43 protein-coding genes, 3 tRNA genes, 3 rRNA genes and 1 pseudogene are annotated in these 50440 nt (G+C 62.2%); 26 read left to right on the forward strand and 24 right to left on the reverse strand.

Annotated elements, in window-relative coordinates; genetic code table 11:
- Positions 1-252 precede the first annotated feature (252 nt).
- The 5 genes from BLW62_RS13595 to BLW62_RS13615 all read left to right on the forward strand — a co-directional run bounded on the left by BLW62_RS13595 (position 253) and on the right by BLW62_RS13615 (position 5581).
- A 16S ribosomal RNA gene (locus BLW62_RS13595) occupies positions 253-1726 on the forward strand.
- Positions 1727-1878: 152 nt separating this feature from the next.
- Positions 1879-1950: transfer RNA gene (locus tag BLW62_RS13600), tRNA-Ala, on the forward strand.
- A gap of 229 nt (positions 1951-2179) precedes the next feature.
- A 23S ribosomal RNA gene (locus BLW62_RS13605) occupies positions 2180-5099 on the forward strand.
- 124 nt (positions 5100-5223) lie between these two features.
- A 5S ribosomal RNA gene (rrf, locus tag BLW62_RS13610) occupies positions 5224-5345 on the forward strand.
- Together the 16S, 23S and 5S rRNA genes with 2 tRNA genes alongside form the textbook arrangement of a ribosomal RNA operon.
- A gap of 160 nt (positions 5346-5505) precedes the next feature.
- Positions 5506-5581 (forward strand) — tRNA-Cys (locus BLW62_RS13615).
- Between the two features lie 101 nt (positions 5582-5682).
- On the opposite strand, the gene BLW62_RS13620 is transcribed toward BLW62_RS13615, so the two are convergent.
- Complete coding sequence (locus tag BLW62_RS13620; RefSeq protein ID WP_090507613.1) at positions 5683-6279, reverse strand: TIM barrel protein; 597 nt, start codon at positions 6277-6279, stop codon at positions 5683-5685.
- A gap of 520 nt (positions 6280-6799) precedes the next feature.
- Here BLW62_RS13620 and BLW62_RS13625 point away from each other — a divergent pair.
- On the forward strand, positions 6800-7831 hold the full coding sequence (locus tag BLW62_RS13625; RefSeq protein WP_090507614.1) for a TatD family hydrolase: 1032 nt from the start codon (positions 6800-6802) through the stop codon (positions 7829-7831).
- A gap of 224 nt (positions 7832-8055) precedes the next feature.
- Here the strand turns inward: BLW62_RS13625 and BLW62_RS13630 are convergent.
- From BLW62_RS13630 to BLW62_RS18750, 3 genes are all read right to left on the reverse strand, one after another.
- Positions 8056-8129 (reverse strand) — tRNA-Lys (locus BLW62_RS13630).
- Between the two features lie 116 nt (positions 8130-8245).
- Complete coding sequence (locus BLW62_RS13635) at positions 8246-8941, reverse strand: DUF7119 family protein (RefSeq protein WP_090507615.1); 696 nt, start codon at positions 8939-8941, stop codon at positions 8246-8248.
- A 51-nt stretch (positions 8942-8992) separates the two neighbouring features.
- Entirely contained in the window at positions 8993-9139 is a 147-nt protein-coding gene (locus BLW62_RS18750) for a hypothetical protein (protein WP_175459754.1), read from the reverse strand.
- A gap of 509 nt (positions 9140-9648) precedes the next feature.
- Between BLW62_RS18750 and BLW62_RS13640 the strand changes: the two genes are divergently transcribed.
- The 8 genes from BLW62_RS13640 (at position 9649) to BLW62_RS13675 (ending at position 14230) form a co-directional block, all read left to right on the forward strand.
- Positions 9649-9957: a DUF6360 family protein gene (locus BLW62_RS13640; protein ID WP_090507616.1), complete on the forward strand. Its 309-nt coding sequence runs from the start codon at positions 9649-9651 to the stop codon at positions 9955-9957.
- A gap of 73 nt (positions 9958-10030) precedes the next feature.
- Complete coding sequence (locus BLW62_RS13645; protein WP_090507617.1) at positions 10031-10525, forward strand: DUF892 family protein; 495 nt, start codon at positions 10031-10033, stop codon at positions 10523-10525.
- A gap of 101 nt (positions 10526-10626) precedes the next feature.
- The gene (gene rimI, locus BLW62_RS13650; RefSeq protein WP_090507618.1) at positions 10627-11115 is read left to right on the forward strand and encodes a ribosomal protein S18-alanine N-acetyltransferase; all 489 of its coding nucleotides are present in this window, start codon (positions 10627-10629) and stop codon (positions 11113-11115) included.
- A gap of 74 nt (positions 11116-11189) precedes the next feature.
- Positions 11190-11645: a DUF5810 domain-containing protein gene (locus BLW62_RS13655; RefSeq protein ID WP_090507865.1), complete on the forward strand. Its 456-nt coding sequence runs from the start codon at positions 11190-11192 to the stop codon at positions 11643-11645.
- A gap of 25 nt (positions 11646-11670) precedes the next feature.
- Complete coding sequence (locus tag BLW62_RS13660) at positions 11671-12081, forward strand: DUF5809 family protein (RefSeq protein WP_090507619.1); 411 nt, start codon at positions 11671-11673, stop codon at positions 12079-12081.
- A 128-nt stretch (positions 12082-12209) separates the two neighbouring features.
- The gene (locus tag BLW62_RS13665; protein WP_090507620.1) at positions 12210-12809 is read left to right on the forward strand and encodes an NUDIX hydrolase; all 600 of its coding nucleotides are present in this window, start codon (positions 12210-12212) and stop codon (positions 12807-12809) included.
- A gap of 228 nt (positions 12810-13037) precedes the next feature.
- Complete coding sequence (locus tag BLW62_RS13670) at positions 13038-13760, forward strand: histidine kinase N-terminal 7TM domain-containing protein (RefSeq protein WP_090507621.1); 723 nt, start codon at positions 13038-13040, stop codon at positions 13758-13760.
- 104 nt (positions 13761-13864) lie between these two features.
- The gene (locus BLW62_RS13675; protein WP_090507622.1) at positions 13865-14230 is read left to right on the forward strand and encodes a rhodanese-like domain-containing protein; all 366 of its coding nucleotides are present in this window, start codon (positions 13865-13867) and stop codon (positions 14228-14230) included.
- Positions 14231-14384: 154 nt separating this feature from the next.
- On the opposite strand, the gene yciH is transcribed toward BLW62_RS13675, so the two are convergent.
- From yciH to BLW62_RS13705, 6 genes are all read right to left on the reverse strand, one after another.
- Positions 14385-14678 (reverse strand): stress response translation initiation inhibitor YciH, encoded by a 294-nt coding sequence (gene yciH, locus BLW62_RS13680; protein WP_004217450.1) that lies wholly within the window; start codon positions 14676-14678, stop codon positions 14385-14387.
- Between the two features lie 96 nt (positions 14679-14774).
- On the reverse strand, positions 14775-17117 hold the full coding sequence (locus BLW62_RS13685) for a transglutaminase TgpA family protein (protein ID WP_090507623.1): 2343 nt from the start codon (positions 17115-17117) through the stop codon (positions 14775-14777).
- Positions 17114-18226, reverse strand: coding sequence for a DUF58 domain-containing protein (locus BLW62_RS13690; protein ID WP_090507624.1), 1113 nt, complete (start codon positions 18224-18226; stop codon positions 17114-17116). Before BLW62_RS13690 ends, BLW62_RS13685 begins: the two co-directional genes overlap by 4 nt.
- A gap of 2 nt (positions 18227-18228) precedes the next feature.
- Positions 18229-19203 (reverse strand): AAA family ATPase, encoded by a 975-nt coding sequence (locus tag BLW62_RS13695; protein WP_090507625.1) that lies wholly within the window; start codon positions 19201-19203, stop codon positions 18229-18231.
- Between the two features lie 194 nt (positions 19204-19397).
- On the reverse strand, positions 19398-19592 hold the full coding sequence (locus BLW62_RS13700) for a cold-shock protein (RefSeq protein ID WP_090507626.1): 195 nt from the start codon (positions 19590-19592) through the stop codon (positions 19398-19400).
- Positions 19593-19688: 96 nt separating this feature from the next.
- Positions 19689-19997 (reverse strand): DUF7573 domain-containing protein, encoded by a 309-nt coding sequence (locus BLW62_RS13705; RefSeq protein ID WP_090507627.1) that lies wholly within the window; start codon positions 19995-19997, stop codon positions 19689-19691.
- 122 nt (positions 19998-20119) lie between these two features.
- On the opposite strand from BLW62_RS13705, the gene BLW62_RS13710 reads away from it, so the two are divergent.
- The gene (locus BLW62_RS13710) at positions 20120-20320 is read left to right on the forward strand and encodes a DUF8024 family protein (RefSeq protein WP_090507628.1); all 201 of its coding nucleotides are present in this window, start codon (positions 20120-20122) and stop codon (positions 20318-20320) included.
- Positions 20321-20351: 31 nt separating this feature from the next.
- On the opposite strand, the gene BLW62_RS13715 is transcribed toward BLW62_RS13710, so the two are convergent.
- The 5 genes from BLW62_RS13715 to BLW62_RS13735 all read right to left on the reverse strand — a co-directional run bounded on the left by BLW62_RS13715 (position 20352) and on the right by BLW62_RS13735 (position 26970).
- Entirely contained in the window at positions 20352-21530 is a 1179-nt protein-coding gene (locus BLW62_RS13715) for a 5,10-methylenetetrahydromethanopterin reductase (protein WP_245726728.1), read from the reverse strand.
- Positions 21527-22297: a coenzyme F420-0:L-glutamate ligase gene (locus BLW62_RS13720; protein WP_090507629.1), complete on the reverse strand. Its 771-nt coding sequence runs from the start codon at positions 22295-22297 to the stop codon at positions 21527-21529. Before BLW62_RS13720 ends, BLW62_RS13715 begins: the two co-directional genes overlap by 4 nt.
- A gap of 213 nt (positions 22298-22510) precedes the next feature.
- Positions 22511-24184, reverse strand: coding sequence for a hydantoinase B/oxoprolinase family protein (locus tag BLW62_RS13725; protein WP_090507630.1), 1674 nt, complete (start codon positions 24182-24184; stop codon positions 22511-22513).
- Positions 24184-26241: a hydantoinase/oxoprolinase family protein gene (locus BLW62_RS13730; RefSeq protein ID WP_090507631.1), complete on the reverse strand. Its 2058-nt coding sequence runs from the start codon at positions 26239-26241 to the stop codon at positions 24184-24186. The genes BLW62_RS13725 and BLW62_RS13730 overlap by 1 nt, the downstream gene beginning before the upstream one ends.
- A 168-nt stretch (positions 26242-26409) precedes the next feature.
- Positions 26410-26970, reverse strand: a complete 561-nt coding sequence (locus BLW62_RS13735) for a metallophosphoesterase family protein (RefSeq protein WP_090507632.1) — start codon at positions 26968-26970, stop codon at positions 26410-26412.
- Between the two features lie 232 nt (positions 26971-27202).
- Between BLW62_RS13735 and BLW62_RS13740 the strand changes: the two genes are divergently transcribed.
- Complete coding sequence (locus BLW62_RS13740) at positions 27203-28552, forward strand: eIF2B alpha/beta/delta subunit family protein (RefSeq protein ID WP_090507633.1); 1350 nt, start codon at positions 27203-27205, stop codon at positions 28550-28552.
- Positions 28553-28777: 225 nt separating this feature from the next.
- On the opposite strand, the gene BLW62_RS13745 is transcribed toward BLW62_RS13740, so the two are convergent.
- On the reverse strand, positions 28778-29011 hold the full coding sequence (locus BLW62_RS13745) for a hypothetical protein (protein WP_090507634.1): 234 nt from the start codon (positions 29009-29011) through the stop codon (positions 28778-28780).
- A gap of 170 nt (positions 29012-29181) precedes the next feature.
- Here BLW62_RS13745 and ddh point away from each other — a divergent pair, with 170 nt between their 5' ends.
- Positions 29182-30111: a D-2-hydroxyacid dehydrogenase gene (gene ddh, locus BLW62_RS13750; protein ID WP_090507635.1), complete on the forward strand. Its 930-nt coding sequence runs from the start codon at positions 29182-29184 to the stop codon at positions 30109-30111.
- 75 nt (positions 30112-30186) lie between these two features.
- Here the strand turns inward: ddh and BLW62_RS13755 are convergent, their stop codons facing one another.
- On the reverse strand, positions 30187-31422 hold the full coding sequence (locus BLW62_RS13755; RefSeq protein WP_175459755.1) for a polysaccharide deacetylase family protein: 1236 nt from the start codon (positions 31420-31422) through the stop codon (positions 30187-30189).
- 372 nt (positions 31423-31794) lie between these two features.
- Positions 31795-32412 (reverse strand): GTP-binding protein EngB, encoded by a 618-nt coding sequence (gene engB / locus BLW62_RS13760; RefSeq protein WP_090507636.1) that lies wholly within the window; start codon positions 32410-32412, stop codon positions 31795-31797.
- A gap of 181 nt (positions 32413-32593) precedes the next feature.
- Between engB and BLW62_RS13765 the strand changes: the two genes are divergently transcribed.
- Positions 32594-33886, forward strand: a complete 1293-nt coding sequence (locus tag BLW62_RS13765) for a TIGR00341 family protein (RefSeq protein WP_090507637.1) — start codon at positions 32594-32596, stop codon at positions 33884-33886.
- Between the two features lie 14 nt (positions 33887-33900).
- Here the strand turns inward: BLW62_RS13765 and BLW62_RS13770 are convergent, their stop codons facing one another.
- The gene (locus BLW62_RS13770; RefSeq protein ID WP_090507638.1) at positions 33901-34197 is read right to left on the reverse strand and encodes a hypothetical protein; all 297 of its coding nucleotides are present in this window, start codon (positions 34195-34197) and stop codon (positions 33901-33903) included.
- A gap of 81 nt (positions 34198-34278) precedes the next feature.
- On the reverse strand, positions 34279-35274 hold the full coding sequence (locus BLW62_RS13775; RefSeq protein WP_090507639.1) for an NOG1 family protein: 996 nt from the start codon (positions 35272-35274) through the stop codon (positions 34279-34281).
- Between the two features lie 82 nt (positions 35275-35356).
- Between BLW62_RS13775 and BLW62_RS13780 the strand changes: the two genes are divergently transcribed.
- The gene (locus BLW62_RS13780; protein ID WP_090507640.1) at positions 35357-35767 is read left to right on the forward strand and encodes a DUF5518 domain-containing protein; all 411 of its coding nucleotides are present in this window, start codon (positions 35357-35359) and stop codon (positions 35765-35767) included.
- A 62-nt stretch (positions 35768-35829) separates the two neighbouring features.
- On the opposite strand, the gene BLW62_RS13785 is transcribed toward BLW62_RS13780, so the two are convergent.
- Both BLW62_RS13785 and BLW62_RS13790 read right to left on the reverse strand, forming a co-directional pair.
- The gene (locus BLW62_RS13785) at positions 35830-37191 is read right to left on the reverse strand and encodes an alkaline phosphatase family protein (protein ID WP_090507641.1); all 1362 of its coding nucleotides are present in this window, start codon (positions 37189-37191) and stop codon (positions 35830-35832) included.
- Positions 37192-37233: 42 nt separating this feature from the next.
- Complete coding sequence (locus BLW62_RS13790; RefSeq protein ID WP_090507642.1) at positions 37234-38448, reverse strand: inositol-3-phosphate synthase; 1215 nt, start codon at positions 38446-38448, stop codon at positions 37234-37236.
- A gap of 267 nt (positions 38449-38715) precedes the next feature.
- On the opposite strand from BLW62_RS13790, the gene BLW62_RS13795 reads away from it, so the two are divergent.
- From BLW62_RS13795 to BLW62_RS13805, 3 genes are read left to right on the forward strand one after another with little or no spacing between them, the layout of a single operon-like run.
- A complete protein-coding gene (locus BLW62_RS13795; RefSeq protein ID WP_090507643.1) occupies positions 38716-39516 on the forward strand; it encodes a TatD family hydrolase in 801 nt (266 codons plus the stop codon).
- Positions 39517-39519: 3 nt separating this feature from the next.
- Positions 39520-40350 carry a sugar phosphate isomerase/epimerase family protein gene (locus tag BLW62_RS13800; protein WP_090507644.1) on the forward strand — a complete coding sequence of 277 codons (831 nt, stop codon included), beginning with the start codon at positions 39520-39522 and terminating at the stop codon, positions 40348-40350.
- Positions 40351-41310 carry a UbiA family prenyltransferase gene (locus tag BLW62_RS13805; protein ID WP_090507645.1) on the forward strand — a complete coding sequence of 320 codons (960 nt, stop codon included), beginning with the start codon at positions 40351-40353 and terminating at the stop codon, positions 41308-41310.
- A 140-nt stretch (positions 41311-41450) separates the two neighbouring features.
- On the opposite strand, the gene BLW62_RS13810 is transcribed toward BLW62_RS13805, so the two are convergent.
- Positions 41451-43940 (reverse strand): PQQ-dependent sugar dehydrogenase, encoded by a 2490-nt coding sequence (locus BLW62_RS13810; RefSeq protein ID WP_090507646.1) that lies wholly within the window; start codon positions 43938-43940, stop codon positions 41451-41453.
- A gap of 318 nt (positions 43941-44258) precedes the next feature.
- On the opposite strand from BLW62_RS13810, the gene BLW62_RS13815 reads away from it, so the two are divergent.
- The gene (locus tag BLW62_RS13815) at positions 44259-45107 is read left to right on the forward strand and encodes a sugar phosphate isomerase/epimerase family protein (protein ID WP_090507647.1); all 849 of its coding nucleotides are present in this window, start codon (positions 44259-44261) and stop codon (positions 45105-45107) included.
- Between the two features lie 185 nt (positions 45108-45292).
- Positions 45293-47473, forward strand: a complete 2181-nt coding sequence (locus BLW62_RS13820) for a PQQ-dependent sugar dehydrogenase (RefSeq protein WP_245726729.1) — start codon at positions 45293-45295, stop codon at positions 47471-47473.
- A gap of 137 nt (positions 47474-47610) precedes the next feature.
- Here BLW62_RS13820 and BLW62_RS13825 read toward each other — a convergent pair whose 3' ends face one another.
- Positions 47611-47958, reverse strand: coding sequence for a four-helix bundle copper-binding protein (locus BLW62_RS13825; protein ID WP_090507648.1), 348 nt, complete (start codon positions 47956-47958; stop codon positions 47611-47613).
- 167 nt (positions 47959-48125) lie between these two features.
- On the opposite strand from BLW62_RS13825, the gene BLW62_RS13830 reads away from it, so the two are divergent.
- Positions 48126-48710 (forward strand): DUF7978 family protein, encoded by a 585-nt coding sequence (locus BLW62_RS13830; RefSeq protein ID WP_090507649.1) that lies wholly within the window; start codon positions 48126-48128, stop codon positions 48708-48710.
- A gap of 735 nt (positions 48711-49445) precedes the next feature.
- Positions 49446-50440, forward strand: a pseudogene (locus BLW62_RS18755) (hypothetical protein); the annotation flags it as partial.

The following is a 50440-nucleotide window of genomic DNA, read 5'->3' on the forward strand; positions in this document are numbered from 1 at the left end:
GGATCACTCCGGTTCGAAGGGGTTATGTACCCCGGATGGCTTAGGAGTAGATCCGAAGGAAATGAGAATCCTACCCCTGCGGTCCGCCGTATAGATGGGATTTGATGTTAGCCTTGGTAGTTCGGTGTCGCTTGATCGGTCGGCGATCTGGGGGACATCGAACGTGGACCCATGTGTGAGTGTGTATCTTGGATACGACATTCACCGCCAAATTTAGCCCTCCCAGCTCATTGGGGCTGGGAGTTAGATAGCATTCCGGTTGATCCTGCCGGAGGTCATTGCTATTGGAGTCCGATTTAGCCATGCTAGTTGCACGAGTTTAGACTCGTAGCAGATAGCTCAGTAACACGTGGCCAAACTACCCTATGGATCCGAATAACCTCGGGAAACTGAGGCTAATGCGGAATACCGCTCGCTGCCTGGAAGTGGCGCGAGCGCGAAACGTTCAGGCGCCATAGGATGTGGCTGCGGCCGATTAGGTAGACGGTGGGGTAACGGCCCACCGTGCCGATAATCGGTACGGGTTGTGAGAGCAAGAGCCCGGAGACGGTATCTGAGACAAGATACCGGGCCCTACGGGGCGCAGCAGGCGCGAAACCTTTACACTGCACGCGAGTGCGATAAGGGGACTCCGAGTGCGAGGGCATATAGTCCTCGCTTTTCACCACCGTAAGGTGGTGGTGGAATAAGTGCTGGGCAAGACCGGTGCCAGCCGCCGCGGTAATACCGGCAGCACGAGTGATGACCGCTATTATTGGGCCTAAAGCGTCCGTAGCTGGCCGCACAAGTCTATCGGGAAATCTGCGTGCTTAACGCGCAGGCGTCCGGTGGAAACTGTGTGGCTTGGGACCGGAAGATCCAGAGGGTACGTCTGGGGTAGGAGTGAAATCCCGTAATCCTGGACGGACCGCCGGTGGCGAAAGCGCTCTGGAAGGACGGATCCGACGGTGAGGGACGAAAGCTCGGGTCACGAACCGGATTAGATACCCGGGTAGTCCGAGCTGTAAACGATGTCTGCTAGGTGTGACACTGGCTACGAGCCAGTGTTGTGCCGTAGGGAAGCCGTGAAGCAGACCGCCTGGGAAGTACGTCCGCAAGGATGAAACTTAAAGGAATTGGCGGGGGAGCACTACAACCGGAGGAGCCTGCGGTTTAATTGGACTCAACGCCGGACATCTCACCAGCATCGACAACGTGCCGTGAAGGTCAGTGTGATGAGCTTACTGGAGCCGTTGAGAGGAGGTGCATGGCCGCCGTCAGCTCGTACCGTGAGGCGTCCTGTTAAGTCAGGCAACGAGCGAGACCCGCACTCCTAATTGCCAGCAACACCCTTGTGGTGGTTGGGTACATTAGGAGGACTGCCAGTGCCAAACTGGAGGAAGGAACGGGCAACGGTAGGTCAGTATGCCCCGAATGTGCTGGGCGACACGCGGGCTACAATGGCCACGACAGTGGGATGCAACCCCGAAAGGGGGCGCTAATCTCCGAAACGTGGTCGTAGTTCGGATTGAGGGCTGAAACTCGCCCTCATGAAGCTGGATTCGGTAGTAATCGCGCCTCAGAAGGGCGCGGTGAATACGTCCCTGCTCCTTGCACACACCGCCCGTCAAAGCACCCGAGTGAGGTCCGGATGAGGCCCCTGTACGGGGGTCGAATCTGGGCTTCGCAAGGGGGCTTAAGTCGTAACAAGGTAGCCGTAGGGGAATCTGCGGCTGGATCACCTCCACAGACCGGGACTGGGGCGTCGCCCCAGCCCAGAAGCCGTGACGGTTTTCCGTCACGCAGTTCACGTTCGATCGCCCACCGTTAGGCCGATCGAGCACCTCAGAACTACCAAGGCTAACACTCACCTCGTGTCCACCATCGAGTGGTGGACGTGGGCCCATAGCTCAGTGGTAGAGTGCCTCCTTTGCAAGGAGGATGCCCAGGGTTCGAATCCCTGTGGGTCCATGACTCGGAGGAAATCACGGATCGTGTCCCTTAAGTGGGAGACGACCCGAGGATTGAATCCGAAGCAGAACCGATGCACCAGCCCGCGCAAGTGTGGCTGGGAAGGGTCAATGCAGGCCGGCCGTCTACCGGCGTGCAGATGAGACTGTGTGTACGTGTAGTCCAGGCGTCCACTGGACCCGTTCCCGGGTCACTTAACGATTACATCTTTGATGTAATCCCGATCCGATGAACGTGGCTACTGTGCCAGCTGGTGGATCGCTCGGCTTGAGAGCTGAAGACGGACGTGCCAAGCTGCGATAAGCCTGAGGGACCCGCACGGAGGGAAAGAACTCAGGATTTCCGAATGGGAATCCCCACCGCAATTGCTTCGCGCAATGGGGAACGCCGAGAACTGAAACATCTCAGTATCGGCAGGAAAAGAAAACGTAATGTGATGTCGTTAGTACTGGCGAAGGAACGCGATACAGTCCAAACCGAAGCCTTCGGGCAATGTGGTGTTCGGACTGACTAACACTCTCAGAGGATCTACAGGAAGTCTCTTGGAATAGAGCACGAGACAGGGTGACAGTCCCGTAGTGTAGATGAGTATGAGACGAGTCAGCTCCAGAGTATCGGGGGTTGGATATCCCTCGTGAATATCCCAGGCATCGACTGGGAAGACTAAACACTCCTCAAGACCGATAGCGAACAAGTAGTGTGAACGAACGCTGAAAAGTACCCCCAGAAGGGAGGTGCAATAGGGCGTGAAATCAGTTGGCGATAGAGCGACGGGGCACACAAGGTCCTGTGAGTAATGAATCAGGTGCGAACCTGTAGTAAGCATCACGGGAAGCCGGTGTTCCGTCGTACGTTTTGAAAAACGAACCAGAGAGTGTGCCTGATTGACGAGTCTAACCCGAGTATCGGGGAAGGCGTAGGGAAACCGACATGGCCGCAGTGCTTTGCACAAGGGCCGCCGTGTTCAAGCGCGGGGAGTCAATCGGGCACGACCCGAAACCGGACGATCTAGGCATGGGCAAGGTGAAGCGTGGCGAAAGCCACGTGGAGGCCTGCTAGCGTTGGTGTCCTACAATACCCTCGCGTGACCTATGTCTAGGGGTGAAAGGCCCATCGAGTCCGGAAACAGCTGGTTCCAACCGAAACATGTCGAAGCATGACCTCTGCCGAGATAGTTCGTGGGGTAGAGCAACGGATTGGGGGATCGCACTCCGAGAGGAGTGTGCCCCCCTGTCCAACTCCGAACCTACGAACGTCGTTTGACGCAGGGAGTCCGGTGCGCGGGGTAAGCCTGTGTACCGTGAGGGAGACAACCCAGAGCTGGGTTAAGGTCCCCAAGTGTGGACTAAGTGCGATCGAAGGTGGTCTCAAGCCCTAGACAGCCGGGAGGTGAGCTTAGAAGCAGCTACCCTCTAAGAAAAGCGTAACAGCTTACCGGCCGAGGTTTGAGGCGCCCAAAATGATCGGGGCTCAAGTCCACCACCGAGACCTAGCGGCACTCTTGACGGAGTGATCCTGTAGGTTGGCGTACTGTTCGGGCGGAAGCACGGCCGAGAGGTCGTGTGGACCGTGCAGTAACGAAAATTCTGGTCATAGTAGCAGCGTGAGTCGGGTGAGATCCTCGACGGCCAAACGAGTAAGGGTTCCTCAGCAATGCTGATCAGCTGAGGGTTAGCCGGTCCTAAGTCAGCCCGTAAGTCGAAGCTGACAACAGGGAAGTAGGTTAATATTCCTACGCCAGTGTGCACTCAAAGCCGACGCTTTGGGGCCGCCTCTACCGGGTTTTCGCCCGGTCGAACAGTCGAAGATCGTGGAAGCCGTAATGGCAGGAAGCGATCGAATGGCTGGATAGCGAAAGAGAGGTCAACCTAGAGCCCGTGAAAAGGCAAGCACACAGTCCGTACCGAGATCCGACACAGGTACTCGTGGCAGCGAAAGCCAAGGTCTGTCGGGAATAACCGACGTTAGGGAATTCGGCAAGTTAGTCCCGTACGTTCGCAATAAGGGATGCCTGCCTCGGAAAGAGGCAGGTCGCAGTGACTCGGGCGCTCCGACTGTCTAGTAACAACATAGGTGACCGCAAATCCGTAAGGACTCGTACGGTCACTGAATCCTGCCCAGTGCGGGTATCTGAACACCCCTTACAAGGGGACGAAGGACCCGTTAACGGCGGGGGTAACTATGACCCTCTTAAGGTAGCGTAGTACCTTGCCGCTTCAGTAGCGGCTTGCATGAATGGATCAACGAGAGCGCCACTGTCCCAACGTTGGGCCCGGTGAACTGTACGTTCCAGTGCGGAGTCTGGAGACCCCCAAGGGGAAGCGAAGACCCTATAGAGCTTTACTGCAGGCTGTCACTGAGACGTGGTCGCCATTGTGCAGCATAGGTAGGAGGCATTACACAGGTAGCCGCGCTAGCGGCTCACCGAGCCAGCATTGAAATACTACCCGATGGTGACTGCGACTCTCACTCCTGGCGGAGGACACTGGTAGCCGGGCAGTTTGACTGGGGCGGTACGCGCTTGAAAAGATATCGAGCGCGCCCCAAGATTTCCTCACCCGCGTCGGAGACGCGGGAAAGAGCGCAAGAGCATACGGAAGTCTGACAGTGTCCGGCACAACGACGGACGCTGACGCGAAAGCGTGGTCTAGCGAACCAATTAGGCTGCTTGATGCGGCCAATTGCTGACAGAAAAGCTACCTTAGGGATAACAGAGTCGTCACCCGCAAGAGCACATATCGACCGGGTGGCTTGCTACCTCGATGTCGGTTCCCTCCATCCTGCCTGTGCAGAAGCAGGCAAGGGTGAGGTTGTTCGCCTATTAAAGGAGGTCGTGAGCTGGGTTTAGACCGTCGTGAGACAGGTCGGCTGCTATCTATTGGGGGTGTTACGGTATCTGACGAGAACGTTCGTATAGTACGAGAGGAACTACGAATGGGTGCCACTCGTGTACCGGCTGTCCGAGAGGGCACGTGCCGGGCAGCGACGCACCACGGGGTAAGAGCTGAACGCATCTAAGCTCGAAACCCACTTGGAAAAGAGATACCACTGAGATCACTCGTAGAAGACGAGTTCGATAGACTCGGGGTGTACGCGCCAAGGCAACGAGGCGTTGAGCCCGCGAGCACTAATCGATCGAGCCACACAGTCATACATTATCGCATTGGATCCGTGACGCGGAGAACGGGTCCGGACGCAAACTGGACTACACATACACACGGTCAGAGGCCACCGATTACGGTTTAGCGACGGTTCGAGTCCGTTGATCGGCATTACGGCGGCCAGAGCGACGAGGTGCCTCCCGTACCCATCCCGAACACGGAAGATAAGCTCGTCTGCGTATCGGCACGTACTGGAGTGCGCGAGCCTCTGGGATCCCCGATTCGCCGCCTTCACTCATACTCTTTCAATCCCTCACGGGATTGAACTCATAACAAACCCACAGAGCAACAGCAATCGCTCTGTGGGTTTTTTGCGTATAGCCAATACAGGTAGATAGCAACGGCTGTACTGTACCGCTATGCTTAAACGAACGGGGTGATAAGACGAGATTGCGCCAAGGTGGCAGAGTCCGGCCGAACGCAGCGGCCTGCAGAGCCGCCCACCGCCGGTTCAAATCCGGCCCTTGGCTTAAATTCTCGTAACTTTTTGTGGGATATCAGCACGTAACCGACGTTAGAGTCACAAACTTACTCTCAGCCCAATTGAATCAGGGGGTGAATTCTCTGATAGCTAGCTTGGGGCTGCTTCAACGAGTCGGTCAATGCCCTCGAACATCTCGTCAATGGAACCGAGTGCAATCGTATAGGGGCCATCGTACCCGTGTTCTTCGAGTTGTGAGAAGAGTGACTCAAAGTCGATCGTCCCGTGTCCAGGCATAAGGTGTTCTTCTTTGATGCCTCTGTTGTCGTTGAGTCGGACCTCGCAACAACGTTCGAGATCTAATTCAGAGATGAAGGCGTTGATACCGGCGTCTGCGAGGTGTGCATGTGCAGGATTAAACGCCCACTTGAGATTTGGCGAGTCCAACTCGTCAAAATACCGTTGGCAGTCTGTAAGGGTTGAGCAAAGGTAGTGGACCTCTGCGTCATCTGGTTCTGGATTCATATTTTCGAGCAAGAGATCGACGTCCTGCGTCTCTGCGTACGATAAGAAACGATCGAGCCGATCAATGCTCACCTCCCGTCGTATCTCCTCGTCGGTTGTAAAGTGATATCCCGCGTGGACGATGATGCGGTCGGCTGACATGGCTGCGGCGATATCGACGTATCTTCGAAGGTACTCGTCCACAGCGTCACTCGTAAGGGGTGAGTTTTCGGCGGTATTCACGGCCGAGAGGGTATATGCAGTCCGAGACTAATTCCGTGTTCATCACAGGCCGATCGCACATCCTCGTATTCGACATCATCCAATGACTCGTTATCCAAACAGACATCGACATACTGTACGTCGTTCTCTGCTGCCCACAAAACGGCTTCAGACGGTGGGAAGCGTGTGCCGTGATCCATCCCGAATTGATTTCGATTCATTCGTGGTCGTCACCTACCGACTGGGTTTCGAGGCGCTACTATATCAATACTGACAAGAAATCAGTAGTGTCATCCTCTCGAGATTATGTGATTCGTAGCGAGTGTTTCCCCTCCGATGTCGCTTGCCAGTTCTAACGCACAGAGACGAGCGCAGTAGTCGAGGCTACACGGTCGTCGGTACGGCCCTCGAGTGTGCGCCCGGATACAACCGTTGCGCCGATGGAATTGTCTGCCCTCCTTCGCGTTATTGAATATGCGGGGGTATGTTTACTGCTACCGTCTAACAATGCTTATGTCGTCACTCGCTGAACTCATGGCAGATGTCGTCAGACTACCCAACCCGAAAATCGGTGGGCTTGTTTCGAAACGAAGACGTGGGGTTCCAACAGAACATGCCGCCGGATTCCACGCGTATTCCGTGGATCGATAGCCATTCTCATGCCCACACTGGATCGTGGAACGACCGTCACGAGTTTGATTTGTCTGGAGGACTCGCCGTTGTCATGGTTGCAAGTAGTGCATCGCGTGCACCGTATCGACCGATGACTGCTGAGGATATGCAGTCTCAGTGGGACGTTGCTATCAAGCGTTGTCACGCAATCTCGCGCAGTCACTTTTTTGAGCCGTACGTCGCGCTCGCGGTTCATACGACGAGAACACGAACGGAGAATTGGAAAACACTCGTTGAGAAGCTACCTGCATACGCCGAACTGGATGAGGTTATCGCAATCGGTGAGACCGGCATCTCGTTGAATACTGCGCAGGTGGCTGATCCGTGGCCACTCGAAACGCAGAAAGAAGTTGTCGCTAAACAGATGGCTGTTGCTCGAGACGCTAACGTCCCCTTCATCTGCCACACGCCAAAATCGATGAAATCGACTGGCGATCGGTGGGTACGAGGAAAAACAGAGAGTGGTCACAACCTCCCTCCTTCTGATCAATTGTCCACAGAGGATTCGTTAGATCCAGAATCAGCGAAGATAGATGCGACCAAAATCGACGTCCAACTCGCAAACGAGGCAAACCTACCGGAGAGCCGGCTCGTAATCGATCATGCGAACGAGGAAACCGCTTCTTATGTGTTAGAAAATACAGATTGTTACGTCGGCTTTTCGATGTATGGTCATCCATCGCATCCGCCTATCGAAACTGTCGCGGACACGATCGAAGAGTATGGCTCAGATCGAGTCGTGATTAATACTGACATGAGCGGCTCTGCCGAACAGCGACCGTGTGCTCTCAAAGAAGTGATTCTCGATCTACTTCGACTCGACGTCTCCCCGTCGGACGTTCGAGCAGCAGTGTACGAAAACCCACGTGACATTTTGGGTCTCACCCACCTGCCCGAGTAAATGTGACTAACTAACTGCGTGTCTGTGCACACCTACGCCGATTATTTCGGATTACCGTGCACTAACTTGAGTAGTATTAGACCGTCGAATTCATTAGTATCAACCCTAATTGTCGTGAACTACTCTGAGGCGTGCTTGCTCACTTCGTTGTGCAGGCTTCGACTCATCTCTTCAAATTCTACGGTTCCGAGTCCATCGGCTCACGAATCATTCGTCGTTAGAAGCGGGCCGGGCGCGATTTGAACACGCGACCGTCTGGTTAAAAGCCAGACGCTCTGCCAGACTGAGCTACCGGCCCTTCGTATGCTACTTCCGTCGAGTGATGGTTAAACGTTTCTTTCTTCGTCAGTCAGTGGCTACTGGGAGGGGAAGAAGCGTCGTCGAGTCGTAATCCGGAGACCACTTCGGTACTACTTACTCGAAGTACTGCTCGAGTGCGTCGGTGACGATCTCTCCGGGATTGGTCCCGTCGATCGAGGCGCGGCGGCGGAGATCGCGATAGGTTGTCGGAGAGAGTGTTATTTCGAGTTGTCCCAGTGTGACGTTGTGGTCGGCGAGGGCGTGTTCGATAGGGGTGCCGTCGTTGACGGCGCTTGCGACCGCCCGGACGTCGCGGACGGTGAGGTTCCCATCGAGTGTGGCCCACGCGAGGAGATGTCTCGCTTCGCCACCGACGCGGGCGATGTGTTTTGCAGCAGTGGGTGCAATTCCGCCGAGTGCGACCTGTTTGCGGACTGCTCGAGGAAGGTCGTGAACGCGGGCCCATTTTCGGATGAAGGAGATCGTGGCTTCGCCGTCGGTACGTTCGGCTGCTGCTTTGTACGATCCTTCACCGCGGACGAGAGCGGCACATGCGGCGGCGCCGCGGAGCATGTAGAGGTGGTCGTCGTTCGTCGAGCCACTCGCGAATTCGCGGACGGTTTCGGCGGCATCGGCGAGGCTGTCTGGATTATCTGGGTCAAATTGGACCGCGTCACGGGCTCGTGAACCGGTGACTGATTCGTCTCCACGAATAACTGGCTCACCGACGGGTGATTCACGATCCGTTGGAACTGAGCGCCTTCGGTCGCGCCTGGTTCGTGAGCGATCGCTGGCCCGATTGTCAGTCATAACGTTGTTAGCCCTCTCACCGTAATAAATGGCGATGCTGCCGTTGAGGGCTCACTCATTGCGCTTTTCGGCGAGGTGTTCCCAGATTTCTGTGCAACCAGCACCCTCTTCGATGTCGTCGAGATGCGCGTCGTCACGGTTAGTTGAGTCTTCCTCAGAGTCGAGTGGCTCGGGGTTGCAGTTGCCCACATCAGTCATGGCTACTCTTTCGAACAGGATCGGCATAAGTACCGCTTCGCCCGCAAGCGATACCCGTACTCGGCTCTATCGGTTAGTTCTGCCGCTATCTTCGACGTAAAAATGTGGGATTTTCAGCGTCGTGTTATCTTGTGAGCTGAGAGGGGGAGGTGTGAACGACGTGGACGTCACCTGTGGTTGGTCGTGTTCACTCTCGAGAGGTGGTCGTGTGTCGGTTGGTGTATCAGCAGGTGCGTGCGGTCGTGACTGTCGCAGCTGTGTCTCGATTGGCCTGTTCAGTTGTCGAACTCCGGTAGGGTGTTCGATCGAGCACAATTTAGGGGTAAAAACAACCGGTAAATGGGGCAGTACTCCGGTCGGGTTTGTAGCCCGGTTGGTCTGAGCATTCGAAGTAGCGCATCAGAGACGGACTCGAGGGTCACCGAATGGGTTCGAAGTGACCGAGCAGAGACGTCGTCCGACGGCACCTGGTCGCGGCTGCTAAGTATTCGGACGATGGTTGATAGGGTATGTCCGATCGACTGATTTCGGTCACTGCACACACGACGCTCGAATACGTCGAAGCGACGGCGACGGGCCGGGATTTCGAGTGGGAGTCGGTTGCGGTCGTAAACGCGACGACCGATGCGGACGAACCGACGACCGTCCGGTTGCAGTTCGAACTCGACAATCTCTCCGAAGAACATCTGCCAAAGCATCTGACCGAGTGCGAACTGACGTCCGATCAAGCGCGGACGCTGGCGGCGGATCTCGAGGCGTACGCGGATCGAGTCGAGAGTACAGTAACTGGCGGTGAGGACGGTGGAGACGAGCCGTAGGCGGCCCTCGTGACCTGCCGTCGCAGGCTCGTGACTTTTTCGCGCGAGTGGCGAACGATCGGCTGATCCCGCTATGAGCATGGACACGATTCAGGACCTGTTCGAACACGGTCTCGAGGACATCTATCACGCCGAGCATCAGTTGATGGACACGCTCGAGGACCTCGAGTCGAACACCGAACGCGAGGAGATTTCACGGGCGTTCGCCGAACATCGCGAGGAGACTGAAACTCAGATCGAACGCTTAGAGGAAGTCTTCGACCTGTTCGGCGAGCCACCTGAGAAAGAAGAGTGTGAAGGAATCGAGGGACTCATCCAGGAGTACGAAGAGTTTGCGGCCGAGTCGCCCTCCCAGGAGGTCCTCGATTACCACAATATGGCGGCCGCGGAAAAGACGGAACACTACGAAATTGCGGCCTACGGCAACCTGATTCCACTCGCAGATCAACTCGGGCTAGACGAGGGGGCGGACCTGCTCGAGGAGAATCTTCGGGAAGAACAGGACGCCCTCGAGGAACTCAAGCGGCTGACGGAGCAATTCGATACCGACGCGATTCCGGCGCAGTGAAGATCGGTAGTGCTGGTGGTATCAAGTGGATGACCGTTTCCTCGCCCGACATCGCGTTGGCCAGCGCTACTTCTTTGAGCACGCCGTGAGTACGTACACCCGTGACACGGCCGGCTTCCTGGGTGAACGCGGACGAAGGCTTCTCCATTCGACCCGCTGAGCGTGCGGATTTACTCGCGATCGCTCGTATCGAGAACGAATCGTTCGCCCAGCCGTGGCCCTACGAAGCGTTCGAACGGTTTCTGGGTTCTCCCGGATTTCTCGTGGCGCTCGAGGGTGGGGCCGTCGCCGGCTACATCGTTGCCGACCTCACCGATGGGTTCGGCCGCCAACTCGGCCACGTAAAGGATATCGCCGTCCACCCCGACAATCGGAAGACGGGTGTCGGGTCGGCACTACTCTCTCGAGCGCTCGCGGTCCTTGCCGCGCGGGGAGCCGATTCGGTCAAACTCGAGGTGCGGCGGTCGAACGAGCGGGCAAAACGCCTGTACCGACAGTTCGGCTTTGAGGCGTTGCGAACGGTGCCCGAGTACTATCAGGACGGAGAGGATGCGATCGTGATGATTCACAAACTTGGAAACGGTCGCTGAATCGATCACTTCGACCCGTTTCGCCGCGGCGGTTGGACGTGGACGTTTTACCGACGGCGTTCGTACGGACCGGTATGGGATATGCGTGTCCGGTTTGTGAAGCGGAACAAGCAGACGCGGTCCACCTCGCAAATCATCTCGCGATTACGGCTTCACTCGGTCGCGAGGACCACCGCGGGTGGCTCGAGGAGTACGCGCCGGAGTGGAGTGAGTGTTCACCCGAGGAGTTAGGCGAACGCGTCGCGCCTCACGCCGAGGAAATCGAGACGCCAGAGTTCGAGGGGACGAGCCACGGCCACGACCACGGTCGTCCGGGTGGTCTCGAACAGGGACTCGCTCAGCAAAGTCGCCAGCCCGGGCGCGGATCGCTGTCGGCCGCGGCCGAAAGTGCATTGCAGGAAGCTCAAGAGATGACACGACAGATGCACGACGAGGACGACTCTGCGGAGAGCGACTCCGAGGCGGTCGCCGACGAGGAGACGACCCAGACGGACGACGGGAGGGCCGAGCACGGAAACGAAAACGCGTAACTGTCTTTCTCTCGTTTGCTCCGATATGCACACGGTGGGAACGTTCACCTTCGAGACGGCTGCAGACGCACGCGAACGCTACGACGAGGTCGGTCCGGCAGCGCAGACCGTCGTCAGGGAGGTTGCAAAGTCGATGTCGTTCGACCGTGAGGAGTACGACGAGCGAGTCACGGGCGATGTCGTCGAGACGACTCGAGATGCGCTGTTCGCGAGTTTGCTCACGGCCCACGTCGGAACGAAAGCGGAGTTCGAGGAGTGGCGCGCATCCTACGACGGTGAGGTAACCGTCGCCGGCCACGAGGCGGTCGACAACGTCGTCTGGCACGTTGGGCCCGAGGACGAGGCCGTCGCCGCGACCTTCCAGAACGAAGAAGAGGCGGCGATTGCGACGCTTCGACGACAGGCGTTCGGTCGCTTGTACCGAGAACTCGTCTGAGCGGGTGAGTAGGCTGTCGAGTGGGCGAGCACTGTTTTACCTCGAAGCGCGTGTGAGTGAAACGTCGGATTCGATTCTCGACGAAGAAACGGCACCTATTACCAACTCGAGGCCGAGACGTTCGTCCGATGACAACACCCGAGGAGTGGGAGCGCCTCGAGACGGTGACGGAGTACGAAACCGGCTGGTACGACGGTGGCTACGACCGCCTCGAGCAGCCAGACGGCACCGAGAAACGATACTACTGGGCGGATCTGCCGCCGGCGGTCGTCGTCGTGGCTCGCGTCGACGGTGACCTCGTGGCGTCCGTCGAGGGGAGTGACGCGGCAGACGGCGATCACCTGCTGTTCGTCGAGCAGTATCGGCCGGCGATTCGCGAAACGCACCTCGAGTTGCCCGCCGGAATCGTCGAAGATGGCGAGTCCTACACGCGCGCCGCAGAGCGAGAACTCGAGGAGGAGACGGGATTCGTCCCCTCGAGTACAGCCCTCGTTCAGGAGTTCGCCGTCGCGACGGGCGTGCTTCGCCACGATCGGGGAATCGTCTTCGCGGAGGGACTCGAGACGGGCGAGCGAGCGCTCGATACGAACGAGTTCCTCGAGGTGCGGACGGTTCCGGTCGACGAGGCGCTCGAACGTGCACGCGAGCACCCGGCGAACGATTCGACGATCACGGCGTTGTTGTTGGCGTTCGAAGACGGATTACTCTCGAGGTCCAACACTCTCTGACTGACATGTAAGTATGGAGAGTATACGTGTTGTGTGCTGAAGAATGAGACGTCTCTTCTCGAAGTGAGTTGGTAGTGTCTGGTCAAAATCGGTGCAGGGGTTGGTGATCACTTCGTTCTCCCTTGGACGGACTCTCGCTCAGCTAATCTGACCCATATGTATAAATAAACATGAATAATCACTCGGCCGAAACAATAATCGTCTGCCAACGGTTAGGGGGTCGTAGGAATGGACGTCTTTCAGGCGATTCCGTGGATATTAGCTCTCGGAGGGGTTCTTGCAACACTTCTCGTCTATCCATACGTTGGAACTGCGATCTCGTATCGTCGGAGCGACAACGGACTCGCATTTATTCTCCTCGTCATTGGCATCGGTGTTTGGAATGGAATGTTCGCAGCGCAGTTGTTGGACCCGGACCCGGTCGTGAAGAACTTCTTCTTCTCGCTGAGTGCGGTCGGTGCGACGTTAGCCGCCCTAGGGTGGTTCCTGTTTGCGGCTACTGCGAGTAGTACCACGAGGATCCCACGCAGAAAGTCGGTCTACGGCAGCGCTGCACTTCTCGTTGGGGTCGATATCGCGATGATCATCACGGCACCCGCGCACAACTTCTACTGGTCGGTCCTGGCCGAACCCGGGACGTTTTCGGAGTTCACGGCGGTCGCGCCGTCGTTCGGATACTGGCTGCACACGCAGTTACACGTCGCACTGTTTGGTGCCGGTACGGTCTTGTTCGCGTTGGCGTGGGAAGACGGGGTCACGGTCCGATTCACGCGGCGGTACACGGTCGCGGGCCTCGTCACGATCACCGCCGTGATCGTGAGCAATGCGGTTTTCGTCGGTGGCGTATCCTTCGCCCCACTCGCCGCCGTCGGGCTCATGACCATCGGGTGGTTGCAAGCAGACGACGGACGCACGATCAATCGGGTGCAACCGTATCTCCCATCGACCTGAACGCCCGTTCTCACGCGGTGGTGGCTCGACCGTTTCTCCTCGAGTGACTCGGTTGTCGACGCGAACCATGGGCTTATTCCGTCGGACTCCCAATTCGTGAGCAAATGGACGGTGAAATCACCACCGACGAGGTCAACGAACTCCTCGAGGACGACGAAGACATCTGTATCGTCGACATTCGAAGTCCACAGGAGTTCACGCACAGTCACATCCCGGACAGCGAGAACGTCCCGTTTCACGAACTCTCGAGTCGCGTCGAGGAACTCGCGGACGAAGACCACATCGTGACCGTCTGTCCACACGGCAAAGCCAGCGTGCAGGCGGCGAAACTCATCGGCACCTACGAGGGGACGGCCGACGCGCGTATCGAGAGTATGGAAGGCGGACTCGAGAAGTACGGGATGAAGTTCGGACTCGTTCGCGACCGGGACGACGAAGACGAGGCGGAACAGCCCGAATCGCCGTTCTAACGCCTCCGTATCGCTCAGACGAGGCTCAGAACCTGTGTGGCGTGTCGAAGTGAAGTGCTAGTGGCGTCGCTCGCGAGTGTGGAAAATCGGGAATTGTTGAGAAGCGATACGGAGACGGCCGTGGTTCGGAAGTCGTCTCAGATCATCGCGGGTATCAAGCGACGTTGAAGCCGCGGTCCCGAAGGAACTCCTCGATGCGGCCGGTGTGATTACCCTGGAGTTCGATCTGGCCGTCCTCGACAGTCCCACCACAAGCGAATTTGGACTTGAGGTCCGACGAGAGACTGTCTAAGTCGACGTCCTTCGGATCGAATCCTTCGACGATCGTTACCTCTTTACCGTATCTGCGCTCGTCAATGCGGATGTTGAGTTGCTGTTGTCCCTTGGCTACGTCCTCACAGACGCAGAGTTCCTCGGGCAGCCCGCACGTCGAGCAGACTTCCGACATTACGTTCCATGATACGAAACGGCCATATTAAACACTATCGGGACCCACATGCCCTCGCGTGGTTCTTTTTGAGTGTCCGCCCCGTTTTTCCGGGAGTTATCTACCCGGAAGGCGTTCGCGAGCCAGTTCGTCGACGGTTTCGATCGTCTCGTCGGCTTCGGCCCGACTGATTCCGCCGCCGTACACTGCCCGTTCGTATCGCTCGAGGACGATCTCACATCGCGAATCGAGCGTCTGATCGGAAGCCGTGCCGGGGGACTCGAGGGATCGGATGTACGTTCGGGCCGACTCCGACGGCTTCCGTGGGCGGTATTCGCGTGCGAGGAGTTCTTCGAGTCGTCTGAACGCTCGTTGCGCGTCTTCGTCGGGGTCGTCTCGCCGTCGCTGCCAGTAGAGACCGAGCGTCCGGCCGAGACGCGTGGTGGCGTCGACTCGATACGCACTCGCGAGCACGCCGACGAGCGCGACGAGTGCGACTGCAACGGTCTCTCGAGAGATGGCGAGCAGCGAGACGACGGTCTGGAGAATGCTCTCGTCATCGCCGTCGCTCGAGTCGCCCTCTTCGCTCGGTTCGGAGATGGTGTCGTCGTCGGTCTGATCCGAATCGGACTCGTTCTCGTCGGGATCCGTTTCGTTGGCCGCTGGGTCGTCGTCGGATCCGGGATCAGTCTCGTTCCAATCGTCTCCATCGTCGCTGCCGTCATCGTCACCGTGATCTGGTTCGCTCGAGTCGTCGCCCGACTCCTCGTCATCGTCGGTGATCGGTTCGTCCTCGCTCGAGTCGGTGTCGACGCCGCTGGCGCCGTCGGATCGGGCCTGTTCGACGCTGTCAGTGTGTTCGTCCGCACGGTCTTCCGGTGGCGTTGGCTCGAATGCGACCCAGCCGTGCTCCGGGAAGTAGACCTCGACCCAGGCGTGTGCGTCCGTGCCGCGGACGACGTGTTCGTCGTCGTCGACTTCCTGCCCGCTCGTGTAGCCGGTGACGTAGCGCGTCGGCACGTCTTCGGCGCGCAGCAGTTGGGTCATCGTCGTCGCGAAGTAGACGCAGTAGCCTTCGTTCATCTCGAAGAGGAACGCTTCGGCGACGTTACCGCTGGGTTGGTCGACGTCGAGGGAGTACTCGTTCGAGGTTCGCAGGTACTCCTCGATGGCGACCGCCTTCTCGTAGGGAGTATCGGCGTCTTCGGTGAGTTCGGCTGCCCGGTCTTCAAATTCGCTCGAGGTGCCTTCAGGGGTCTGGACGTAGTCGCTTTCGGCGATTTCGTCGGGGTAGTCGGTCCCCGCATTCTCGAGTTCGCTCGCGTCCGGATCGACGATGGCGCTCTCGACGGCGTAGCTATCGCCCTCGAGGACGCCCGAGGTCGGATGCACGTGCCCGTGTGAACTGACTTCCGCGTGATCTGCGAGGTCGCCGTCGAGGGAGAGCGGTTGGCCTGCGGCCGGCATGACGCCGAGGTCCGTTTCGGCGGTGACGACCTGCTCAACCTCGTCGTACTCGCCGGGTGGTTCCTCGAGCAGGGATTCGTCGTACTCGCTGCTCTCGCCGGTTCTGACCCACTCGTCGCCCGTGAAGCGATCGTAGACGCCGGTTCGCCAGTAGGCTGGTTCCTCGGACTCGACGGTGAAGCGGACTTCCGGCGAGAGGTCGACCGCGCCGCTGATTCCGGAGCGATCTGAGGAGTAGTCGATCGTTCCCTCGAGCGAGCCGTCCTCGCCGCTTCCGGGGTGAGCTGGGCCGCTCGGACCGCCGGGAACGAACGAGACCGACAGCGAGAGAACCATGATCAGTGTGAAACTGATCGCCAGCAAATCGGCCTGCGCGATCGAACCGTCGCGGCGCTCGAGTTCGCCGAACGCGAGTGCGCCGAGTGCGCCGCTCGTGCCGAGGACGGTCACGACCGTTCCCGCGTCGCCGGTGAGCACCAGGAAGAAGAGCGCGAAGCCCCCGGGGAGCACGGCGAGTCCGTAGCGCCCGCGCACGGCGAGATACCACGAGAGGAAGATCGGAGCGGGGGCGAACGCGAGCGTCCAGACGCCCGCCTCGACCATTCGGAGCAACGGCAATCCGGTGGCGAGCGCGATCGTATCCGCGACGATCGCATCCTGTGCCGAGAACACGATAGCGACGCCGACGCCGCTGACCTCGAGGTAGTACGCGAAGCCGAGCGCGCCGGCGAGGAGTGCGCCCACGACGGCCGTTCGCGGGCGGATCGTCCACGCGAGTACCGTCGCGCCGACGAGGACGGCTCCGACGAGGAGGTCGAGCGATCGCGTGCCGCCGACGACCAGGGTCACGTCCCGGAGGACGCTCACGTACGACGCTGTCAACACCAGGACGCATCCCAGCGCGAGCAGCCGGAACGTCCCGGGGCCGAACGCGCCGGTCGCGTCGAGTCCGAGCGTCCGGTTGCCCGCGTGCGAGGGCGAATCCGTGCTCATGGTGTCCCCTCCGAACGACCGTCGTCGGTGTCGACGCCGATGTCGACTCGCTCGCCCCCTGGATGGTCTCGGGTGTCGCCGCCGTGGCTGCCGGCGATGAGGTCCACGAACTGAATCGTTCGATCCTCGGTGGCGACGACCGTGCCGTCGCCGCCCGAGCGAATGTGGATGTCGGCTTCCCGTCGATGGTCGTCGTCGATCGATCCCGGCTCGAGGAGGGCGAACGCCGTCAACAGCTCGCGTTGGTGAGACGCGCTCGACCCCGGTTCGTACGAGCTGTCTGGAACCGTAACCCCGACGTGCCTATTCTCCTCGATGACGTGCATCGCGAGGCTCGCGAGCGCCGTCGCGAGCGTGTCGTCGGAACCGGGCTCACACTCAGCGGCGATGGTGATCGCTCCGTTTGCCTCACCCGTAGCGTACTCCGTGACGACGAGGTCGTCGCCGGGACGTTTCGCGGCGGATTTCCAGTGGACGTCCCGGAGCGAATCGCCGCGTTGGTACTCCCGGAGGTGGTCGAACTCCGCTCGGTCGGTGTACTCTCGCTCGACGACCCCCGCGAGCGCGTCGCCGGTTCCACGGCGAAGTTCGTGGACGCGGGGATAGACGAGCGTCTTCCCCGTCTTGCCGACCGTGAACTGCCGTCTGAACAGGCCGAATACGTCGGTGATGACCACCTCGAGCGGGCCGAGCGTGGCCTCACCTCGATCCGTGAATCGGACCTCGTAGCAAAATCTGTCGGTGCCTTCGAGCGTCGTCGTCGCCGCGGTGGGAGTGCCGTCCTCGAGGTCGACCTCGAGCGAACCGGTCTCGGCACCGTCGGTGGCGACGACTCGCTCGCCGAGTACGTCGCGGACGGTCGCCGAGATGGCCCGCTCGGTCTCGAGTTCGATCTCGACGGTCTGCTCGTCGTCGACGAATCCGTTGGAAATCGGTGCGCGCGTAACGTCGGGCGGCGAGGTCCGCACGACGGTCACTGCGGCGATCACGAGGACGACGAGCAGCGGCGTAACGATGGCGTTCAGAGCTCGCGGGCCGTAGTGCCAGGACAGACCGAACGCGACGACGAGGACGGCGAGTGCGCTCCAGGCGCGGATTGTCGGTCGCATTGTCACTCGACCGGAACGTCCTCGAGTGCCGCGTCGACGACAGACTCGCCGTCGTGATCGCGCCCGTTCGTTTTGATTCGATGCGGGAGGACGACCGGCGCTTCGTACTGGAGGTCGTCCGGAACGACGTAGTCCCGGCCGTTCACGGCGGCTCGAGCCTGTCCGGCGCGGAGGAGTGAGATCGTGGCGCGCGGACTGACGCCGATGTGTGCGTGTTCGCGGGTGTAGTTCGCCAGTCGCGTCGCGTACGCTCGAACGGGCTCTTCGACGCGCGTCCGCGCGACGGTCTCGCGAGCGGCGACGAGCGTCTCGAGGTCGGTCACCGCCTCGAGGTCGTCGATGGGGTGGTTGCCGACCGTGCGGCCGAGCAGTTCGGTTTCCGCCTCGGGGTCGGGGTAGCCTAATCGAAGTTTCTTCGTGAACCGATCGACTTCGGCGAACGGCAGGTCGTACGTGCGATTGGGCTCGACGGCGTTCTGGGTCGCGATAACGGTGAATGGCTCGGGGAGTCCGCGCGTCTCGCCGTCGACGGTGACCTGGGTTTCCTCCATTGCCTCGAGCAGCGCCGACTGGGTCTTCGGCGGGGCGCGGTTGATCTCGTCGCCGAGGACGATATTCCCGAAGACGGGGCCGGGCTGGAACTCGAACTCTCGGGTCTTCTGATTGAAGACGTTGACGCCGGTCACGTCGGCGGGAAGGAGGTCGGGCGTGAACTGAATTCGGCGGAACGTACAGTCGACGGAGGTCGCGATCGAGCGGGCGAGCATCGTTTTGCCGACGCCGGGCACGTCGTCCAGCAGGACGTGTCCGCGTGCGAGCATCGTCGTCACGACGTGTTCGATTGCCTCTTCGTGGCCGACAATCACGTCGCTGACGTTCGACTCGATGTCCGCACAGAGGTCGGCGACTGCCTCAACCTCGAGCGTCTCGGTACTCGTCGATTGTTCGATCTGTGGTGGCGGGCTGGCGTCAGTCATCGTTGGCGCAGATAGAAACGGGGACCCTCTCTCCTCTCATCAATACGTCATTTGGTGTTCCGAGACATATGCTTTGCGTCGGTTTGACCGTGTCTCTCGGCGGAGACGGGGCTAGCGCTCGCGAGCGCGTGAAAATGTGGTTGCGGTGCTACGCACCTGACACTCAGAGAACGATACCACTACCAAGTCTCCTCTTACAGACGTTCGACGTTCGTCGCTCGCGGGCCTTTCTCGGCCTCGACGATTTCGAACTCGAGTTCCTGACCCTCTTCGAGGTCAGGTCCGCCGATGTCTTCCATGTGGAAGAACACGTCTTCGTCTGCGTCGTCAGTTTCGATGAATCCGTAGCCGCCGGTGTCGTTGAAGAAGTCGACCGTACCTTTCGCCATTGCACGTGGGTGTACTCACGAAGGAAATATAAGTTTTCGGGGGTAGCCCCCGTCCACGTCCGAAATGAGTCGGGAGAACGCCGTTCCGTCCGACGATTACCAGGGCTTACACGCCGGACAGACGAACTCGCCATCGACGCGCCAGGCCCGTTCCGTCGTCGCCTCACAGTAACCACAGGTGTACGACCCCCAGGCGAACGTCGTCCGTGGCGCTTCGACGGTATGCTGTGGTTCTTCGATGGTATCAGGCTCGAGTTCGTCATCGGTTTGATCAACTGCTCGAGCGGAGACGTCGCTGGATTCGCTGGATTCGTCGGACTCACCGCTCGTGTCAGACTCGTCGGCCTCGGTGTCGGCGTCAGAACCGGGCGAACTGAAATCCGAAAGCGTCGCGTCGTCGGTCACAGCCTGACGTACGGAGACGACCGGCTTAGGTTCTGTGCCCGATAGCTCGCCCGCCCCGCCGATTCGCCGAAACACGACGATGGACCGGCACCGCCAAGTATGATCGGTGACAACCCCTCCGTATGGATACTGTGACACCGATGAACGTGATCGTCGACAACATCGTCGAGATGAACGAATACTTCGCCGACGTCGCGATGGGCGAAGGAATCGCTCCGCTGCTCGTCCTGGTTGGGACGCTCCTAATCATCATCTCGCTCGGTGTCTTCGGCATCCTCACGCTCGGTGCGATCGGCAGCCTCTTCTCGTCGTCCTCGAGTTAATCGGGTTTCGGCTTCGACGGCCCGTACAGCGTTATCTATCCGCCGTCGCGATGGACAGCGCCTCGCTCGCACGCTCGATTGCGTCCTCGAGGTCCGGGCCCAGCGGTGAGCCGACGACGATACCGTCGACGTGCTCGAGGGCGGCCTCGAATCGGTCTGCGACGGTGTCGGTCGTTCCAGCGATACAGAACGCGTCGATCATTTCCGGGGTAACGTGACCGAACGCTTCGGTCAATTCGCCCCGCTCTAAGGCGTCGCTCACTGCCCCTGCCGCCTCGCGGTCGATGCTGTGGCGCTCGAGAACTGGTTCGGCCGCGCCGCCGACGATGAACGCGACTGGCGGCCGTGCGGCCTCCCGCGCCGCGTCTTCGTCGCCGGCGACGCTCACGCTGGCGAACGCGAGCGACTCGAAGGGACCATACTCGTCCGGTCGCTCGTCCAGGCCTTGCTCGAGTTGGCCCGCTGCCCACTCGAGATCTCGGGGATGGGCGGCGTTGATCAACACGCCGTCGGCGTGTTTTGCGCTCATCCGAAGCATGTGTGGGCCCTGTGCGCCAACGTACGTCGGAATCTTCTCAGAGGGTGGCTCGAGGTTCAGCGATGCGTCTCTGGCCGTCACGACGCCCTCGCGCGTCACCGTCTGACCGTCCCAGAGATCCGCGGCGAGTGTGAACGTCTCGAGGACCCGCCGAAGCGGCTTTTCCCGCTCGATGCCGAGATTCGCCAGCGTGGAGCGGTCGCCGGCCCCGACGCCGAAGACGGCCCGTCCGTCGCTGATCTCGTCGATCGTTGCCGTCTGCGCGGCGAGTTTCACCGGATGCGTCTCGTAAGGGTTGACGACGCCCGGCCCGAGTCGAATGTCGTCGGTCGCCTCGGCCATCTGCGAGAGCGTCACGAACGGGTCCCGATTGAAGTAGTGACTGCTCGCCAGCGCCACGTCGAAGCCCTCGTCTTCAGCGAGGGAAGCCAGCGAGGCGACCTCTTCTGGCGGATGCTCCGGCGTAAGTTCGATCCCCCACGTCACGGCGTTTGCGTCGTTCGCGTCCGTTGCGTCCGTTGCGTCCGTCGTGTCGTCGGTATCGTTCGTGTCGTTCACGTTGTTGGTGTCGTTCGTGTCGTTCACGTTGTTGGTGTCGTTCGTGTCGTTCACGTTGTTGGTGTCGTTCGTGTCGTCCGTCGCCCGCGTTTCAGTCGGTGTCTCAGCCGTCATTTGTCGAACCTCCAGTTTCGGAGTGCGTCCCGAACGAGGTCGTCTTCGACCGCTCTAAACAGTTCGTCGCTGCCCTCGAGGTCGCCGAACTTCCAGTCGCGGACGACGACGGCGGGCGTGCCGCCGGCCCCTTCACCGGTCACGAGATTCGCGGCCGAGGCGAGTTCGTCGACGACGGACTGGACCGTCACGCCGAGTTCGTGGCCGTCGCGGTCGAGTTCGCCGCGCCAGTCTCGACTCGCGGACATGCCGGCCCACCCGATCGCGACGCCGCGCTGGCCGTGTCGGAACGGGCGACCGCACGTATCCGTGACGATCACGGCGACGTCCTCGAGTCCGCGTTTCTCGAGGCCCGCCCGAATCCGCTCGGCGCTCTCACTCGGCTTCTTGGGCAACAGGAGGAGGTCGTGATCCGGCACGTTCGATTGGTCGATCCCCGCGTTCGGGCAGATGTGGCCAAAGCGCGTCTCGGTCAACAAGAACGGTGCTTCGATCAGCACCTCCGAACTCTCGTCGAGAATCGCCTGCGCGAATCGCGGATCCTTCTTCTCGCCCGTCACCGCCTCGAGTCGCTCGGCGATCTCGCGCGCCCGGCCGCTGACGGGGTAGTCTGCGAAGTCCGCCGTTCGCCCCTCGGCTTTCGAGACGATCGTGCTCGCGACGGTGAGCACGTCGCCGGGCTCGAGGCTCGCCCGATCCGCGACGAGTTCGGCGATATCGTCACCGGGACGGACCTCGGGCAGGTCCATCACTGGGGTGCATTCCATACCGGTGTGAGGGCTAGCGTCGTCAAAAGCGCACCGTCACCGGATAATCGAGCCAGTGTCGGGAACTATCGAACGAGCGGTGCTGTCGACCGGCAGTCGAGACCCCGAAACAGCCGCCACTCAGGAAGCTGATTCGCCCTCGAGTTCGACGTCGAACCCGGGCCCGTAGAGCGGGCTGTCGGTGGTGTAGGTGGAGAAGTCAGTGTTCATCGATCAGCCACTCCTCTCCGCTTCCTCGTCCGAGTCGGTTCGCTTCCCGGCCGAGCGGTCGTCCTCGAGCGCCGCCTCGTCGCGCTCGCTCGGATCGCCGTGCCCGCCGCCGCCGGGCGTCCTGACGGAGACCGTCGTCCCCGATTCCACGTCGACGGTCGTCTTCGCGGGCACCGACTCGCCGTCGATCAGGTTCTCGCCGGTGGCACCGTTCTCGCCGCCGGCGACTCCCTTCGGCGCGTGTCGTCGCCGTTCGGTCAGCAGCGACACCGTTGCGTCCGCCTCGACGGTGACGGTTCGCTCGAGTCCCAGCCCGCCCCGGAATTGCCCGTCTCCGCCGCTGTTCGGACGCAACGCGTAGCGTTCGACCCGGAGCGGGTACTCGATCTCGAGGGACTCGATGGGCGTGTTCAGCGTGTTCGTCATTCCCACCTGCACGCCGTCCATCCCGTCGCGGCCCGCTCGAGCGCCGAAGCCGCCGCCGATAGTCTCGTAGTAGGTGAACGAGCCGTCGCGCGCGCCGATGGTCAGGTTGTTCATCGTCCCCTGGCCCTGAGCGGGCACGCGCTCCGGGGCGGCCTCCGCGAGCGCGGTGAAGACGACGTCCGTGACGCGCTGGCTGGTCTCGACGTTGCCGCCGACCACGGCAGCAGGGGGGTTCGGATTCAACAGCGAACCCTCGGGCGCGTGAACGCTCACCGGTTCGTAGCAGCCGTGGTTCGGCGGAATCTCGGGATCGGTGAGACAGCGCACGACGAAGTAAACCGCGCTCTTCGCGACCGCGATGGGCGCGTTGAGGTTCCCCTCGAGCTGTCCCGCAGTTCCCATAAAGTCGACGTCGACCGCGTCGCCGTCGACCGTCACCGAGACGCGGATTTCGATGTCCTCGTCGGTGATGCCGTCGCCCTCGAGGAGATCGGTCGCCTCGTAGGTGCCGTCGGGGAGGGCCCTGATCTCCTCGGCGATCCGTTCGCGCGAGTAGTCGATGACGGCGTCGAACCCCGACACCACCGTCTCCCGTCCGTGCTCTTCGAAGAGCGCGGCGAGCCGTTCCTCGGCGCGTTCGTTCGCCGCCAGTTGCGCGCGGAGGTCGGCTCGCCGCTCGCTCGGATTACGGACGTTCGCGAGGATCAGCGACTGGACGTCCTCGCGGCGCTTGCCGCCCTCGACGAGTCGAGTTGGCGGGAGCCGCAGGCCCTCCTGGTAGATCTCCTGTGCCCCGGCGGGCATGCTGCCGGGGGTCATCCCGCCGACATCGGCGTGGTGGGCGCGCGAGACGGCGAAGCCGACGATTTCGGGGCTGTTTGCTCCGTCTGTTCCGGGTGCGATCGGCGACACCATCGTCACGTCCGGCAGGTGCGTTCCGCCCGTAAACGGGTCGTTGAGCACGAAGACGTCACCCGGTTTCGGATCGTCCTCGAGCACCGCGTCGACGGCCGCGGGCATCGCGCCCAGGTGGACCGGGATGTGCTCGGCCTGGGCGATCATCCGCCCCTCGGCGTCGAACAACGCGGTCGAACAGTCCCGGCGCTCCTTGATGTTCGGCGAGTACGCGCCGCGGATCAGCGTCTGGCCCATCTCTTCGGCGACGCTCTCGAGTTGGTTGCGCAGCACCTCGAGGGTCACCGGATCGATACTGTCGTCTGAATCGTGTCCGCCACTCGTCTCTCTCGTCATCACTCGCTCACCTCCGTCTCGGCCGCCGCTCGACGCATCACCAGCGTGCCGTCCGCGAGGATCTCACCGCCCCAGTTCGGCGGGACGACGGTCGTGCTCTCGGCCTGCTCGAGGATCGCCGGTCCCGAAATCGATGTGCCGGACGCGAGTCGATCCCGGTCGTAGACGGTCGTCTCCCGGGGCTCGACGCCGGTTCCGGGGAAGTGCGCGTTCCGGGTTCCGAGATGCGCGTCTCCCGTTCCCTCGTGGCGGACGGTCGGCTCCGTCCCCGGAACCGTCGCGGTCGCGCGGAGGGTGACGACCTCGAGCGATTCGTCCATCGCGTAGCCGTAGGCTCGTTCGTGGGCCGCGTGGAAGCGCTCGGCCACGACATTTGCGTCGAACGACTCGTCGACGGGAACGGTCAACTCGAAACTCTGTCCCGCGTAGCGGCAGTCGGCGGCGCGTTCGACCCGCGCGGCGTCTCGATCCGACGCGTCCGCAAGCACGTCCGCGACGAGGTCGTCGTAGACGGACTCGAGATCGGCCGGTTCCGCTCGATCCAGGCCGACGCCGACCGTCCGAACGGCGTCGTAGCTCTCGTCGGCCGCGAGGAGGCCGAACGCGGAGAGAACGCCACTCGGCCGCGGGACGACCACGCGATCGACCTCGAGCGACTCGGCCAGCGCGGCGGCGTGCATCGGCCCCGCGCCGCCGAAGGCGACGACGGCGAACTCGCGGGGGTCGTGGCCTCGCTCGACCGTCACCGCGCGAACCGTCCGGGTCATCGTCGCGTTCGCGACGCGGTAGACGCCCCGCGCGGCCTCGAGCGCGCTCTCGAGACTCGCTTCATCTGCGAGTCGCTCGAGAGCGTCGTGAGCGGCTTCGACGTCGAGGGTCATCTCGCCGCCGAGTTCGGTCTCGGGACCGATGTAGCCGAGGACGACGGCGGCGTCGGTGACCGTCGGCTCGGTGCCGCCGCGGCCGTAGCAGGCGGGGCCGGGCTCTGCACCTGCCGAGCGCGGGCCGACCCGGAGCGCACCCCCCGAATCAACCCACGCGATGGAGCCGCCGCCCGCGCCGACGGTGTTCACGTCGACCATCGGCGTTCGGATCGGGAGCCCGGCGATCTCGGCGTCGGTCGTCCGCTCGGCCTGACCGTCCCGAACGAGGCTCACGTCGCTCGAGGTGCCGCCCATGTCGAAGGTGACCAGTCCCTCGACGTTGTTGTCGTCGACGGTCGCCGCGGCGCCGACGACACCCGCAGCGGGACCCGAAAGCGTCGTCGTCACGGCGTGTTTGCGAACCGTCTCGGGATCGGCGATACCGCCGTTGGCCTGCATGATCTGCGGTGCGGGGATTCCGGCGTCCTCGCTCTCCTCGACCAGCCGACCGACGTAGCGGTCGATCGCTGGCCGAACGTAGGCGTCGACGGTCGTCGTCGACGTCCGCTCGAACTCCCGGAACTCCGCGAGCACTTCGTGAGAGGCCGAAACCGGGACTGTGAGTTCCTCGCGCAGGATCTCGGTGACGAGTCGTTCGTTCTCCGAGTCGGCGTAGGCGTGCAGCAGACAGACGGCGACGGCTTCGACGTCCGCTTCGTGCAGGGTCGCCGCGAGATCCCGAATCTCGTCGGGATCGACCGGTTGCTCGACGCCCTCGGTCGTCGTTCGCTCTGTGACCTCGTATCGTCGCTGGCGCGGAACGAGTGGATCCGGCTTCTCGGCCTCGAGGTCGTACAGCTCCGGTCGGTTCTGGCGGCCGATCTCGAGGACGTCGCGAAAGCCCTCGGTCGTGACGAGCGCGGTTTTCGCGCCGCCGCGCTCGAGGAGGGCGTTGACCGAGACGGTCATCGCGTGGGCGAACCCGTCGATTTCGCTGGGGTCGACGCTCGCCCGCTCGCAGGCCTTTCGGACGCCCTCGAGGACGCCGAGCTGTTGGGGATCGGTCGTCGGCACCTTCGCGGTGACGAGGCGGTCGTCGACGGTGAGTGCGACGTCGGTGAACGTGCCGCCGACGTCGACGCCGATCCGAGCGTCCGTTCCGGACCCAGTAGCCGTTCGTTCGGGAGTTCCCATCGATAGTCTCGGATTGTGCTGTCGACGATTTATAGTTCGTCCACTGCTCGCGACCGAGAGTCTCAGTCGTGTCTCTGAGACGGATTGCTGTAACGATTTACCGGCCCGACCGCAGGACGGCTCACGGTCGGGACGGAAGTGACTTACAGTAAACCGTCTGGGGCCGCCCTATCCAGTTCGGTGCTCGACCGAGAGGGTTCTGTCGTCGACGGTGGCGACGAACATCGTCTCGAACGTCGTGGGTGCAGCGCCGGTGGCGCTCCCCGGGTTGAGCAGCCGGATGTGACTGGCGAATTGGTCATCGTCATCGCCGTCGGCTCGGAGGTGGTCGTCGAACGTGACGGTCGTATCGACCACCTGGTGGGTGTGGCCGGCGACGGCGACGAGCGTCGTCTCGGCGTCTGCGCCCGCTTCCTCGCGGACGGTCTCGAGGACTCGGTCGCGCCAACTGCCCGACGAGCCGTCGCCGTGAGTGACGACGAACGTCACGCCGTCGACCTCGAGGGTGGCCGTCCGCGCCACGTCGAGCGTCGCCGGATCCACGTTGCCAAGAACGGCGGTCAGTTCGCCGTCCGTCAGGTCGACGATCTGGTCGTACGCCCCGATCGATTCGAAATCGCCGGCGTGGATGGTGTGGTCGGCCCGCTCGATCTCGGCGACGACCCACTCGGGAATGTTGGACTCTCGAGTGGGCACGTGCGTGTCGGAGATGATCGCGATGCGGGTCATAGCGTCCGTTTGCCGGCCAGTCTCGAAAACTTTCGCCTCTCCCCAAACCGTTCGTCGTCGACGCTAGAACGCGGTCGTCAGCGGACGGTCTCCGGTCGCCCGTCTCGTTCACTCGAGGTCGTGCCAAGGGCCACTGCCTTCCTCGAGAGGCACGTTCGGCCGCGAGGACAGCCGATCGGGACGGCGAGTCGCTGTCGAAAGCGACACCACTCCGGCCCCCGTCGGGACGGGTATGTGCGCCGACGCTTCCGATGGAACGCACGTCGTCACCGCCTTCCTCAGACACCGGGGCGACGTCCTCCTCTTGCGCCGCAGCGACGCCGTCGGCACCTATCAGGGGCGATGGGGCGGCGTCTCCGGCTTCGCGGAGGGCGACCCCGACGAGCAGGTTCGGACGGAGATTCGCGAGGAAACGGGCCTCGAGCCCGGCGATTCCGTCTCGTTCGTCCGGTCGGGCCGGCCGGTCACGGTCGACGATCCGGACCTCGGACGCGAGTGGATCGTCCACCCGTACCTGTTCGACGCCGCCCACCGCGAGGTCGACCTGAGCGAGGAACACGACGCCTTCGAGTGGGTGTCGCCGACCGAACTGCTCGGTGGGTTCGAGGAAACCGAATCGGACGAAGACGCCCTCGAGACGGTCCCAGAACTCTGGAGCGCCTACGAGCGCGTCGCACCGACGGTGCGTTCGATCGCGGCCGACGACGAACACGGCGCGGCGGCTCTCTCCGTCCGTGCGCTCGAGGTAGTACGCGACCGTGCGGGGCTACTCGTTGCAGAACGAGCCGAATACGGAGACGATCCTGAGGGAGAGTGGGACGAACTCGCCGCACTCGCCGGACGACTACTCGAGGCCCGGCCAGCGATGGCCGTCCTCAGAAACCGAGTGAACCGGGCGATGGCCGACGCTGGCGAGCACGCTGCGGACGACGCGATCGGGGCACCGGAGGTCCTCGATGCCGCGAGTGCGGGACTCGATCGCGCAATTTTGGCCGACTCGGACGCCGCGGCGGCCGCAGCTGACCGACTCGAGGGAACCATTCTCACCCTCTCGCGCTCGGGAACCGTCCTCGAGGCGCTCCGCGAGGGAGAGCCGTCGCGACTCTTCGTCGCGGAATCACGACCGGAGCGAGAAGGCGTTACCGTCGCCGAGGAACTGGCTGGTGACGAGAGCCTCGAGTGTCCGATCACGGTTCATACCGACGCCGCAGCGGCCCACCTGCTCTCCAGGGAGGCCATCGATCGAGTAGTCGTCGGTGCGGATACGATCCGCCACGACGGCTCCGTGGTGAACAAGACGGGAACGCGGGGAGTCGCGCTCGCCGCAACGCGCGAGGGCATCCCCGTCTCGGTCGTCGCCGCGACGGACAAGGTGTCGACGCGCGAGGAGGTCAACCTCGAGTCAGGCGATCGGTCGGCAGTCTACGACGGCGAGGCGTCACTCGACGTAGCGAATCCGACGTTCGACGTGACGCCCGCCGACTGCGTCGAGGAGTACGTAACCGAACGCGGCGCACTCGAGGACGAGGACGTCGGCGACGTCGTGGCACAACTGCGCGAACTCGAGGACTGGCGCGAGTGATTCGAGAAGCGATAGACGGAAACGACTCGAGTGCGGAGTGAGAGTGGCGGCAGTGACGAAGTGTTACCCCCACCGAGCCCCGTGTGACGAGGGTTTTTCCTGAGCCGCCACTTCCAATCTGTGGAGTGACAACTATGTCGTGACAACTACCACCAGCGGTGTCCGACTCTCCACCAATGGCGATTCGCCGAGTGCGTTCTCGATGACGGTCGACACCCGCCTGAACTACTGGCCTGAATCCGTTTCTCCGCTGTCGTTCGTTCCGGTGTCCTCCGCGTCCTCCATTACGACCGCGTCGGAGCTCATAATCTGGAGCGTCTCGTTTCCGCACGTACACTTGGGACCGTGTCCAGTTCCTATCGGTTGAATCTCTCCGTCGGGACCGAGACGAACCGCGTGTGCTGTCCCACAACTCTCGCATACCGCTGCTGCCCGTTGCGTCTCGTCGCGCTCGGTCATTTCGTCAACTATGCGTTGGTATAAGTTAACACTTCTCTCATAGGGCTGCGATGGTCGCGAAACGATTAGTTGGCGCGTCTGCCACGTTTCGAGGGCGGATACTCTCAAAGTAGATTGTCGGATACAGTGGTCGGGAAAGATTCAACCCGAATTCGTTCGTACCGTCAGCTATGCACTTCGATCTCGAGCAACTGGGCGTTCACGACTCGGTCGCGTCGGTGTTCCCGCCGGAGGAACTGGCCGACTTTCTCGCCGACCTTCCCGTTTCGGTCGACGTCATTGGCGACGACGAGATTTCGGACTGCGATGCCGTCGTCACCATCGAGCACCGCGAAGCGTTCCTCGAGTGCGACTGGATTCACTCCATTCAGGCCGGCGTGGATCGGTTCCCCTTCGACGAGTTCGAAGACCACGATGTGATCCTCACGAACAGTACCGGAATCCACGGCCGCACGGTCGGCGAGACCGTGGCGGGCTACCTGCTCTCGTTCTCGAGGCGGCTTCACGACCACGTGGCCAACCAGCAAGAGCGCCAGTGGCATCGCCCCGAGTGGGACGAGGCGTTTACGCTCCCCGGAACGACGGCCTGCGTCGTCGGGACGGGGACGCTCGGTCGCGGCGTCGCAGAGACGCTCGGCTCGCTAGGCGTTCGGGTTACTGGCGTGCGCCGTTCCGAGGAACCGGTTCCCGGCTTCGAGGACGTCTACGCGAACGAGGACCTCCACACCGCCATCGGGGACGCCGATTTCGTCGTCGTCACCGTTCCCTTGACCGACGAGACTTACCACCTCTTCGACGCCGACGCGTTCGAGACCATGCGCGAAGACGCCTCCTTCGTCAACGTCGCCCGCGGCTCGGTCGTCGACCAGCCTGCGTTGATCGACGCCCTCGAGTCGGGAGCGATCCGGGGTGCTGCGCTCGACGTCTTCGAAGACGAACCACTTCCCGAGGAGTCGCCGCTGTGGGAGATGGACGAGGTCATCGTCACGCCCCACAGTGCGGCCCTCACGCGAGACTACTTCCGCGACGTCGGCGAACTCGTCGAGACGAACGTCGGGAGACTCGAGGCCGACGAGGCGTTCACGAATCGAGTCGTCTGAGCCGACGGTGGGTTACGTGCATCTCACTCGGAACACGGCCGAGTTACAGCACACAGGTTTGCAGGGTTTTCCGAGTCACAGCCTCCCGTCGTCGTCCGAGCGCGTGAGTCGTCGGTAGGCGGCGGTACCGGCGAGGCCGAGGGCCGCGAGCGCGCCCGTTCCGGCCAGCAGTGGCGTCCGATTCTCTCGGACCGTCGCTCCGAACGCGTCGTCCGTTTCTGCGGACGTTTCGTCGTCGCGTTCGTCCTCGGGACCGGGTCCGTCTTCGTCGTCACCAGCTTCGCCCTCGCTGTCAGCGCCGCCGGTCTCGCCCTCCCACACGTCGAGGTCGATCAGCGCCTCGCGGAGCGTCACGATCTCGAGATCGCGATCTTTCGCGGCCTGAATCGCGAAGCGGACGCGTTCGGGTGTCGTCTCGTCGAACTGGCTGTGGCCGACGACGATTCCAAGGGCGTCGCTGTCGGCGACGTCGTTGTAGTAGGCTTCGATATCCAGCTCACTCGCCGACTCCCCGTCGATACTCGAGCGCCCGAGTTCGTACGGGTCGATGTCCTCGAGGGCGTTCAGAGCGCTGTCGTCGCCGTTGGGAAACGCGCCGTAGTGGTCCCGAACGAGGTCGCCGGCGAGGCCCTCGCTGCGCCCGAAGGGGGCGACGAACGCGTCGACCTCGACGCCAAGCTCCTCGAGCGTCTCCTTCGAACCGACGACCTCCTCGTGGATTCGGTCGTCGTCGAATCTGGCGAACGCCGTCTCGGCCTCGAACGACTCGCCGACGGGTTCTGCGAGCTCGAGGTAGATTCCGTCCTCGTCCTCTCCGCCGCCAGCGACGGCGTTCTCGACGGTTCGGTCGCCGTCGCTGACGACGATTTCGTCGTCAGTGTAATCGCCGAGAAAGCTGCCGTCGAGAGCGAGCCGTTCGTCCTCGGGTTCGGCGGGTTCGGTCAGGTAGAGGTTCCCGACGGCGACGTGACTCGTAGAGTGGGACATGATCTCCCAGCCTTCGTCTTCCATCTCGCGTAGGTGCTCCGGAAGCAGTCCCCAGGAGGTGTCGATATGGTCGGGAACGGCGGCACAGCAGGCGGGGACGCCCTCTTCCTGATGAACCGGGAACGTGTCGGTCCAATCCTCGCGCCAGCTATCGTCGTAGATGAACACGACCTGGCCGTTCGTGCCCGATTCCACGGACCCGACGACTGCACCGGTTCCGACACCACTCCCTACCCCGGTGAGTGCGAACGTCCCTGCCGCCCCGAGCCGACAGAGATCCCGCCGCCCCATTCCGTCAATCGATTTCGACGAGCTGTCGTCCATACTCTCGCCACCGTCCTGTCTCCCCCTTATTATCTCGCGATTAAGCGAATTTATGCGCAGACGTACTGTTCAGCTTCGGGACTCGAGGCTGAAATCGACAGCATTGACGGATGACCTAACGACCGACGCAGTGGCCGGGAACGCGGCTCGAGCAACGCGAGAGCCGCGTTCCCCGGGGAAGGGCAGGCTGAACCACACAACCCGACCGCGAGCGCACGCAGTGAGCGAGCGGGCCGACGACTGATGCGAAGGGTCACGACGTGACCCGGAGCGGAAGGAGGAGTGCTTTTGATCGAAATTTTACCGAGAGCCGACGCGCTGTGCGGCAGCGTAGCTGCCGTCAGCGCGAAACAAACGCAGAGTAAAATTTCGTTAGAAAAATTTGAACAGGTCGTCGCGCTGTTGTTCGTGGAGGTGTCCGCGGACGGCCTCGTTCAGGGGATCGATCTGGCCTCGCTTGGCGGTGATGGGGGCAATGGTCTCTTGCCACTGTTTCCACGGCGGGAGGAGGCCGAGGCGGTCACAGAGATCGTTCAGGCGTTCGTCGCGGTCGTCGACTTTGTCCATCTTGTTGACGGCGACGACGGTGGGGACGTCCAGTTCGCGCAGGAAGTGGAACATCTCGACGTCGTAGGGAATCTCGTCCGGGCCGGAGTGGCGGTCGATGATGTCGATGACGCTCTTGCCGTCGACCACTAATACGGCGACGAGGATGTTGTCGGCGTACTCCTCGAGATAGTGGACGATGTCGGTCTTGATCTGCTCGCGGTGGTCCTCGTGGACGCCGCTCATGAAGCCAAAGCCGGGCAGGTCGGTGATGACGAAGTCCTCGGCGTTCCAGTCGTAGTGATTCGGCTCGCGGGTAACGCCGGGTTTGCCGCCGGTGTCGAAGCTGTGGCCGGTCAGTTCCCGCATGAGCGTCGACTTGCCCACGTTGGAGCGACCGACGAGGGCTACTTCGGCCTCGCGGTCGGGTCGCGTCTCGAACATACACCGCCGTAGGGTCGTGACGGGTTTATACGTGGTGCGTTCGCCTCGCTCGAGGCGTGGCTCCGATGAGATGCGCTATTGACCACCGTCCCGACCAAGTAGCGTGCTCGAGTCGAGGACGCCGATCTCAGCCTGCAGTAATACACTGGAGTTATCCCACACGAGGTGGTTACACGGACCTGTGCGGTTGGTACAGTTGACGGTTCCGACGGGAAAGCGCCAGACGATCCTCGAGACGCTCGACGGTCGGGAAATCGATTACGTCGTGACGGACGAAGATAGCGACCGAGAGTACACGGCGGTCGTCTACTTTCCGTTGCCGTCACCGGCGGTCGAACCCGTGCTCGACGACCTCAACGAGGCGGGGATCGACGACGACGCCTACACGGTCGTCGTCGACGCCGAAACGGTGGTCTCCCGTCGGTTCGAGGAGCTACGCGAGGAGTACGAGAAGGGTGACGTCGGCTCGGATCGCATCTCGAGACAGGAGTTACAGGCCGAGGCGAACGCGCTGACGCCGACGTTCGGCATCTACGCGACGATGACGATCGTGAGCGCCGTCGTTGCGACGGCCGGATTGTTGCTCGACTCGCCCGCCGTGGTCGTCGGTTCGATGGTGATCGCGCCCCTGATCGGGCCGGCCCTGGGTGCGAGCGTCGGTTCGGTGATCGACGACGAAGACCTCTTCCTCGAGAGCATTCTCTATCAGATCCTGGGTGTCATCCTCGCGATCGCGGCCGCGGCGATCTTCGCGTGGATGGTTCGCGTGACGAACATCGTTCCGCCGGGACTCGAGATCGCCAACGTCGACGAGATTTCGGAGCGACTCGCGCCGGATCTGCTGTCGCTCGCGGTTGCCCTCGGAGCCGGCGTGGCGGGGATCGTGAGCATCGCGACGGGGATCTCGGTCGCGCTGGTCGGCGTCATGATCGCGGCGGCGTTGATCCCGCCCGCGGCAGCCGCGGGAATCGCGATGGCCTGGGGCGAACCGTCGGCGGCCATCGGCTCGACGGTGCTCGTGTTGGTCAACGTCCTCTCGGTGAATCTCGCGGGGCTCCTTACGCTGTGGTACGTCGGCTATCGTCCAGAGAACCTCTTCTCGCTCGACGAGACAGAACAGCGCGTGCGCAGGCGAATCGTCGGGCTGGTCGTCATCGTGCTCGTCTTCGCGCTCTTTCTCGGGGCGATCACGTACTCCTCGTACACCGCCTCGACGTTCGAGGAGAACGCCCAGACGGAAGCCGAACTGGTGCTCAGCGACGAGGAGTTCGAGGAGTACCAATTGCTCGAGTCCGAGGTCGTAATGGACGACGACTATCCGTTCATCGGGCCCGAACGGGTGGTCCTCACCGTGGGCGGCCCGCCGGGGGAGTTGCCGCCAGAGCTCGCCGACGAGTTACACGAGCGGATCGAACAACACACTGACGAAGAGGTGGGCGTCGAGGTTCGAGCCGTTGGTATCGACGAACGGTGAGTCTGCTATCGATTTTACTGCCGAAATCGGTCGAAGAACGTCCGCTTACTTTCGCTCTCGTCCGCTGGCGTCTCGTCGCTCTCGCTCGAGTCGCCACGTCCGAGTCGGCGGCGGATCCACGTTCGTGGCCCGCCGATTCGGTTGAGGAAGTACGTCGGGAAGTACAGCGCAATCGCACCGAGTGCGAAAAAGCCGACGCCGAATAGTGTCCGGCCGGTTCGGAAGAACTCGAAGCCGACGACGAACATGGGTGCTGCCATCGACATCCCGGCGGCAGTCTGGAGCATCCAGAAGAGACCCGGTCCTTTCATCGACTGATGATTCGAGGTGGTCGCCAGTAGGGCTGTCGGTTCGCTGTTCGCGGTTCTCGAGTCGACGGTTCGTCGAGACGCTTACTCCTCGAACGGCAGTTTCGGTTCGTGATCGATGGCCTCGACGGCCGCCTCGAGCACGGTTTCGACGTCCTCGCCGGTTTCGACGCTCATCGTGTAGTCGGCGTTCAGCTCGTCTGCGTGGCGGTCGTCCCAGACCTCCTTCCGGTCGACCTTGTTCGCGATCGTGAGGACGGGAACGTCCTCGAATTGGGTCCCGATGGCGTCGCGAAGCTCGAGTTGGGAGTTGAGGGGGTAGCCACACTCGGCGCTCGGATCGATCATCACGAGCATGCAGTCGGCGAGGTGTTCGATGGCGCTGACGGCCTGCGATTCGATCTCGTTTCGCTCTGCTGGCGGCCGGTCGAGCAGGCCGGGTGTGTCGACGATCTGGTAGCGAACGTGTTCGCGTTCGAAGTGACCCAGGCCGATTCCCCTCGTCGTGAAGGGATAGGACGCCGTCTCGCCGCGGGCGTTCGTGATGTCGTTGACGAACGAGGATTTGCCGACGTTCGGGTAGCCCGCGACAACGATGGTTGGCTCGTCGGGGTTGATCTCGGGCAGGTCGCGCAGGTCGTTTCGGGACTTGTTGATGTACAGCAATTCGTCGTCGACTTGCTCGACGATGTCGGCGAGGCGGGCGAAGGCCTGTTTACGGTGTTTGCGGGCCGTGTCGACGTCGGTCTTGCGCAGGCGCGGTTGGTATTCTTCGTGGATCTCTCGAGCCTTTCGACTCGCCCACATCACCTCCGAGAGGCTCTGTCGGAGCCTGTCGACGTCGACGATGGCGTCGGCGAGTTCGTAGTAAAACGGGTGGACGTCGTCCTCGTAGGCGAAATCCGGCCACGCCGTGACGACGTTTTCTAAGTTGTCCGAGACAATGTTCGCCGCAACCTGGAGCATCGACTGCTGGGCCTCGAGGCCCTGTTTGGCGTTCCCCGACCGCGCCGCCCGCGAAAATGCTTTGTCGATCAGCTCTTCCGACGTGGGCGTCGTCGGAAGGTCTTCGAAAATCATAGCGGTACGTAGGATTCGCGGTCTTAAAAGGTCGTTCGTTACGAGCGGCGATCTTTTCCTCGCGGAGTCCCTCTATATTGGCATGACGAACTGGCGTGCGGTCATCATCGGCTTCCTCGTCGCGACCGTCCTCGGAATCCTCGGGCTGGCGATTCCCGGAGTGGGCCAGCTTGCCGCCGGGTTGGTTGGTGGCTTCGTCGCGGGATACGTCGCCGGCGGCGGCCTCCTCCGGGGCTTCTGGCACGGCTTGCTCGCGGGCGCACTCGGCGGCCTCGTCGGCGGCCTCCTGATCGCGGTGTTCGTCGGCCTCGCTGGCTGGACGCTCGGCCCGGCCGGCGGATTGATCTCCGGTGCGGCGGGCATCGGTATCCTCGCCGTCGCAATCTTCGTCTCGTTCGTGATGGCCCTCGAGAGCGCGATCGCCGGGGCACTCGGCGGACTCCTCAACCCGGATCGGCCTGACTACCGCGGATACAATTCCCCGCGCTACTGAAAAGCTGGACGAGAACTGGCGGGCGCGAGCCGTTCTGTTCGATCGATTCTGCCATTACTGAATCACTCGAGTCCGAGCACGCCCTCGAGGAACGGCGTGACGGCCGTCGCGTCGACGGTCTCGTCCTCGAGCGCCGACGCTGCCGGGCCACCGAGGCCGAAGCAGCCGTATGCGGAGTCGTCGATGCGGCCGTGGGAGCCGCTGACCGTCGTCGGGTCCAGCGAGACCAATCCGTCGTCGCCGAAAAACAACTCGCAGGGGTCGAAGCCGGGCTTTTTGTGGATGTCCATGTCGGTGGCGTACGGCGGGGCGTCGTCGCGGTCGTCCCACCAATAGTACTGGAACCACGCGTTTTCCTTCGCGACGAGGACGAACTCGCCCGCGTTCGGGTGGTCGATCCCGTACTCGGCTTTTCTGTCGTCGGCGAGAATCTCGTCGATCCCTTCGAGTCCAGCAAGGGCGTCTCGAGCCTCCTCCTGGACACCTTCGTCGGCGTAGACGTGAGCGATCTGGTGGTCGACCATGGCGAAGGCGTCCGACGCGGGGATGTCGACGTCGCCGTCGTCGGCCGTCTCGAGTAGCCCAGCCTCGCGAAGCGCGCGGTTCGGAAACACCGGCTGGTCGACGCCGTGGAAGCCGTACTCGCTGACGAGCGTGAGAAGGGTGTCGTCCCAGCGTTCGGTCTCGGCGAGGAAGTCGAGAAACGAGGAGAGGAGGCCGTCGACGGTCTCGAGTTCGGCCTCGAAGGCGTCGGAGTCGGGACCCTCACTTTGGCCGACGTAATCGAGGTGGGGCACGTACACCCAGAGCAGGTCGGGATCGAAGCGTTCGATCGCTTCGCGTGCGGCGGTGAGGATCCACTCGCTGCTCTCGGCACTGGCTCCGGGCCCCCAGTAGCTGTGAAGCGGAAAGTGGCCGTACTCCTCGCGGAGGTCGTCGTAGAAGCCGTCGGGGTTCGTCCAGCAGTTCATCTCGAGGATGTTGTTGTCCTCGTCCTCGTTGGGCGAGGGGGTGAGCGCGACGTCGGCGCTCGTGCCGATCAGGTGCTGGAAGTTCAGGACGCCGGTCGTCAGCCCCGCCTCGTCGCTTGCGTACTCCCAGATTCGGTTTCGATCCGCCCGGTCGCGCTCCCACAACTCGGCGGCGTCGCGCTCGCGGTCGTACTCGCCACTCGAGACGTCGCCGTGGTCTCGAGGGTGCATCCCGGTTGCGAGCGTCGTCTGTGCGGGGACCGTGACGGCCGGAAACGGCGGGCGGAGGTTAGTCACCTGATCTGTTGGAAATTGTTCGGCGAGCGTCGGCGTTCGGTCAGTGTCGACGTGGTGGGGCTGCAGCCCGACGACGTCGAGGACGATGACGCGGTCTGCAGCGATCGATTCGTGTGGAGCGGCTGGCGTCGGTTGGGTTGGGGTGTGTTCGGTCATTGATCGCGTCGAAAGACGTGCTTGATCGCGGGAAAGGGTGTATCAACTGTGGCGTTCGGCGTACTCTGTGAGCCCCTCGAGTTGGCGGGAGAAGTCGTGCTCGTCAACGCCGAGTGGAGCCTTGAAGAACGACGAAAGCTGGGGCTGGAGGCCACCCTCGTCGTGTTCGTCCGCGTGGGCGATCAGCCGAACGAGGTCGAGCACGAGGGGCGCGGCCAGTGCGGAGTCTGAGCCCTCCCAGGTGAACTGCATCTTCATCTCGGTGTCGAGAAAGCCCTCGAAGTGGATGTAGTCCCAGGCCGTCTTCCAGTCCGCAAGCGAGGGCGTGTAGTCGATGCGGACTCGATTGTGTCCGATGTCGGGCAGAATGGACTCGAGCAGTTCGCCCTTGCTCGAGAGCTTGCCCGCGGCGTTCGCGTCGTCCTCGAGCACCAGCCCGTCCTTGTTGCCGAGGATGTTGTGGCCCTCCCAGGCGAGCACCTGCAGGTTCCGACCGGCGAACATCGGCGCGAGCGCGGATTTCACCAGCGTTTCGCCCGTTTTCGCGTCTCGGCCCATATGCGGGACGTTCTTCTCGACGGCGAGTTCGCGAATCCCGCCCAGCGCGTTGCCCGTACTCGGCGTGAAGTTGACGAAGGGGTGACCGTCGACGACGGCGGCGTAGGCGTAGAGCACGCTCGCCGGCAGGTCACCGTCGTCTTCCTCGATCGCTCGCTCGAGGGCCTCTCGGCTGTCGTAGGCGTCGGAATCGTCGAGTTCCGGCTCCGTCGAGGCGACGTTGACCACGACGAGTCGATCGAGGCCGTGATCTTCGCGAAACGCCCGGTAGTCGGATCGAATCTGCTCGACGACGGAGCCAACCGTTAGCTCCGGGTCGAGGTGCTGGCTCTCCGCGGAGACGGCGGCCCCGCAGTTGCGGGCCGTTCCGACCTCGATTCGCTCGTCGATTCGCTCGAGGTCGTCTTCGACGGTCGCGAGCGTCTCACCGTCCGGAACGCCGTTGCGTTCGGACTGGCGAGTGGCCTGCTCGAGGAGCGATTCGCGTTCGATATCGTGACCGCCGAAGACGAATCCCGAGACGGGGGGAAGCTCGAGTCTCGAGACGGGGGCCCGTTCCGTGACCATGCCGGTGGTCCCGGTCAGCCCGCGAGCGATCGCTCGCGCACCCACGATGGCCGTCGTCGCGACGTTCCCACGAGCGCCGACGAGCCAGACGCCGAGTCGCTCGTCACTCTCGTTGGGAGTGGGTGCGCTCATCGCAGATCACGTCGGTCCGTTCGGACCGGCCCCGTGGCCGTCGCGTGGTGCAACCCCGATTCCCTCTTCGTGCGTTCGGTGCGCAGCATCCTCCGAAAGTCGGGGGCGAGCGGTGTTTGTTATGGCACGCGTAGGACGCGTAATCGACCGTTGGCCGCTCGAGCAGGTGACTCGAGCGTCGCGCGTCGTCGTTTCATCGGCCGTAATCTGGGCTTTGTGGCTTGAACAGTCCGTTCATCCAAAACGGCCACCCGACGGAGACGACGTATGCGGATTATCGACCCTCACATGCACATGATTTCGCGCTCCGCGGACGATTACGAGCGAGCGCGACGGGCCGGCATCGAGTGTTGTATCGAACCGGCGTTCTGGAGCGGACAGGACAAGCACAACGCCGGTTCGTTCTTCGATTACTTCGAGCAGATCATCGAACACGAGACCGACCGCGCGGAGCGGACGGCCAACGTGGACCACTACGTCACGATCGGTCTCGAGCCCAAGGAGGCCAACTACCGCGAGATGGCCGAGGAGGTCGTAGAGCGCGTCCCGGAGTACCTGGATCGCGACCCCGTCGTCGGCGTCGGCGAGATCGGCTTCGATCAGGTCACCGACGACGAGGAGTGGGCCTTCCGCGAGCAACTCGAGTTGGCCGAAGCACGCGAACTCCCCGTCATGATCCACACGCCCCACACCGACAAGCCGGCTGGCACCGAACGGATCGTCGAGATCATCGAGGAGATGGGGCTCACGGAAGAGCGAATCGTCATCGATCACAACACGGAGAACACGATCGACATCTCGACGCGAACCGACTGTTGGATCGGCTTCACGCTCTACCCCGGAAAGATCGAAGCCAGCGCGGCGATCGATCTCCTTGAGGAGTACGGCACCGACCGGATGCTGTTCAACAGCGCCGCCGACTGGGACCCCTCGGACCCGCTCGCGGTTCCGAAGGCGCGAGACGAGATGCTCGATCGGGGCTGGGAGCGCGAGGAGGTCAAGAAGGTCGTCTTCGACAACCCCTACGAGTTCTTCGATCAGTCGCCGAACTTCGACTACGAGCCCTGAACCATGCAGTTTGGCTTCTCCACCAACGCGTTTCGCGAGTACGGCCTCGAGGAGTCGATCGAGGCCATTGCCGACGCGGGCTACGACGGCGTCGAACTGCTCTTCGACGAGCCACACCTCTATCCTCCCGACGCGAGCGAGGACGACTACGACGCCGTCCGGCAGGCCCTCGAGGCGAACGATATCGCCATCAGCAACGGCAACGCGTTCATGTTGACGGCCATCGAGGACTTTCACCACCCATCCTACGTCGAACCCGACCCCGACTACCGCCGCGAACGAATCGACTACACCCTCGCGGCCCTCGAGACCGCGGCCGAACTCGAGATTCCCTACATCTCGATCGAACCCGGCGGGCCGATTCCCGAAGGCAAGTCCCGCGAGTGGGCGATGGACCAGTTCGTCGACGCCCTCGAGGAGGTGGCTGATCGGGCCGAGGCCGTGGGCGTCGACCTCCTCGTCGAACCCGAACCCGACTTGCTGATCGAGACCTCCGGGGAGTTCCTCGACCTGCTCGAGCGCGTCGACTCCGAACGAGTAAAGTGTAACTTCGACGCGGGCCACTTCTACTGCGTCGGCGAGGACCCAGCGGAACTGGTCGACCCGCTCTGGGAGTACACCGACCACTATCACCTCGAGGACATCCCCGACGACCGAACCCACGAGCACACCCAACTCGGCGACGGCGCGATGGACATCGACGCCTTCCTCGGCGAACTCGAGGGCCGAGGGTACGAGGGCTACGTCACCGTCGAACTCTACCCTTACGAGGAGACGCCGATCCAGACAGCGAACGAGGCGATGGACTACCTCGAGGAACGCGGGTGGACGTAGGTGGTCGGGGGTGAGGAGGGCTCTGTCGTGATCGCCACCGAGCGAAGGGGGGTTCGAGACACGCTCGGGACGTACGCCGAACTCGTGCGCGTGCCGAACCTCTTCACCGCGCCACCGGACGTGATCCTCGGCGCGGCGCTCGTCGCGGCCGCTGGCGCAGGCGGCAACGTCGCCTCGACAGAAATCGTCGGCCTCGCAATCGCCTCGATGTTCCTCTACGCCGGCGGAACGACGCTCAACGACGCGTTCGACGCCCCGAAAGACCGACTCGAGCGACCCGAACGCCCGATCCCCTCGGGGCGCGTTTCCCGTCGAACGGCGTTCGCACTCGGTACCTCGCTGCTCGTTTTCGGGATCGTCGTCGCGTTCGTCGCGACGGGCGTCTCCGGCGGCCTCGTCGCAGGGCTCCTCGCCGCCGCGATCGTCACGTACGACGGTTGGACGAAAGGCAGCGCCGCCGGATTCCTGACGATGGGCGCGACTCGAGGACTGAACGTCGTCCTGGGAACGACTGCGGGGGCCGTCTCCCTGCTCTCGCTCCCCGCGTCCGCGCTTCTCGTTTCGCTCGTCGTGGCGGCTTACATCGCCGCCGTCACCGGGATGGCCGCCGGCGAAACCGTTGGCGAGAATCGCGGCGCGGTCGGCCTTGCGATCGGTGCCGTGCTCGGAAGCGTCCTCGCCGTCGGCGGTTTTCACGTTGTCACCGGGTCGGGAGCGCTCGAGGCGGCGACTGCCCTCGCTTTCGCCGTCGCCTTCCTGTGGTGGGTCGGACGGCCGTTACGCGCAGCCGTCTCGGATCCGACACCCGCAACCGTCGGTCCGGCGGTCGGTGCCTGCGTCCTCGGTCTCGTCTTGCTCAACGCCGCGTTCGCGGCTGCGAGTGGCGTCCTGTGGGCGCTCGCGGCTGGCGTATTTTTGGTCCCCGCTCGAGGACTCTCGCAGGTGTTCGACGTTACCTGAGTGACGGAACTATCCTACCGAACCAAAAAAGTCGATAGAACTCGGAGATGGCGTTTCGTGAAGCGAGCCATCCCGGGTAAGACGCCCTCGAGTGAAGGCTGTTCTTGAGAGTGACTTTGGCGACCCGCTTCGCTTGCGTCTCAGTAGTCGTCGCCGTTGTCGTCGTCTTCGTCCATCATCCCGTCGCCCGGGCCGTCTCCGTTCATGCCATCGCCGTCCATGCCGTCTTCGTCCATCCCATTCCCGTTCATCATCTCATCGTCTTCTTCCTCGTCCGGCGCTTCCGCTTCGGGCTCTTCCCCGTCCATCTCTTCTTCGTCGACGACGAAGGGGTCCTCCGGCTCGGGGACGTCCTCTCCCTCGTCGGCGGGGACGATTTTGTAGATCTCACCCGTTTCCTCCTGCGGTCGGAAGTCGGTGTTCGCGAGGACGTAGAGTTCGCCTTCTTCGTCGCGCTCGACGCCGTAGACGTAGCGGTTGATCGACTCGTCGTCCGCGCCCTCGAACTGGAGTTCCTCGAGTTCCCAGCGCTCGTCGACCTCGACGAGGTCGGTCTCCCCGTCGTCGTCTACATCGTTGTCGTCTTCGTCAAGTTCGTCATCGTCGTCAGCATCGCCGTTGGTGGCAGGGTCGATCGCCGCGATGATCTCTCCATCCGCTTCGGCGACGCCCTGACTGCTCCAGTTGCCGAAGACGAACGCGTCCTCGAGTTCGGGGATCGCCTCGCCCGCGTACCGGTGGCCGCCGACGACGACCGAACTGTCGATGAACGCCTCCGAGATGCGAGTGTGTTGGTACTCCGCGATCGGATCTCGGAGCGGTTCGCCTTCCCGTGCCTCCCCGGCCCCCTCGCCGACCTCGTCGGGGCAGTCTTCCGGGGGCTCGAGGGGCGAGTCGGTGCTGAAGCAGAAGGATCCTTCCTTTACGTTCCAGCTGTAGTTGCCGCCCTCCTCGACGGCGTAGATCGATTCGACGGCGTGCTGGCCGGCGTCTGAGACGAACACCTGTCCGTCGTCGTCGATCGACATCCCCCACGGGTTGCGAAAGCCCCAGGCCCAGTACTCGCCTAAGTCCTCCTCGGAGTCGACGAGCGGGTTATCGTCCGGAATGCCGTACTCGCCGAACTCGGCCTCGGCTTCGCCGTCGTCATCGTCGCCGTTGTCGTCGTCATCGTCGACATCGTTCTCGTCCTCGAGTTCGTCGTTGTCGTCTGCGTCCTCGTCCTCGCCGTTCGCATCGACATCGATCCGGTGAATGCCGCCGAGGAGATTCTCTCGAGTATCCTGGGCGTTGCCGCCTTCGTTCTCGTCGTACCAGTCCTCCACGTGGCCGACGCCGATGTCGTGGACGTTGCCGCCGTCGCCGACCGACGTGTAGAGGTAGCCGTCGGGACCGAAGGCGAGTCGGCCGCCGTTGTGGTTGTCCTGGGGCTGTTGGATCTCCATGACGGTCCGCTCGGAGTCGGGGTCGACGCTGAGTTCGTCGCCGTCCGACTCGGCCTCGAACTCCGCGAGCACGTCGGTGTGGTCGTATCCCAGTCCCTCGCGTTCGGGGGCGCTGTACCTGACGTAGAACAGGCCGTTGTCCGAAAAGTCGGGGTGGAACGCGATCCCGAGCAGGCCGCGCTCGTCGTACCCACCGAGTTCGCCGATACCGAGGCTGACCAGTTGATCTTCGATGTCGAGGAAGAGGTCCATATCGTCGGTCGTCAGCGCGTCCTCGGGGACCTCGTCGTCTACTTCGTCGGGCTCGTCGGGATCTTCCTCCTCGACCTGGATACTCCCGACCATCGTCCCCGGATGGACCTCACAGAGGTATCGATCCATCTCCTCGGTCGCCTCGAACTCGAGCGTCTGTGTTTCGCCCGCCTCTCGAATGATCTCCGTTCGCTCGAGGATCTCGTCCGTCGCGTCGAGAATCACGACGTTGTGGGGCTGGCCGTCGCCGTTCTCCCAGGTGAACTCGTAGGTTTCACCCGCAGTCAACTCGAGTGTCGGATTCTCCTCCCCGTCGAGTTCGTCGGGCTCCATCCCGAACCAAGCCGAAATGACGCCGTTGAAGACGAATTCCGTCGGTTCGCCGTCGTCGTCGACCGCATCGTCAACCTCGTCGTCCTCGTCGTCCGTCTCCTGAACGAAACTCTCCGTTTCCTCGTCAGCCGGCTCTTCTTCGACATCGTCTTCGTCGAGGTCATCCGCTGGCTCGTCATCGTCATCGAGGTCGGGGTCGTCCTCGAGATCGTCTTCGTCGTCGATCTCGTCGACGTCTTCCTCGAGGTTCGTGGCGAACACCTGACCCGTCTGCGTGACGATGAAGTGATACACCTCGCCATTTACTTCGACGTAATCGAAATCCGTCGGCGCGGGGATGTTCGCGGCCATCAACTGGAGACCGACCGTCTCTCCTTCGGGGAACTCCCCCGCGACGGGAATGTCACCGAACTCGTCGTCGTCCGCTTCCTCGACGTCCTCGTCCGGGTCGTCCTCGTCTTCTTGTGCCTGCACGCCTGCGACGCCACCGAGTGCCGTCGCAGACCCTGTCGCCGCGAGTGCGCGGAGGACCGTCCGTCGTGATTGTCGCGTGATCCGACCGTCGTGAATACCGTCTGCTGGCTTATCTGGATAACTCATTGTGTCTCACGTGAACTGCGTTCCTGTGGTGTGGACGACGTTCGAACGCAGCGGCCTCCGACCGCGAGTCTGGCGAACTCGCTGCTGGCAGGAGGACTCAGCGCTCGCTGTGACTCGCCCTACCACGGAAGGGTCGCTCTGCCGAATAAATCGCGCAAATCGTTCCACGCACAATCGCGCTCTGGCCGGCCGTTTCACGCGCTAATCTCGAGTTGCCGCTGCTTCTCCGCGCCTCGTCTTCCCGACAGTCCCTCATTCGACGGTGTAGGGCTCGAATTCCTGGCCAACGGATTAGTACCTCGTCGGGATAGGCTCGCTATGGTCGACCTCGCTTTCTCCACGAACGCGTACACGCGCCACTCGCTGCCGACCGCGATTCGACGCATCGCTGACCACGGCTACGCCGGCGTCGAACTCCTCGGCGACGACCCCCACGCCTACTTCCCCGAATTTACCGAGGCGGACCGCGAGAATCTTCTCGAGGCACTCGAGGAGACCGACCTCGCCGTCTCGAACGTCAACGCGAACACGGCGATGGGGTACTACGACGACGCCCCACCCTCGGCGTTTTTCGAACCGAGCATCATCCGTGCGGACGCGGACGCCCGCGAATGGAGAATCGAGTACACGAAGCGAGCGATCGACCTCGCGGACACGGTCGACGCCCCCGCGGTCTGTCTGGCCACCGGGCGGCCACTCCCCGGAACGATGCCCGAGGAGGCTCGTGCGTACCTCCTCGAGTCGCTCTCGTCGATCCTCGATTACGCCGACGCTCGCGGCGTCGCGGTCGGCATCGAGTACGAACCCGAACTCCTGATCGAGAATACGGACGAAGTCCTCGACTTACTCGAGGAAGTCGACCGCGAGGGGCTCGGGATCAATCTGGACGTGGGCCACGCGGCAGTTTACGGCGAGGACGTGGCTGAGAGCATTCGCCGCAGCGCCGGTTCGATCACCGGCATTCACCTCGAGGACATCGTCGGTGGGCGGCGGGGCAAGCACTACCACCGAATCCCCGGCGAGGGCGACCTCGACTTTCGAGCGATTTTCGACGCGCTCGACGACATCGGCTACGACGGCTTTGCCACCCTCGAGTTGTACACCTATCCCGACGAGCCGGATCGCGCGGCTCGAGACGCTTACGAGGCGCTCGAGGCGTACGTGTAGTCGGTAGTCGAAGGGATTTCCAGTCGGATTTGGAGGCCGTCGATGATCCGACCCGGCGAATCGCTGATAATCCAAAACCCACGGGTAATGGTCCGCTACCCGAACGTTATATCAGAATAATCGTACAAATATTCGCAACGGCCCTGTCTGCCTTTCTCACCCCTCCTTGATAGCGTAGGCAGACGATGACTGACAACCAAGAGGCACCTGATTCAGGAGCCGACGACTCCCGACTACCGACCGACGAGGAATCGGTACCCGACGAGGAATCGACAGCCGAGCAGTCGCCCGACTCGAGTCCGCCCGGTCCCCACTCGAAGCCATCCAGGCGTCGCTTCATGCAGGCGACGGCAGCCGCGAGCGCCGTCGTCGGGTTTACCGGCGCGGCGAGCGCGCAGGACGAGGACGAAGACGAAGACGACGACGAGAACGGCGACAACGAATTCGAACTCGGCGGCGCGAGCGACGCGTGGGTCGGCGAAGCACCCGAAGACATCGAAGGAGAGGACAACCCGACGCTCGTCCTCGAGGAAGGCGAGAGCTACGAGGTGACGTGGGAAAATCTAGACGGCGTCGAGCACAACTTCGTCATCATCGACGAGGAGGGCGACCACATCGTCGAATCCGAACTCATCGGAGAGGAAGGCGAAACGCAAACGGTCGAGTTCGAGGCCGAGGAGGAGATGTCGGAGTACTACTGCGAACCCCACCCTCAGACGATGCGAGGAGACATCTCCTTCGACGAGGAGGAAGAAGAGGAGGAAGAAGAAGACGTCCGGTACTTCCCCGAAGGGCCGACGGTAGGCGTCGATACCGTCGCCGAGGGGATGATCGCGCCGACGGACTTCCACGACCCCGAGGGGTCGGACTATCAGTACGTCTCGGACCAGACCGGCGAAATCTACCTCATCGGCGACGACGGTATCGAAGACGAGCCATTCCTCGACATCGGCGACGAGATGGTCGCCGTCGGCGAGGAGTTCGCGGGACAGTACGCTGATCCCGAGGGCGACTACGACGAACGCGGTCTGCTCGGTCTCGAGTTCCACCCCGAGTACGAGGACAACGGCTTGTTCTACGTCAACTACAGCGCTCCGCCGGACGACGAGACGCCCGACGACTGGTCACACGTCCAGGTTCTCTCGGAGTTCGAAGCCGAAGACGACGAGAGCGCCGACCTCGACTCCGAACGGCGCATCATGGAGATTCAACACCCGCAGTTCAATCACGACAGCGGCCCAATGGCCTTCGGCCCCGACGGCTACCTCTACTACCCGATGGGCGACGGCGGCGGTGGTGACGACGCCGACTACGGCCACGTCGAAGACTGGTACGACGAGAACGAGGGCGGCAACGGACAGGACACGGAGGAGAACCTCCTCGGCGGCATCCTCCGGATCGACGTCGACGAGCAAGAAGATCAGGACTACGGCGAGTACGGCATTCCGGACGACAACCCGTTCATGGAGGGCGAAGACCTCGAAGGCGAGGGACTCGAAGAGTACTACGCGTGGGGGCTACGCAACCCCTTCGGCATCACCTTCAGCGAGGACGACCGCTGTATCGTCGCTGACGCCGGACAACTGCTGTACGAAGCAGCCTATCAGATCGAATCGGGTGAAAACTACGGCTGGAACGTCAGAGAAGGGTCGCACTGCTTCAGCACTGATTCGCCTGCGACGCCACCCGAGGACTGTCCGACCGAGACGCCCGACGACGTTCGCGGCGGCGAACCACTGATCGATCCCGTCGTCGAGTACCCGCAGGTCTACGAAGGCGAGGGGGTCGGCATCGTCATCATCGGCGGCCACACCTACGAGGACGACACGATCGAGGAACTCGAGGGCAAGTACATCTTCGGCGACTGGACGGTCGACCAGGGCCGCCAGCAGCCACTGGGTCGCGTCTTCGCCGCCGAACCGGAAGATCTTGACCTCGAGCCGACCGACGACCGAGACGAGTACGGCGGCCGCCCGCAAGAGGAGCTGTGGGACATGGAAGAAGTGATGTTCGAGGGTAACGAGGACGGTGAACTCTACCACTTCGTTCGCCAGTTCGGCCGCGGTGCCGACGGCGAGGTGTACATCCTCGCGAACCAGGTTGGCGTCCCGCAGGGTGACACCGGCGTCGTCCTCGAGATGGTTCCCGAGGGCGAAGGCGAAGAGATCGAAGAACCGGACGACATCGAGGAACCCGACGACGAGGAAGAAGACCCTGCGGAAGACGAGGAGGACGCCGAGGACCCTGACGAAGACGAAGACGACGAGGACGAGCATCCAGGGGACGTAGACGAAGAGCCAGACGACGAAGACGAAAACGGAGAGAACGACGAGAACGACGAAAACGGAACGGACGACGACGAGTAATCCACGCTCGAGGGGACGCGACGAACGCTCGCGTCCGCCGACGATCGCGGCTGGTTCGTCGCGACTCTCTCGCTTTTGATCGGTATAATAAGACAGATACAGAGTCGACTCAGCGCCTTTCCTCCTGTTTCAGACCATCAGGCTGAGACCATCTCTCGACAGCTTTCTGCACACTCGGGCAGGATCTCTGCACAAGCCTGACAGTGGTCGTGATCGTGTTGGGCACACTCTTCGGCGCACTCCTCACAGATGTCGGCACAGAGTTCGCCGAGTTCCCGATGATACCCCGAATTACGGGCCATGAATCGCGCGTGAAGCGAGGCGACGTCTGCCACGTCCCGACAGAGACGGATACAACGCGCCATTCCCTCTCCCTCGCCCGCACAGGCGTCGGCACACCACTCACAGACCTGTGCAGCCTCGAGGCAGTTATCGATACACTCCTGCATGTGCTCGTCCGCGTGCTCGAGTTGCTGTAATGCCATCGTCCGTATCGACTCGAGCACCGGGCATCAAGCTAACACGAGCGAACGCAAGCAATTGTACTCTCGACACAGTCACGAAATAATTACTTTTCACTCGGTGTTCAAACCTTGCATATGTGTGATAATGTTTAACAACCATTTTATGTCACAGTAAGGTTCGACCGACAATGGGAACTGAGAACAGTTCACGAGTGTCGATCGTAGCGGGCGCGTTAGCAGGCATAGCGGCGTGGATACTGGGATACCTCGTCACCTACGCCGGTGCGATCGGCGAAATCCGGTCGGACGAGCAAGCCGAAGCGCTGGAGCTAGCGGTCGAAGAGTCCGTCGACCTCGAAATGGTCGGCCTGTTGTTCTACAACGCACACAACGTCGACGCCAACGTACCCCAGTACAGCGTGTTGCAAGCACTCGAAGAGAGTCACAATTTCGTTCTCGCCGACGGGGGGAGTACCCTTCTCCTGTACGTCGTTCCGGTGGCTGCCCTAGTCGTTGCCGGCGCGCTGGTTGCCTCGTACACCGCGACAGACCTCGAGGCGTCGACCGACGCCGCGCTCGCTGGTGCGGCAATCGTCGTCGGCTACTTTCCGCTCGTCGTCCTCGGGTTGTTCGTTTTCACCGTCGACCCGGGCGAAGGTGCAATGCGTCCCGATCCATTGTTCGCAGTCGCAATCGCCGGACTGGTGTATCCCCTCGTATTTGGCTCCCTCGGCGGCGTACTCGCTGGCTTCGCTTCGAATGTACTGGAGTAACATCGACATCGGTTGCCGAGAGGATCGCTGCCGTTCACTAGCAGTCAGAAGCCACCGCCAAAACGATCTGTCCGTTGGGACGCGAACGGAGAGCGATTCCCGGACATCGTTTCGTCGTCCGTGGTCGGCTATCGGAAGGAGGTCGACCGATTCGAACGGTCGTCGGGGCGCATCCCCAGGGACTCCTTCCGTCCTTGGGACCCCCTCGAATGCGCCCCGACGAGGCCACCTCGTTCAGCAACTCCCGCGACTGGTACGGCCGTCGACTCGAGTTCGACAGTACCGCTGTGGGCTCGAGTCATCTCGATCCGCCTCGATTCGACCCTCGAGCAGCCAGGGTCTCGAGTGGAACACACGTTTCGTCGCTTTCGAAGCCATTAGTTGGGCCTCTTCGAGTCGCCCGCACCCACCGATGGTCGCTGCGAGGCGTTTCCCTCTGCGATCGAGCGTCGAAAATCACGCTTTCAGGCGGAGTCGTTCTCGTGAAATCCTCGACATAAAAGGCAACGACGTTCGCTGTTGCCACAAGTATAATGATTATCCCAACAGTTGCTAAACTCGCAACTGGGTTATTGTTGTGAGATATGTAAACTTTGAACGGTTCCTGGGTTTAATACAGAACTCTCTCGATGACTCTTTCGTCTTCGAAGATGGCAACCCGCCACCGAAGACGGTAACCACATGTCACGGATAACACGAAACCAGGTATCTGCACTGATCGTTGCTGTCCTTATGGTGTCAGCCGCATTCGCTGGCGGCGCATCGGTTGTCGGGGCAAGCACTCAAGCCGACGCTGACGAAGAGGCCGACGAGATTAACGCGCTCATCGGAGATATCAACGAACAACTCGAGAACGTAGACGACGTCGAAACGGTCGACGAAGTCGACGATGATACTGCCGACGAGGTCCAAGATGACATCTTCACGCAAGTTGTCGCTGAGATAAACACGCAATCTCAGGACATGCTCGGTGAAGACATCGCAGACGATGTCGACACCCCTGAAGAAGCACAAGAAGAAGCTGACGAGATCGAAGACGAGTACGGCATTGCTGCTCAAGAAGCAGTCGACGGACTGAACAACGCCGCGGACAGCGTTGAGGAGATCCAGGAGATCGCCGAACAAGTCGAAGACGCGGATGACGACGAAGCAGACGATGACGAGGCAGATGACGACGACGCGGACGATGACGAAGCCGACGATGACGAAGCCGACGATGACGACGCGGATGACGACGAAGCAGATGACGACGACGCGGATGACGACGACGCGGACGACGACGAAGCAGATGACGACGACGCGGACGACGACGAAGCAGATGACGACGACGAAGCCGGTGACGATGTGGCCGACGATATCAACGCGCTCATCGAAGATATCAACGAACAACTCGAGAACGTAGACGACGTCGAAACGGTCGACGAAGTCGACGATGACACTGCCGACGAAGTCCAGGACGACATCTTCACGCAGGTCGTTGACGAGATCAACACGCAATCTCAGGAAATGCTCGGTGAAGACATCGCAGACGATGTCGACACCCCTGAAGAAGCACAAGAAGAAGCTGACGAGATCGAAGAAGAATACGGCGCTGCTGCTCAAGAGGCAGTCGACGGATTGAACAACGCCGCGGACAGCGTTGAGGAGATCCAGGAACTCGCCGAACAAGTCGACGACGAAGCAGACGATGACGACGCGGACGACGACGAGGCAGATGACGACGACGCGGA

The organism is Natronorubrum sediminis (genome assembly GCF_900108095.1).
In the GTDB taxonomy this organism is placed as follows: Archaea; Halobacteriota; Halobacteria; order Halobacteriales; family Natrialbaceae; genus Natronorubrum; species Natronorubrum sediminis.

Excerpts from the sequence above, each read along its gene's own strand:
- BLW62_RS13625 (WP_090507614.1), top strand. The coding sequence starts at position 6,800 with ATGTCGTCAGACTACCCAACCCGAAAATCGGTGGGCTTGTTTCGAAAC.
- BLW62_RS13635 (WP_090507615.1), bottom strand. The coding sequence starts at position 8,941 with ATGACTGACAATCGGGCCAGCGATCGCTCACGAACCAGGCGCGACCGA.
- BLW62_RS18750 (WP_175459754.1), bottom strand. The coding sequence starts at position 9,139 with ATGACTGATGTGGGCAACTGCAACCCCGAGCCACTCGACTCTGAGGAA.
- BLW62_RS13640 (WP_090507616.1), top strand. The coding sequence starts at position 9,649 with ATGTCCGATCGACTGATTTCGGTCACTGCACACACGACGCTCGAATAC.
- BLW62_RS13645 (WP_090507617.1), top strand. The coding sequence starts at position 10,031 with ATGAGCATGGACACGATTCAGGACCTGTTCGAACACGGTCTCGAGGAC.
- BLW62_RS13655 (WP_090507865.1), top strand. The coding sequence starts at position 11,190 with ATGGGATATGCGTGTCCGGTTTGTGAAGCGGAACAAGCAGACGCGGTC.
- BLW62_RS13660 (WP_090507619.1), top strand. The coding sequence starts at position 11,671 with ATGCACACGGTGGGAACGTTCACCTTCGAGACGGCTGCAGACGCACGC.
- BLW62_RS13665 (WP_090507620.1), top strand. The coding sequence starts at position 12,210 with ATGACAACACCCGAGGAGTGGGAGCGCCTCGAGACGGTGACGGAGTAC.
- BLW62_RS13670 (WP_090507621.1), top strand. The coding sequence starts at position 13,038 with ATGGACGTCTTTCAGGCGATTCCGTGGATATTAGCTCTCGGAGGGGTT.
- BLW62_RS13675 (WP_090507622.1), top strand. The coding sequence starts at position 13,865 with ATGGACGGTGAAATCACCACCGACGAGGTCAACGAACTCCTCGAGGAC.
- yciH (WP_004217450.1), bottom strand. The coding sequence starts at position 14,678 with ATGTCGGAAGTCTGCTCGACGTGCGGGCTGCCCGAGGAACTCTGCGTC.
- BLW62_RS13685 (WP_090507623.1), bottom strand. The coding sequence starts at position 17,117 with ATGAGCACGGATTCGCCCTCGCACGCGGGCAACCGGACGCTCGGACTC.
- BLW62_RS13690 (WP_090507624.1), bottom strand. The coding sequence starts at position 18,226 with ATGCGACCGACAATCCGCGCCTGGAGCGCACTCGCCGTCCTCGTCGTC.
- BLW62_RS13695 (WP_090507625.1), bottom strand. The coding sequence starts at position 19,203 with ATGACTGACGCCAGCCCGCCACCACAGATCGAACAATCGACGAGTACC.
- BLW62_RS13700 (WP_090507626.1), bottom strand. The coding sequence starts at position 19,592 with ATGGCGAAAGGTACGGTCGACTTCTTCAACGACACCGGCGGCTACGGA.
- BLW62_RS13710 (WP_090507628.1), top strand. The coding sequence starts at position 20,120 with ATGGATACTGTGACACCGATGAACGTGATCGTCGACAACATCGTCGAG.
- BLW62_RS13715 (WP_245726728.1), bottom strand. The coding sequence starts at position 21,530 with ATGACGGCTGAGACACCGACTGAAACGCGGGCGACGGACGACACGAAC.
- BLW62_RS13720 (WP_090507629.1), bottom strand. The coding sequence starts at position 22,297 with ATGGAATGCACCCCAGTGATGGACCTGCCCGAGGTCCGTCCCGGTGAC.
- BLW62_RS13725 (WP_090507630.1), bottom strand. The coding sequence starts at position 24,184 with ATGACGAGAGAGACGAGTGGCGGACACGATTCAGACGACAGTATCGAT.
- BLW62_RS13730 (WP_090507631.1), bottom strand. The coding sequence starts at position 26,241 with ATGGGAACTCCCGAACGAACGGCTACTGGGTCCGGAACGGACGCTCGG.
- BLW62_RS13735 (WP_090507632.1), bottom strand. The coding sequence starts at position 26,970 with ATGACCCGCATCGCGATCATCTCCGACACGCACGTGCCCACTCGAGAG.
- BLW62_RS13740 (WP_090507633.1), top strand. The coding sequence starts at position 27,203 with ATGTGCGCCGACGCTTCCGATGGAACGCACGTCGTCACCGCCTTCCTC.
- BLW62_RS13745 (WP_090507634.1), bottom strand. The coding sequence starts at position 29,011 with ATGACCGAGCGCGACGAGACGCAACGGGCAGCAGCGGTATGCGAGAGT.
- ddh (WP_090507635.1), top strand. The coding sequence starts at position 29,182 with ATGCACTTCGATCTCGAGCAACTGGGCGTTCACGACTCGGTCGCGTCG.
- BLW62_RS13755 (WP_175459755.1), bottom strand. The coding sequence starts at position 31,422 with ATGGACGACAGCTCGTCGAAATCGATTGACGGAATGGGGCGGCGGGAT.
- engB (WP_090507636.1), bottom strand. The coding sequence starts at position 32,412 with ATGTTCGAGACGCGACCCGACCGCGAGGCCGAAGTAGCCCTCGTCGGT.
- BLW62_RS13770 (WP_090507638.1), bottom strand. The coding sequence starts at position 34,197 with ATGAAAGGACCGGGTCTCTTCTGGATGCTCCAGACTGCCGCCGGGATG.
- BLW62_RS13775 (WP_090507639.1), bottom strand. The coding sequence starts at position 35,274 with ATGATTTTCGAAGACCTTCCGACGACGCCCACGTCGGAAGAGCTGATC.
- BLW62_RS13780 (WP_090507640.1), top strand. The coding sequence starts at position 35,357 with ATGACGAACTGGCGTGCGGTCATCATCGGCTTCCTCGTCGCGACCGTC.
- BLW62_RS13785 (WP_090507641.1), bottom strand. The coding sequence starts at position 37,191 with ATGACCGAACACACCCCAACCCAACCGACGCCAGCCGCTCCACACGAA.
- BLW62_RS13790 (WP_090507642.1), bottom strand. The coding sequence starts at position 38,448 with ATGAGCGCACCCACTCCCAACGAGAGTGACGAGCGACTCGGCGTCTGG.
- BLW62_RS13795 (WP_090507643.1), top strand. The coding sequence starts at position 38,716 with ATGCGGATTATCGACCCTCACATGCACATGATTTCGCGCTCCGCGGAC.
- BLW62_RS13800 (WP_090507644.1), top strand. The coding sequence starts at position 39,520 with ATGCAGTTTGGCTTCTCCACCAACGCGTTTCGCGAGTACGGCCTCGAG.
- BLW62_RS13810 (WP_090507646.1), bottom strand. The coding sequence starts at position 43,940 with ATGAGTTATCCAGATAAGCCAGCAGACGGTATTCACGACGGTCGGATC.
- BLW62_RS13815 (WP_090507647.1), top strand. The coding sequence starts at position 44,259 with ATGGTCGACCTCGCTTTCTCCACGAACGCGTACACGCGCCACTCGCTG.
- BLW62_RS13820 (WP_245726729.1), top strand. The coding sequence starts at position 45,293 with ATGACTGACAACCAAGAGGCACCTGATTCAGGAGCCGACGACTCCCGA.
- BLW62_RS13825 (WP_090507648.1), bottom strand. The coding sequence starts at position 47,958 with ATGGCATTACAGCAACTCGAGCACGCGGACGAGCACATGCAGGAGTGT.
- BLW62_RS13830 (WP_090507649.1), top strand. The coding sequence starts at position 48,126 with ATGGGAACTGAGAACAGTTCACGAGTGTCGATCGTAGCGGGCGCGTTA.